At 61.3% G+C, this 56,127-nt stretch carries 52 protein-coding genes and 4 pseudogenes (1 of these 56 running past the window's edge); 37 read left to right on the top strand and 19 right to left on the bottom strand.

Translation table 11 applies throughout. The features are described 5' to 3' along the window. Positions 1-13 precede the first annotated feature (13 nt). From ACVIYL_RS07830 to ACVIYL_RS07815, 4 genes are all read right to left on the bottom strand, one after another. On the bottom strand, positions 14-1,249 hold the full coding sequence (locus ACVIYL_RS07830; protein ID WP_456778191.1) for an ABC transporter permease: 1,236 nt from the start codon (positions 1,247-1,249) through the stop codon (positions 14-16). Next, entirely contained in the window at positions 1,246-1,947 is a 702-nt protein-coding gene (locus tag ACVIYL_RS07825) for an ABC transporter ATP-binding protein (RefSeq protein ID WP_456778190.1), read from the bottom strand. The genes ACVIYL_RS07830 and ACVIYL_RS07825 overlap by 4 nt, the downstream gene beginning before the upstream one ends. After that, a complete protein-coding gene (locus ACVIYL_RS07820; RefSeq protein ID WP_456778189.1) occupies positions 1,948-3,327 on the bottom strand; it encodes an efflux RND transporter periplasmic adaptor subunit in 1,380 nt (459 codons plus the stop codon). It abuts the gene before it with no gap. An 81-nt stretch (positions 3,328-3,408) separates the two neighbouring features. Then, positions 3,409-3,672, bottom strand: a complete 264-nt coding sequence (locus ACVIYL_RS07815) for a hypothetical protein (RefSeq protein WP_456778188.1) — start codon at positions 3,670-3,672, stop codon at positions 3,409-3,411. Between the two features lie 59 nt (positions 3,673-3,731). On the opposite strand from ACVIYL_RS07815, the gene ACVIYL_RS07810 reads away from it, so the two are divergent. Then, entirely contained in the window at positions 3,732-4,028 is a 297-nt protein-coding gene (locus ACVIYL_RS07810; protein ID WP_456778187.1) for a hypothetical protein, read from the top strand. 238 nt (positions 4,029-4,266) lie between these two features. On the opposite strand, the gene ACVIYL_RS07805 is transcribed toward ACVIYL_RS07810, so the two are convergent. Continuing rightward, the gene (locus ACVIYL_RS07805; RefSeq protein ID WP_456778186.1) at positions 4,267-4,971 is read right to left on the bottom strand and encodes a LuxR C-terminal-related transcriptional regulator; all 705 of its coding nucleotides are present in this window, start codon (positions 4,969-4,971) and stop codon (positions 4,267-4,269) included. A gap of 480 nt (positions 4,972-5,451) precedes the next feature. Between ACVIYL_RS07805 and ACVIYL_RS07800 the strand changes: the two genes are divergently transcribed. The 5 genes from ACVIYL_RS07800 (at position 5,452) to ACVIYL_RS07780 (ending at position 10,935) form a co-directional block, all read left to right on the top strand. Beyond that, positions 5,452-6,114, top strand: a complete 663-nt coding sequence (locus tag ACVIYL_RS07800; RefSeq protein WP_456781795.1) for an enoyl-CoA hydratase/isomerase family protein — start codon at positions 5,452-5,454, stop codon at positions 6,112-6,114. Positions 6,115-7,109: 995 nt separating this feature from the next. After that, complete coding sequence (locus ACVIYL_RS07795) at positions 7,110-7,421, top strand: DUF736 domain-containing protein (protein ID WP_456778185.1); 312 nt, start codon at positions 7,110-7,112, stop codon at positions 7,419-7,421. A gap of 469 nt (positions 7,422-7,890) precedes the next feature. Further along, positions 7,891-8,490, top strand: coding sequence for a reverse transcriptase domain-containing protein (locus ACVIYL_RS07790; protein ID WP_456778184.1), 600 nt, complete (start codon positions 7,891-7,893; stop codon positions 8,488-8,490). After that, the gene (locus ACVIYL_RS07785) at positions 8,408-9,025 is read left to right on the top strand and encodes a reverse transcriptase domain-containing protein (protein ID WP_456778183.1); all 618 of its coding nucleotides are present in this window, start codon (positions 8,408-8,410) and stop codon (positions 9,023-9,025) included. The genes ACVIYL_RS07790 and ACVIYL_RS07785 overlap by 83 nt, the downstream gene beginning before the upstream one ends. Positions 9,026-9,744: 719 nt before the next feature. Further along, positions 9,745-10,935: a DUF932 domain-containing protein gene (locus ACVIYL_RS07780; protein ID WP_456781794.1), complete on the top strand. Its 1,191-nt coding sequence runs from the start codon at positions 9,745-9,747 to the stop codon at positions 10,933-10,935. A 215-nt stretch (positions 10,936-11,150) separates the two neighbouring features. On the opposite strand, the gene ACVIYL_RS07775 is transcribed toward ACVIYL_RS07780, so the two are convergent. Then, positions 11,151-11,432: a helix-turn-helix domain-containing protein gene (locus tag ACVIYL_RS07775; RefSeq protein WP_456778182.1), complete on the bottom strand. Its 282-nt coding sequence runs from the start codon at positions 11,430-11,432 to the stop codon at positions 11,151-11,153. Positions 11,433-11,542: 110 nt separating this feature from the next. Here ACVIYL_RS07775 and ACVIYL_RS07770 point away from each other — a divergent pair, with 110 nt between their 5' ends. Further along, the gene (locus ACVIYL_RS07770; protein ID WP_456778181.1) at positions 11,543-11,815 is read left to right on the top strand and encodes a DUF2285 domain-containing protein; all 273 of its coding nucleotides are present in this window, start codon (positions 11,543-11,545) and stop codon (positions 11,813-11,815) included. 881 nt (positions 11,816-12,696) lie between these two features. Here the strand turns inward: ACVIYL_RS07770 and ACVIYL_RS07765 are convergent. Beyond that, positions 12,697-13,407 (bottom strand): IS66 family insertion sequence element accessory protein TnpB, encoded by a 711-nt coding sequence (locus ACVIYL_RS07765; protein WP_456778180.1) that lies wholly within the window; start codon positions 13,405-13,407, stop codon positions 12,697-12,699. A 138-nt stretch (positions 13,408-13,545) separates the two neighbouring features. On the opposite strand from ACVIYL_RS07765, the gene ACVIYL_RS07760 reads away from it, so the two are divergent. The 6 genes and pseudogenes from ACVIYL_RS07760 (at position 13,546) to ACVIYL_RS07735 (ending at position 22,286) form a co-directional block, all read left to right on the top strand. Further along, the gene (locus ACVIYL_RS07760) at positions 13,546-13,944 is read left to right on the top strand and encodes a transposase (RefSeq protein WP_456778179.1); all 399 of its coding nucleotides are present in this window, start codon (positions 13,546-13,548) and stop codon (positions 13,942-13,944) included. 595 nt (positions 13,945-14,539) lie between these two features. Further along, positions 14,540-15,027 (top strand): annotated as a pseudogene (locus ACVIYL_RS07755) (type VI secretion protein); the annotation flags it as partial. A 310-nt stretch (positions 15,028-15,337) separates the two neighbouring features. After that, positions 15,338-17,128 carry a chloride channel protein gene (locus ACVIYL_RS07750; RefSeq protein ID WP_456778178.1) on the top strand — a complete coding sequence of 597 codons (1,791 nt, stop codon included), beginning with the start codon at positions 15,338-15,340 and terminating at the stop codon, positions 17,126-17,128. 498 nt (positions 17,129-17,626) lie between these two features. Continuing rightward, positions 17,627-20,722 (top strand): S8 family serine peptidase, encoded by a 3,096-nt coding sequence (locus ACVIYL_RS07745; protein WP_456778177.1) that lies wholly within the window; start codon positions 17,627-17,629, stop codon positions 20,720-20,722. 219 nt (positions 20,723-20,941) lie between these two features. Then, positions 20,942-21,172, top strand: a complete 231-nt coding sequence (locus ACVIYL_RS07740; protein WP_456778176.1) for a zincin-like metallopeptidase domain-containing protein — start codon at positions 20,942-20,944, stop codon at positions 21,170-21,172. 598 nt (positions 21,173-21,770) lie between these two features. After that, positions 21,771-22,286: a thermonuclease family protein gene (locus ACVIYL_RS07735; RefSeq protein WP_456778175.1), complete on the top strand. Its 516-nt coding sequence runs from the start codon at positions 21,771-21,773 to the stop codon at positions 22,284-22,286. A gap of 360 nt (positions 22,287-22,646) precedes the next feature. On the opposite strand, the gene ACVIYL_RS07730 is transcribed toward ACVIYL_RS07735, so the two are convergent. Further along, complete coding sequence (locus ACVIYL_RS07730; protein ID WP_456778174.1) at positions 22,647-23,597, bottom strand: oxygenase MpaB family protein; 951 nt, start codon at positions 23,595-23,597, stop codon at positions 22,647-22,649. A 319-nt stretch (positions 23,598-23,916) separates the two neighbouring features. Here ACVIYL_RS07730 and ACVIYL_RS07725 point away from each other — a divergent pair, with 319 nt between their 5' ends. Then, positions 23,917-25,515, top strand: a complete 1,599-nt coding sequence (locus ACVIYL_RS07725; RefSeq protein ID WP_456778173.1) for an FAD-binding oxidoreductase — start codon at positions 23,917-23,919, stop codon at positions 25,513-25,515. 241 nt (positions 25,516-25,756) lie between these two features. Here the strand turns inward: ACVIYL_RS07725 and ACVIYL_RS07720 are convergent, their stop codons facing one another. Continuing rightward, complete coding sequence (locus tag ACVIYL_RS07720) at positions 25,757-26,128, bottom strand: hypothetical protein (RefSeq protein ID WP_456778172.1); 372 nt, start codon at positions 26,126-26,128, stop codon at positions 25,757-25,759. An 847-nt stretch (positions 26,129-26,975) separates the two neighbouring features. Between ACVIYL_RS07720 and ACVIYL_RS07715 the strand changes: the two genes are divergently transcribed. The 7 genes and pseudogenes from ACVIYL_RS07715 (at position 26,976) to ACVIYL_RS07685 (ending at position 32,943) form a co-directional block, all read left to right on the top strand. Beyond that, positions 26,976-28,286, top strand: coding sequence for an ABC transporter substrate-binding protein (locus tag ACVIYL_RS07715; protein ID WP_456778171.1), 1,311 nt, complete (start codon positions 26,976-26,978; stop codon positions 28,284-28,286). Positions 28,287-28,346: 60 nt separating this feature from the next. Continuing rightward, positions 28,347-28,544, top strand: a pseudogene (locus ACVIYL_RS07710) (lipocalin-like domain-containing protein); the annotation flags it as partial. Positions 28,545-28,719: 175 nt separating this feature from the next. Then, on the top strand, positions 28,720-29,409 hold the full coding sequence (locus tag ACVIYL_RS07705) for a DUF3363 domain-containing protein (protein WP_456778170.1): 690 nt from the start codon (positions 28,720-28,722) through the stop codon (positions 29,407-29,409). 472 nt (positions 29,410-29,881) lie between these two features. Then, positions 29,882-30,118 (top strand): hypothetical protein, encoded by a 237-nt coding sequence (locus ACVIYL_RS07700; protein WP_456778169.1) that lies wholly within the window; start codon positions 29,882-29,884, stop codon positions 30,116-30,118. Positions 30,119-30,546: 428 nt separating this feature from the next. Then, positions 30,547-30,792: a hypothetical protein gene (locus ACVIYL_RS07695; protein ID WP_316396949.1), complete on the top strand. Its 246-nt coding sequence runs from the start codon at positions 30,547-30,549 to the stop codon at positions 30,790-30,792. A gap of 111 nt (positions 30,793-30,903) precedes the next feature. Further along, on the top strand, positions 30,904-31,143 hold the full coding sequence (locus ACVIYL_RS07690) for a hypothetical protein (RefSeq protein WP_456778168.1): 240 nt from the start codon (positions 30,904-30,906) through the stop codon (positions 31,141-31,143). A gap of 360 nt (positions 31,144-31,503) precedes the next feature. Beyond that, complete coding sequence (locus ACVIYL_RS07685; protein WP_253607763.1) at positions 31,504-32,943, top strand: IS1182 family transposase; 1,440 nt, start codon at positions 31,504-31,506, stop codon at positions 32,941-32,943. 146 nt (positions 32,944-33,089) lie between these two features. Here the strand turns inward: ACVIYL_RS07685 and ACVIYL_RS07680 are convergent, their stop codons facing one another. Next, on the bottom strand, positions 33,090-33,437 hold the full coding sequence (locus tag ACVIYL_RS07680; protein WP_456778167.1) for a hypothetical protein: 348 nt from the start codon (positions 33,435-33,437) through the stop codon (positions 33,090-33,092). 472 nt (positions 33,438-33,909) lie between these two features. Between ACVIYL_RS07680 and ACVIYL_RS07675 the strand changes: the two genes are divergently transcribed. Next, on the top strand, positions 33,910-34,119 hold the full coding sequence (locus tag ACVIYL_RS07675; protein ID WP_456778166.1) for a hypothetical protein: 210 nt from the start codon (positions 33,910-33,912) through the stop codon (positions 34,117-34,119). 529 nt (positions 34,120-34,648) lie between these two features. Here the strand turns inward: ACVIYL_RS07675 and ACVIYL_RS07670 are convergent. Then, on the bottom strand, positions 34,649-35,329 hold the full coding sequence (locus ACVIYL_RS07670) for a protein-L-isoaspartate(D-aspartate) O-methyltransferase (RefSeq protein ID WP_456778165.1): 681 nt from the start codon (positions 35,327-35,329) through the stop codon (positions 34,649-34,651). Between the two features lie 621 nt (positions 35,330-35,950). Here ACVIYL_RS07670 and ACVIYL_RS07665 point away from each other — a divergent pair. The 5 genes from ACVIYL_RS07665 (at position 35,951) to ACVIYL_RS07645 (ending at position 38,362) form a co-directional block, all read left to right on the top strand. Continuing rightward, positions 35,951-36,085, top strand: a complete 135-nt coding sequence (locus ACVIYL_RS07665; protein ID WP_456778164.1) for a hypothetical protein — start codon at positions 35,951-35,953, stop codon at positions 36,083-36,085. A 239-nt stretch (positions 36,086-36,324) separates the two neighbouring features. After that, positions 36,325-36,603, top strand: a complete 279-nt coding sequence (locus ACVIYL_RS07660) for a DUF1488 family protein (RefSeq protein ID WP_225649107.1) — start codon at positions 36,325-36,327, stop codon at positions 36,601-36,603. Positions 36,604-36,626: 23 nt separating this feature from the next. Further along, a complete protein-coding gene (locus ACVIYL_RS07655) occupies positions 36,627-37,460 on the top strand; it encodes an amidase family protein (protein ID WP_456778163.1) in 834 nt (277 codons plus the stop codon). Positions 37,461-37,765: 305 nt separating this feature from the next. After that, positions 37,766-37,945 carry a hypothetical protein gene (locus ACVIYL_RS07650; RefSeq protein ID WP_456778162.1) on the top strand — a complete coding sequence of 60 codons (180 nt, stop codon included), beginning with the start codon at positions 37,766-37,768 and terminating at the stop codon, positions 37,943-37,945. Between the two features lie 183 nt (positions 37,946-38,128). After that, positions 38,129-38,362, top strand: a complete 234-nt coding sequence (locus ACVIYL_RS07645; protein WP_456778161.1) for a hypothetical protein — start codon at positions 38,129-38,131, stop codon at positions 38,360-38,362. Between the two features lie 80 nt (positions 38,363-38,442). Here ACVIYL_RS07645 and ACVIYL_RS07640 read toward each other — a convergent pair whose 3' ends face one another. Beyond that, entirely contained in the window at positions 38,443-38,640 is a 198-nt protein-coding gene (locus ACVIYL_RS07640) for a hypothetical protein (protein ID WP_456778160.1), read from the bottom strand. Between the two features lie 1,262 nt (positions 38,641-39,902). Between ACVIYL_RS07640 and ACVIYL_RS07635 the strand changes: the two genes are divergently transcribed. Then, complete coding sequence (locus ACVIYL_RS07635) at positions 39,903-40,388, top strand: hypothetical protein (RefSeq protein ID WP_456778159.1); 486 nt, start codon at positions 39,903-39,905, stop codon at positions 40,386-40,388. A gap of 143 nt (positions 40,389-40,531) precedes the next feature. Here ACVIYL_RS07635 and ACVIYL_RS07630 read toward each other — a convergent pair whose 3' ends face one another. The 4 genes from ACVIYL_RS07630 to ACVIYL_RS07615 all read right to left on the bottom strand — a co-directional run bounded on the left by ACVIYL_RS07630 (position 40,532) and on the right by ACVIYL_RS07615 (position 42,691). Then, positions 40,532-40,921, bottom strand: a complete 390-nt coding sequence (locus ACVIYL_RS07630; RefSeq protein WP_456778158.1) for a SecDF P1 head subdomain-containing protein — start codon at positions 40,919-40,921, stop codon at positions 40,532-40,534. 154 nt (positions 40,922-41,075) lie between these two features. Continuing rightward, entirely contained in the window at positions 41,076-41,321 is a 246-nt protein-coding gene (locus ACVIYL_RS07625) for a DUF1127 domain-containing protein (RefSeq protein WP_456778157.1), read from the bottom strand. 78 nt (positions 41,322-41,399) lie between these two features. Beyond that, positions 41,400-42,293, bottom strand: a complete 894-nt coding sequence (locus tag ACVIYL_RS07620; protein ID WP_456778156.1) for a slipin family protein — start codon at positions 42,291-42,293, stop codon at positions 41,400-41,402. A gap of 5 nt (positions 42,294-42,298) precedes the next feature. Further along, the gene (locus ACVIYL_RS07615) at positions 42,299-42,691 is read right to left on the bottom strand and encodes a GntR family transcriptional regulator (RefSeq protein ID WP_456778155.1); all 393 of its coding nucleotides are present in this window, start codon (positions 42,689-42,691) and stop codon (positions 42,299-42,301) included. Positions 42,692-42,939: 248 nt separating this feature from the next. Here ACVIYL_RS07615 and ACVIYL_RS07610 point away from each other — a divergent pair, with 248 nt between their 5' ends. The 4 genes and pseudogenes from ACVIYL_RS07610 (at position 42,940) to ACVIYL_RS07595 (ending at position 47,053) form a co-directional block, all read left to right on the top strand. Beyond that, the gene (locus ACVIYL_RS07610; RefSeq protein ID WP_456778154.1) at positions 42,940-43,851 is read left to right on the top strand and encodes an alpha/beta fold hydrolase; all 912 of its coding nucleotides are present in this window, start codon (positions 42,940-42,942) and stop codon (positions 43,849-43,851) included. Between the two features lie 145 nt (positions 43,852-43,996). After that, positions 43,997-44,176, top strand: a pseudogene (locus ACVIYL_RS07605) (tyrosine-type recombinase/integrase); the annotation flags it as partial. Between the two features lie 423 nt (positions 44,177-44,599). After that, positions 44,600-45,748 carry a tetratricopeptide repeat protein gene (locus ACVIYL_RS07600; RefSeq protein WP_456778153.1) on the top strand — a complete coding sequence of 383 codons (1,149 nt, stop codon included), beginning with the start codon at positions 44,600-44,602 and terminating at the stop codon, positions 45,746-45,748. A gap of 324 nt (positions 45,749-46,072) precedes the next feature. Further along, a complete protein-coding gene (locus ACVIYL_RS07595) occupies positions 46,073-47,053 on the top strand; it encodes a catalase family peroxidase (RefSeq protein WP_456778152.1) in 981 nt (326 codons plus the stop codon). A 178-nt stretch (positions 47,054-47,231) separates the two neighbouring features. Here ACVIYL_RS07595 and ACVIYL_RS07590 read toward each other — a convergent pair whose 3' ends face one another. Both ACVIYL_RS07590 and ACVIYL_RS07585 read right to left on the bottom strand, forming a co-directional pair. Next, positions 47,232-48,038, bottom strand: coding sequence for a YiiX/YebB-like N1pC/P60 family cysteine hydrolase (locus ACVIYL_RS07590; protein WP_456778151.1), 807 nt, complete (start codon positions 48,036-48,038; stop codon positions 47,232-47,234). A gap of 395 nt (positions 48,039-48,433) precedes the next feature. After that, positions 48,434-49,066: pseudogene (locus tag ACVIYL_RS07585) on the bottom strand (tyrosine-type recombinase/integrase). A gap of 187 nt (positions 49,067-49,253) precedes the next feature. On the opposite strand from ACVIYL_RS07585, the gene ACVIYL_RS07580 reads away from it, so the two are divergent. After that, entirely contained in the window at positions 49,254-50,693 is a 1,440-nt protein-coding gene (locus ACVIYL_RS07580) for an IS1182 family transposase (RefSeq protein ID WP_253607763.1), read from the top strand. 1,413 nt (positions 50,694-52,106) lie between these two features. Beyond that, complete coding sequence (locus tag ACVIYL_RS07575) at positions 52,107-53,150, top strand: 3-keto-5-aminohexanoate cleavage protein (protein WP_456778150.1); 1,044 nt, start codon at positions 52,107-52,109, stop codon at positions 53,148-53,150. Between the two features lie 190 nt (positions 53,151-53,340). Here the strand turns inward: ACVIYL_RS07575 and ACVIYL_RS07570 are convergent, their stop codons facing one another. Further along, positions 53,341-53,652, bottom strand: coding sequence for an NIPSNAP family protein (locus ACVIYL_RS07570; RefSeq protein WP_456778149.1), 312 nt, complete (start codon positions 53,650-53,652; stop codon positions 53,341-53,343). 182 nt (positions 53,653-53,834) lie between these two features. Between ACVIYL_RS07570 and ACVIYL_RS07565 the strand changes: the two genes are divergently transcribed. The 3 genes in view from ACVIYL_RS07565 to ACVIYL_RS07555 are tightly spaced (each overlapping or abutting the next) and all read left to right on the top strand, a layout consistent with a single transcriptional unit that may run on beyond the window. Then, positions 53,835-54,578 (top strand): NADPH-dependent F420 reductase, encoded by a 744-nt coding sequence (locus tag ACVIYL_RS07565; RefSeq protein WP_456778148.1) that lies wholly within the window; start codon positions 53,835-53,837, stop codon positions 54,576-54,578. Continuing rightward, the gene (locus tag ACVIYL_RS07560) at positions 54,517-55,662 is read left to right on the top strand and encodes an NADPH:quinone oxidoreductase family protein (protein WP_456778147.1); all 1,146 of its coding nucleotides are present in this window, start codon (positions 54,517-54,519) and stop codon (positions 55,660-55,662) included. The genes ACVIYL_RS07565 and ACVIYL_RS07560 overlap by 62 nt, the downstream gene beginning before the upstream one ends. After that, positions 55,659-56,127, top strand: the 5' portion of a protein-coding gene (locus ACVIYL_RS07555; RefSeq protein ID WP_456778146.1) for a 3-keto-5-aminohexanoate cleavage protein. Its footprint extends 461 nt past the window's final position; 469 of the gene's 930 nt are visible here — the first part of the coding sequence; its start codon is at positions 55,659-55,661; its stop codon lies off the right edge, out of view. The genes ACVIYL_RS07560 and ACVIYL_RS07555 overlap by 4 nt, the downstream gene beginning before the upstream one ends.

The raw sequence follows: 56,127 nt of genomic DNA, 5'->3' as shown, positions 1-56,127 counted from the left end.
AGCGCTCGCGGGCCTAGTCCGAGCGCAGGGCTTCGACGGGTTGCAGCAGTGACGCCTTCCAGGCCGGGTAGAAGCCGAAGAAAATGCCCACTCCCGCGGCGAAGGCCATGGCGACAAGGCTGAGCTGTCCGTTGAGCACCACGCCCAGGTTGGCGTAGCGCTCGACGGCCACGGCGCCGCCCAAGCCCAGGGCGACCCCAGCGATGCCACCGATCAGGGACAGTATCGTCGCCTCGACCAGGAATTGGCCCAGGATGTCGCTTCGCCGGGCTCCCACCGCGAGCCGCAGCCCGATTTCGCGGATCCGCTCAGTGACCGAGACGAGCATGATGTTCATGATGCCGATCCCGCCAACCAAAAGCGAGACGGACGCGATAGCGGCAAGCAGAATCCCGAGCGCCCGTGCCGAGTCCTCCTTGGCCCGCATTACCTCTGTTAGGTTGATCAGGTGAAAATCGTCCTCCTGAGCCGGCAGGAGGCCGTGGCGCTCGCGCACGACCTGCCGAATCTCGGCGAAGACCGAAGCCATGTTGGCGCCGTCGCGCACCTTTATGATCACGCCCGAGATCGCCCGAGGATTGGCGGGATTGCGCCCGATGACCCGATTGAGCGCGGTCGAGATCGGGAGGACAGCGGTGTCGTCAGTGTCGAGCCCAGCCAGGCTTTGTCCCTTGGCGGCCAGTTCGCCGATCACCGTCATCGGAATGCGATTGACGCGAATTTCCTGCCCCACCGGGCTCTGATTGCCAAACAGTTTTTCGGCCACGGTCCGGCCGAGCAAGGCCACCTTGCTGCCCTGGATCACGTCCTCACGGTCAAAGGCGCGGCCCCGGCTCACGGACCAGTTGCGGATGGTGAGATACTCGGGCGTCGTACCGGTGACCAGGGTGGACCAGTTCGCATTGCCATAGATCAGTTGCATCCCCGCGAAGTTGTGCTGCGGCGAGGCCGCGACCACAGCCGGGATTTCGTTCTCGACGGCCTGCGCGTCGGCGAGCGTCACGCTCGGTCGTGACCCCTGTCCCTTGGACACCCCGCTCCTCTTCAGCGCCCCCGAGTTCAACACGATGGTGTTCGCCCCGAGATTGCGCATTTCGGTCTGGATGCGCTGGCTCGCCCCGCCCCCGACCGCCATCATGACGGTCACCGATGACACTCCCAAAACGATGCCGAGCATGGTCAGCGCGCTGCGCAGCTTGTTGACGCGAACGGCGCGCAACGCCGCAAAGGTGCTGTTGACGAGTTTCACGCGGCGGCCCGGATGTGTTGGTTCAGATCATCGGAGACTACTCTGCCGTCTTTGAAATGGATGACCCGGCGGGCATAGCGAGCGACCTCGGCGTCGTGAGTCACGACGATCACCGTGAGGCCGCCTTCGTTGAGGCGGACCAGGGCGGCCATGATCTCCTCAGAAGTCACCGAGTCGAGCGCACCAGTGGGCTCGTCGGCGAGCAGGAGAAGCGGCTGGTTCACCAGGGCACGGGCTATGGCGACCCGTTGCTGCTGTCCGCCGGACAATTGCGAGGGGCGATGGTGCCCGCGGTCCGAGAGGCCGACCTGCGCCAGGGCATTGCGCGCCCGGCGCCTGCGTTCGCGCCACCCGAGGCCGGCATAAACCATCGGAAGCTCGACGTTTTCGAGCGCCGTCGCCCGCGCCAGCAGATTGAACTGCTGGAACACGAAGCCGATACTTGCGTTGCGGACCGCCGCGAGCCTGTTGCTCGACAGGCGCAGCACGTCCTCTCCGGCGAGGTGATAAGTGCCGCTGCTGGGGGCGTCGAGGCAGCCGAGAAGGTTCATCAAGGTCGACTTGCCGGAGCCCGACGCGCCCATGACGGCGACGAATTCACCCCTGTCGATGGCGAGCGACACTCCCCGGAGCGCGGGCACCGCCGTCTGGCCGACCACGTAAGTTTTTGTCAGATCTGAGACGGCCACCAGCGGCATCTACATGCTCCCGATGATCCGCCGCGTGATGGTGGGCGGCAACTCTCTCTGATCGACGCCGACGATGATCTCCTCGACCGGCTCGGCGATGGAGACCTCGACCATGCTGCCGTCCGACAGCCCCACGCGAACGGGAATCGGCCTTGGCCGTTTATCCTGCCCCAAGGTCCAGAGGTGGGAAGCTTCCGGTCCGCGCGCTCCGGATGGGGCAAAGCGCAATGCCGCGACCGGCACCTTGTGCACGTTCGTGTGGGCGTCGATGACAATGCGGGCGTTTGCCGTCATGCCGGGCATCAGCATCTTGTCCGGGTTCGGCGCGTTGGCCACCACCACGTAGGTGACGACGTTCTGTTTCTCCTGGGGGTCCTTGCGGATCTGCTTCACCTCGGCCCGGAACTCGCGTCCGGGGAAGCTGTCCACCGTGTAGATGACCGGCTGGCCCTCCCGGATCTTGCCGATGTCTGCCTCATCGACTGAGATCTTAATCTGCATCTCGCGGAGGTCCTGAGCGACCGTGAACAGCGTCTGGGTTTGCAGGGTGACAGTGACCTGCTGACCCTCCTCGATGGTGCGCCCGATCACTACTCCATCGACAGGCGAGCGGATCTTGGTACGCTCCAGTTCGGTCTGTGCAGCCTTTAAGGTCGCACGTCTTTGCTGCACGACCGCGTTGGCATGAATCACCTGCGCCTCGGCCGAGCGGCGCGCTGACTCGGCCGCCTGAGCGAGTGCGATCTTGGTGCGCTCGTCGGCCTCTGCCGACTTGTAGTTTTGAACCGCCATGTCGAAGGCAGCCTGTGTCCTGGATAACTCAACCTGAGAGACGTTGTCCCCCCTGGCCAAGGTCCGCTTGCGCTCCAGGTCGCGCTGGGCCTCGGCGACCACGATGCGCTCGCGCTCCGTCGCGAAGCCAGCCCTCTCCGTCGCGGCGGCGGCGCTGGCGAGATCGGCGCCCGCCTTTTCCTGAACACGCTCCTGAATCACCACGGCCGCTTCGGCGACACTCAATTCGCTTTGCGCTTGCTCCAAAGCGATCTGAAAGCTGAGCGGATCGATCTGAGCGATCACGTCACCCCGACGAACCTCCGCGTTGTAGTCCGCCAGGATGCGGAGCATCTGCCCGGACACCTGCGAGCTGACGAGCACGGTCGTGATTGCCGACAACGCGCCACTCGCCGTCACGGTCGTGGCGATGTCCCCCTGGCGCACCGGCGCAAGAAGGTATTTAGGACCTTCTGGAGGGGCGTTCACCAGCAATTCGGGAAGGTACCGCGCCGCTTGAGTCCAGGCGGAATCCCACGCATTTTCGGGGAGAATCCCCCGATTGTATGCGGTCGCCCCCAAAGCGACGGCGACCAGAGATCCCAGCAGCAGCTTCATGAGAGACGTGCCTTGCGCGAGGAGGGCGGCTCCCGAGGAGCCGCCCGGCCACTTTGTCCGATAGCGCGCGCGTAGCCCGCTCTATTGATGGCCGCCCGGAGTTCCGCCACCCTTGTTCGTGGTGGGGCCGGTCGTGGTCGTCTGTTTGTTGTCGCTGGCGCTGCCGCAGGCGGAGGTCTGGGTGGTCGTCGTCGTCTGCGTGAAACCCGCGTTTCCATTAGGCGGGGTCACGGTGGTTGTCGAGGTGTCGCAGGTCTTGACGTTGTCTGCGAGGGCCGGCGAGAACCAGGCTCCGCCGACAGCGGTCAAGGTCAAGGCGAATCCAACTAGCAGTGTTTTCAGCATGTTGCGCTCCTATTCAGTGCTCGGTACACCGTCAGTGGCCGCCCGGAGTCCCGCCGCCCTTGTTGGTCGTCGGGCCGGTCGAAGAGGTGGTCGTGGTCGTCTGTTTGTTGTCGCTGGCGCTGTTGCAGGCGGAGGTTTGGGTGGTGCTGGTCGTTGTGGTCGTCGTCTGGGTGAAGCCCGCATTTCCATTAGGCGGGTTCGTCACGTCCGACGTCGTGGTGCTGGTCGTAGTCCCGCAGTCCTTGGTGCTGCCTGCGTGGGCGGCCGGCGAGAACCAGGCTCCGCCAACAGCGGTCAACGCGGCCAGGGTTGTTGCAACCGTCAGATTTCTCAGTGACATGGGATTGCTCCTTTGAGCGAGAGCTGGATTCATTAGCGTCACCCTGCGTGCAATAACCCCCTGCGCACGCTCTACATCGTCGCATCACGCGTCGCGAGCAAGTCATCTTCGGATAGAACCAGCCTTCCATCCGATAGTGATCAAAAGAGATTCGGGTAGATTGGATTATCGATATCGCAATCAATGCGGACCTGTGGCACGCGCCGCAGGTGCAGACCCGTTCCACTGCGGGGCAGAGCTCAGCGATCGATACTCTACGTGTGCATCACTGAGGCCATCGACAGCGCTAACTGCGTTCTACCGCTCAGGCCAAACTTCTCGTAGATATGATGTAAGTGCATCTTCACGCCGCCTTCCGACAGATGAAGTTCGCGAGCGATTTGCTTGTTGTGCAGGCCTCGCGCTACGAGATGGGCGATATCAGCTTCGCGTAACGTCAGGCTGCGCGTAATCGGGGAGGACCGTTCCGCTATCGCAAGCCCGCGCAACAAATCTGGGTCCATCCACTTCCGGCCGTGATGCACGCTCCTCACACAATCGATGAAGCTCATGGCGCAGACCCCGATCGACAGAATCCCGTCCACGTCTAGAACCAGCAGATCCGACGCCGTCACTGCATCGCGCTCCAGCAGGAAGATCAGTGCCACAGAGCGGTTGCAGGCCCGCAGCCGTGAGACCATTCTGGTGGGTTCCCGTCCAACCATGTTTTCCGCCAGCATGATGATATTCGGGCGGAGGGCACCCAAGGAGCGCACGAGGTCATCTTCGGACGAGCAGCGCGCCGCGACACGGTAGCCGGCCGCATGCAAGACGGTCTCTATTCCGGCTGCTGTGATTTCGTGGTGAGTGGCAATGACCAGCGTGGCCCGGGCTTTTACCGGTCCCGCGGCAGCAGGCGAGGCATGCGCTTCAATCTCGACGCCAGGTGTGCTGGGTTGGAACGTAGGATCGGTGACCATGACTTCTCCTTCGCAGCGTTGAAGGTCCCTTACATGGCGTTCGCGCGATTTAGCTTCGATGGCGGCCCACGCCGGCATTCCTGCGCAGACGTTAGCCAGATAACCCACGAACAGGTCCTGAAATTCGACGTAATATGTTTAATACACTACCACCGTGTGACTGATTGGACATCAGTCACCATGCCACAGCCCCGCTCCATGAGATGAACTGCGCGCAAGCCGATACCACCTCCGAGGTACCCCATGTATGAGTTGTGGGGCCGGACCAAGTAAGAGATCGGACATTGAACCGTCCTTTCGGCTATCAGAACCTACGACGCTTGATCTTCCGCTTCAGCGATCCCGATAAGTGTACGCCGCTTGTTTGTTCAGGCTGGATTCGTGGATGGAATGGTTCTCATGCGCAGACGCCCCAAGCTCTCCAGCAGATTGAGGGGCGGCCGAGATGTTTGATGCAGTTGCGGCTGCAGGAGAAGACCCATCGGTGCGGGTCATAGTCATCACAGGAGGCAACTCGGCATTTTTATCCGTCATTACGACGTCGGGGAACTCTCCGACGCCGCAGATGCGATTGAGTCTGGAGCGCCGCGCCCGCCGTCGCCGCCTGGTCCTCGACCGCCTGGCTTCCACGCGCTCACGGACCTGATTGCAGCTGTCGAGAAGCCGGTCGTCGCTGCGATCAATGGCCTGTGTATGGGCGGCGGCTTCGAGCTATCGCTAGCATGCGACCTGCGCATCGCGGGAAATACCGTCCCGTCCATCGGATTGCCGGAAACCCGTATCGGCATCTTTCCGGGTGGTGGCGGCACGCAGCGCTTGCCCAGGATCATTGGGGAGGCCAGGGCGCTCGAGACGATCCTGCGCGGGCTGACGGTGACAGGACCGCGTGCCCACGAGATCGGGATTGTGCATGAGGTCGTTGATGATCCGCTCGCGCGCGCCCTAGAGATCGGCGCCGAACTATCGAGCCGGGGGGCCGAGGGCTTGGCGTTCGCCAAACGCCTTACCCGCGCGGCCCTCGACCGTTCTCTGGCCGAAGGCTTGGCCGACGAGCGCAAGAGTTTTGCCGCCGTGATGAGGACGGCCTCGGCCCGTGAGGGCTTGCAGACGGGCCGTCCACCGGCCGAAATCCAGAGGCTTTAGGGCAGGCAGCTGTTCGGGCCAATTTGCATGGTCTACGTAGTACGGAGAGCCCTGGAAATTCGGCTATTCTCCCCTGGCGAGGGGACCTCAGCCGCAGCAGATGAGCAATTCTTTTTCTAGATTCTCTCCCTCCGCCCCTTTGCCCGAAATTTCGTACCTCGAAACGGAGGCGCGGCCACCAACAACCTCGCACTGCCTTCAATTCCTGCCAAGACAATCACGCCAATTCCCCGTCGCCCTGGCCATCGCTTCCGCGCTGGCGCGATCGGAGGGGATGTTGAGGCCACCGCTGTACATGGCGCCGAGCGCTAACGTCGCGCCGCCGGCGCGGCGCTCGCGCGCGAGCGCGATAGGCGCGCGCGGCTGATATGATTGCCGCACAGCGGCGACCGCGGCATGAAAGCCCCGCCACGATCAAGACCTCGGTCACTCTAATCTGTGCCGTCGGCGGCGGCCAAGGGACGGCTGTGTCGTGCTCGTCAATCAGCAGCGAGCGAGAAGGCCGGACGCGCTGCTCGTCTAATGCCTAGAGCATTGAGATTGCGGTCTGCCGCATCGCTCCAGACGTAGCTTCGCCTCGGCACGCGGGACTGCGACGAGGGGCGCTGGCGTTTTCCGAGGGGGCGTCTTTCTTGGCATTCACGCGCTGATGTCAGCATGTGCCCGATCGATTTTACTCAAGTCCTTGTGCTGCGCCGGTGGCGGCCGCCATTGTCGTCTCCGTCAGTTCGTTCATGGCGCGTCCAACGCAACCTCGAATGGGCTGATTAGGCCCGAGGGCCGGCCAAGGCCTCGATCGCCTTCCCGCAACGGCTGCGCCTGCTTTTTTCCCCTGCCGCGAAGGGCCGGCATTCCTCGCGGAAGACAAAAAAGCAGGCTTGTCGCCGTCCTCCGCTGCGCTGCGGGCCTGACGGCTGCGGGCCGATCGCTCCCCGGGCCAAGGATCGCCATCGAGGCTGCGATGGGCGCGGCCCGAGCAACAAACGGAGATGATCATGGCTACCATCGGCACCTTCACCACGTCGGACAACGGCTACACCGGCTCGATCAAGACGCTGACGCTGAACATCAAGGCACGGTTCGCCGCATCCGAGAAGGACAACGACAAGGCGCCCGACTATCGCATCTTCGCCGGCACCACCGAGCTCGGCGCGGCCTGGAAGAAGACCGCCCGCGAAAGCGATCGCGAATACCTCTCGGTCAAGCTCGACGATCCGAGCTTTCCGGCCCCGATCTACGCCTCGCTGGTGAAGGTCGACGGCGACGAGGGCTTCACCCTGATCTGGTCGCGCCGCAGCGGCGACTGATCCTTCAGCGATCATCGGCGCCGCCTCCTCGGAGGCGGGGCCTTTTGCATGTGTGCCGAGTATGAACGACAGCTTGGAGGTGGAAGTCCTCTATCCAGCCTGATGACGGCGAAGGATTAGCGAAGCGCAAGGGCGTCATCGCGAGGTGGGGTCTGAAGACAGCGTGGAGCAAAGCCGCGGCTCGATGGACAATTACCGGATAACGAGGCCTACCCGGCCGGACGAGCGAGCATGTGATCGCGAAGTCCATAGTCATCAAGGGTCGGGGTGGTAAATCCGGCGAGCGTGCGGTGAAGGCGGTCGGTCTTACCTCGGGAGGTCTGTGCTGTGTCCCGGTAACGGGACTGAGGTCGTCGTAAGGCGACTTGACCGCAGCGCAGAAGTCAGCAGCGGGCATAGTAGGCGGTGGCGTGCCGTCGAAGGCCCAAACGGTGGAAGTGGCCAGTAGAACGGTGATCTCGCGCGAGCCATGCGGCAGAAGAATCAGGTCGAGCTGAACTTGGGCACCGGAGCGAAGGGTGAAGCCCCGAACGCCGCCGCCCAAGAGTCCGAAGCGCGCGCGGCGGCCACCGCCCTCGAACGCCCGGCGGCCGCAGGGCCGTCGATGGAAGCGGTAATCGAGCGTGAGAACCTGAAGACGGCGTTGGCGCAAGTGACGCGCAACAAGGGCGCGGCGGGCGTCGATGGGATGACCATCGATGAGTTGCCGGCCCACCTGAAGGAGCACTGGCTAGCGATCCGAGCCCAGTTGCTTGAGGGCACCTACAAGCCGCAGCCGGTGCGGCGGGTGGAGATACCGAAGACGTCGGGCGGCCTGCGGCCGCTCGGCATCCCGACGGTGCTCGACCGCTTGATCCAGCAGGCGGTGATGCAGGTGCTGCAGGCGGATTGGGACGGGACGTTCTCCGAGACCAGCTTCGGCTTCCGGCCGGGGCGCTCGGCGCATCAGGCGGTGGAACGGGTACATTGCGGCCGGCCACAGCTTCGTGGTGGACATCGACCTGGAGAAGTTCTTCGACCGGGTCAACCACGACATCCTGATGGGGCTCGTTGCCAAGCGGGTGACTGACAAGCGCCTCCTGAAGCTGATCCGCGGATTCCTGAATGCGGGTGTGCTCGAGAGAGGGCTGGTCAGTCCGACGGAAGAGGGTACGCCGCAGGGCGGTCCGCTCTCGCCGCTATTGTCGAACCTGATGCTGGATGTGCTGGACAGGGAACTGGAAAGACGCGGCCACCGTTTCGTGCGCTACGCCGACGACTGCAACATCTACGTGCGCAGTCGGAAGGCGGGCGAGCGGGTGCTGGCGGGCATCGAACGGTTCCTCGAAAAGCGCCTCAAGCTCAAGGTCAACAAAGCCAAGAGCGCGGTCGCCAAACCGAGCGTTCGCAAGTTCTTGGGCTTCAGCTTTATCGGTGGGAAAGAACCGCGTCGGCGCATCGCGCCGCAGGCACTTGCCCGCTTCAAGGCGAAGGTCCGAGGACTGACACGACGCACCTGCGGCCGAAGCCTCGCGCAGATTGCCAAGGAACTATCGCGCTATCTGATCGGATGGCGCGGCTACTTCGGCATCTGCCAAACCCCGTCGGTGTTGCGCACACCATGACGAATGGCTCAGGCGGCGGTTGCGCGCCATCGCCCGGAAACAATGGAAGCGCGGTGACACTCGCTTTGCCGAGCTGCGACGCTGCGGCGTCGGCCGGGATCTGGCGGCACAAACCGCTGGCAGCCCGCATGGCCCTTGGCGGCTCGCGAACAGCCCCGCGCTCACCATCGCCATGCCAATCGCGTTCTTCAGGGCACTCGGCTTGGCTTCCGTCGCGGCACAGCAGCCCGCATAATCCACCGAACCGCCGGATACGGACCCGTATGTCCGGTGGTGTGGGAGGGGAGAAGCCGCGAGGCTTCCCCCTATCCCGATTTCTTGCGCCGCTTTGGAAGGAAGCAGAAAGCGCAAGTGCCATGCTGTAAACCGGAGAACGATGAGAACAGGATGCCGCGGGCTCACCTGCTATAGGTCGTCGGCCGGGCGAGGAGCCCACCAACAGCGCTAGCGCACGGCCGAGGACAGCGACGCGTCGCGCCGCCAAAAAATCAATTCGCGCGCGCAGCGCGCTCCAGATCTTGACCTGAAAACGCTTAGGGCTCCGCCCTCGGCGCGCTTCGGAGTGCCTTCCGCCCAGCTTCCTCCGCGCTAATGCGCTCCGTGCAGCCGGGTCCCCGCGAAGGCGCCCACTCCGCTTGCACACCCGCTGCTCGCCGCGAGGCAGGGTTGCAGCGCAGCGCTGCGCTTTAACCTCAGCCCACAGGAGAATGACCATGAACATGATGACCTTGTCCCTAGGCGAACAGCCTGCATCCGGCGGCTTTCGCGTGGACGTCTCGCGCGGCCAAAGGATCGGCCGCGTGTCGTCCGAGTGGTTTGCGCGACCGGATGACGAGCGGTACCTGAACCTGTCGCACCTTTATGAGGCGGTGCGGGGACGGGCCGAGCGCGCGGAAGCGCGAACGGTGGAAAGCAAGGCCATCCGGGTAGAGGCGAGCCGAGAGAATTCCGAGCGGTTGGTCCTGATGGTGCCGGGACGTGACGAGCCAGTGGCGCCGACGCATTGGAGCTTTGGCCAGTTGTGCACGCTGGCGGGCGCGCCGACATCCTATCTGCGGCAGCTTCCTGCTGCGTTGTCAGCGATCAACCTGCAACACGGCTTGCTGTCGCATCGCGCCGAGCTCGTGAAGACTCTGGAAACCGACAACGGACGCATTGAGCTCCGCGCTGCCACCGGGCCGGACTACGGCCGCATCTGGGACCATGAGTTGGTCGCCGCCGTGATGAAGATCGCGGGGAATGGCGCGGGCGATACGCGGTGGAAGGTTCCGGGCGTGCTGGACTGGGCGACCATGACCCACAATCCCTTTGTGGACGTGACCAAGGACACGACGACGCTTTACGCCAGCGATCGCGATGTGTTCCTGTTTCTGGTCGACGACACCAATCCGATCGAGGCGGGGCGCTTGGCGGACGGATCGCCGGATCTGTATTTCCGGGGCTTTTACTGTTGGAACAGCGAGGTGGGCAGCAAGACGCTGGGCATTGCCAGCTTCTATCTCCGGGCCGTCTGCATGAACCGCAACCTCTGGGGCGTCGAGAATTTCGAAGAGATCACCATCCGGCATTCGAAATTCGCCGCACAACGGTTCGCGCATGAAGCGGCCCCCGCATTGACGAGCTTTGCTAACTCCTCGCCCGCGCGCTTCGTCGCCGGCATCAAGGCGGCACGGGAGCGGATTGTTGCCCGCACGGACGAGGATCGGGAGAGCTTCCTCCGCAGAGGCGGGTTTTCCAAGTCCGAGACGTCGAAGATCATTGAAACCGTTCTGGGCGAGGAAAACCGCAAGCCGGAAAGCATCTTTGACTTCGTGCAGGGCATTACCGCGTTTGCGCGCGGCAAGGCTCATCAGGACACACGCCTTGAACTGGAAGGCAAGGCAAAGCGCTTGATGGAGCGCGCGATCTGAAGATATGGGCCGCGCAACCGGATGGCGGTTGTGCGGCCCCCCGTGCCTGGACGCCGCCGCCGATCCGGCAAGCCGGATCGCCGGCGGCGACGCGAATCCGCGTCCGGCGCTCGCCGGGCCTCCGGCCCGGCTCGCGATAACAAAGGCACGAATTAGAAAAAGTGGAACACTTGGCGTCTAGCCACTCCCAAGATGGCTGGATGAGCCGCGAACAGTTACTTCTTCATGCGATTCGGTCGAATCGGCTTGCGACCCTTGGCCAACGTCTTGGGTGTCGTCGCTCCTTTAGGCGGCTGAAGGAAGAATTCTAACAACTGAACACCCAGTGTTTCGGCTAGTCGGTCGAGCAGATCAATCGTCGGGTTCTCCGATTGCCGTTCAAGGCCGCTCATGTATGAGCGATCGATCCCCGCATCGTATGCCAATTGCTCTTGCGGAATGCCGCGATCGACGCGGATTCGGCGGACATTCCAGGCCACAAGCGCACGAGCTTTCATGCGCAAAAGCAGCCATTCAGTAGGCCATAAAACCACTGGCTATAACCAACCTATTTAGATAGGTTGGTCCACCGGACAGGCTCAGGTTTCGATGAAGTAGCGTATACCACATGACTAGACCGCCGCTGGACCCCGACGTCGCGGATGCAGCGCCGAATGAATCGGCGATGACGACCTATGACGAGCGGCATGTCGTCACGTACATCCGCCTTCTGCAGGCCGACAGCGAGGGCGCGGACTGGCGGGAAGTCACTCGATTAGTGCTGCATATCGATCCAGAGCGTGAGCCGGACCGCGCACGGAACGCTTACCAGAGTCACCTCGCGCGAGCTAAGTGGATGACCGAACAGGGGCGTCTCTTACGCGGTGCGGGGTTGACCTAGAAGAAATTCGTCGACCAAAAGTTTGATTTAGCAATCGTCGTCTCCGGCCACCACGTGGTCATTCGGGAGACCACGCGGTGTCAAACCAAGGTCCTCTTGCGGCCCAATCGATCGGAATTATTGCGCCACGATCCTTGTTTGTCGCGTGCAATGAGGCGGAAGCAATGCATGGGTTCGACTGGCGGTCGCCGGAATCCTGCAAGAGCCTTCAAGGACGCAGAGATAGCAACATCGAGGCGACGGCTGGCACGCAGCGCTGCGCATCGGCGCAGTCGAAGTCTGGTCAACAGAACCGCCAAGCGGTGGCGCTCACCGAGTAGCAAGGTTGTCGTCCGACCGCGAACTTGACGCGTGGGCATACGCGGCCCGACAACCTTGGTGCGGCAGGAACGGGCGTGCGCCAGGTCCTTCCTTTAACGAGCCATCCAATCAGCGACGCGAGCGGTTGAGCGCGGCTCCTCGCGCGCTCGATGCAGAGTGCTGCTAGTACATATCGTGCCACCGCAGAAGCGCTGTTCGCCAGGAAGCCTATTCTGGATCGCGCCTAGAAAACGCACGATCTGTGCAGCCGAACCGTCCGCCTGATGCAGACGGAACGCAACGGGCGCAGCCGGCCGTTGCCCAAATGGAATAGCTGTCGTGTGTTCGCGAGCGCGAATCTTCTCTCATGAAACTGGCAGTCCGATGGGGGTGCTGGATGGCCGTTACTTAGGACGTCTGCCCGCGTCTGCCGTGATCGGTCTTGCGTTCCGGTGTGGACGTGGGGAGGAGTGATCGTGCGTTACGAGTGCTTTCGACCTGCCATTCCCCTGCTCGATAGATTGCGGGATCATTCCTCCCTCCCGACCAACATATACCGGACCTGTGAGCGCGGTGGTGGCCTAGGGCGGCCGCACGGCCGTCGCGCGCAGCAGCTTTACCCTGGAAGGGCGCAAGCACGACGGTATGTTTGGCTCCGTCGGGAGCGCGCGTTCGGGCTTCTGCCACTGCTCTTCGTTTGGACTGTCTGCAGTGGTCCGCACTTGCGAAGAAACGGCGTCACGGCCGACGGCGAGCCGCGGCATCACCACAGCCGGAGTGCTGCCGGCCGGTGCAAAGACACGCCGTCCATCGGCCAGCTCGAGCGCCATCATGCCGTCCGGCGGCTGCACCATATCGGGCAAGGCGGCGAGCGCCGGGAGCTCTTGGCCGCGCGGTCGGCGAGCGTCACCGTCGCGAGTTGCGGTGCCTTGCGAGCGGTTAGCCAGCGGAACACCAGTGGCAACGCCATGGCGGCAGTAAACCTGCGCCACGCTGACGCCGGGCTTCTCCGTCTGCTGCACGATCGCCCGCTTCTGCTTGTTGCTGAACCGACGCCGGTTCGACCGCCCGTCCAGCGCTTCCGCCGTCAAGCGGTGTTTGCGGCGCGCGCAATAGGCAGCGCTGCTTGATTGAGCCCGGGCACCCGGATGAAGCAACAATCGCCTGTCCATCTCGTCGCCGGAGTCTTCGAGACGGTCGCGCCGGATCTTCAACGAATCGGGCGAAAGACCGAGCGCCGCGGTATACTCGGCATGCCCCATGCCACTCCAGTTCATCGCCTCGACGTGCATGTTCTAGGACGCTCGAAGCGCGCCCCGGACCGCAGTTCGTGATGACCATCGAAGCCATGTTGGACGCACGGCGGCTATCTTCGAAGGCTTCGAAAAATTGCACAGGGGGGTCCTGCTGGCCGTTCGACATGATCCGGTGTGCCGGCGTCTGACGACGGTTCCTGGAGTCGGCCCCGTTGCGGCCCTTCGTTCAAAGTCGGTGTCGATGACCCTCGGCGCTTCGCGCGATCGCGAACGGTCGGCGCGCATTTTGGCCTGACGCCGAGGCGGCGACACCAGTCCGGAACCGCCGTGGACTATGAGGACCGGATCACTAGGCAAGGCGATATCGCCGTTCGGGAGGCGCTCTGCGAGACGGCTGCAAGCCTTCTGCTGCGCGTCAGGACCTTGACCGCCTTGGGCGCGTGGGGACTGCGGATCGCCAAGCGGTCAAGCATGCTGTGCGCGATCGTCGCCGTTGTGCCAAGCGCGCAAGCATTCTGCATCGGATGTGGGTCAGCGAGACCGACTTCCACATCGGCCTCGGCTCCAAGGTAACACAACGGCTCAGCTTGAAACCTGCGCAGCAATTGCTGCGCTGACAACCGGGAACTGTTGCTGGTCTTGCATCCAGCTTGTTGAGGAGGAGCAAAGATTAGAGATCCGAACGCGCGACGAGCGTCCCTTGGCGGGGCCGCGAAGCGGGGAATGTCCGCTATCTCTCGCCTGCTGCCGCCCTTCGGGTGAGAGTGCCCGATTGCTTGGACAGCCCTGTTTACGAGCCTGATGAAGAGAATGCGACGGCCACGTGCCGAACGCGAAGGAATGCCTGACTCCGCCTAGAGAATGCAAGTCGTGGCCATGCTGACGCGAACGCTACTTGCAATCGAAGCAGCGAGATAAGGAGCGCTGCTTGTTTGGAGAAATCGTAAAAAAGCGTAGGAGGGAGTTGACTTTGCATGCTCGATTAAGACGGCGAGATAAAAGGGCGCACATTGCGCCTCGGTCGGTTCGTTGTGTTGTTTGAGGTTTTCCGCCTGCCGCACAAGGTGCTCGCCTGGGCAGCAATGTGCGCGCTGCACGCAAGTCACTGACACTCCACGATCTAATAAACATTGCCGAGGTTGGCGATGGCTGAGGATGTGAGTTTCGTATCCGGCCCGGCGGCATCTGCTCATCCACGCCACAGCGAGCGCGGCCCTTTATTGCGCAGGCGATTGCGGCGGCGCAGAGGGCCGGCGAGCAGGTGCCCCGTTCGGACCGCATTATTACGGGCAACCGGTCACGCCTCGGGCGCGGCCGGATCGCCAGCGTGCCGGCCAACCGGCTGCTGACGGGGCGCTCGTGCCTCGTCGTCATCAAGACCCGCGTCGTCCGTCACACCGCGCGCCGCACCGTTCGTCGCCACCTCAATTATCTTCATCGCGAGGGGGGCCGACGACACGGACAAGGCGCGGCTATTCGGGCCGCAGACCGAGGAAGTCGACGGCCGTGCCCTCGCGGAGCGTGCGAGAGCGACCGTCATCACTTCCGTTTCATCGTGTCGCCGAGGACGCGGCCGCCATGGCAGGCCTCAAGTCCTTCGCCCGGGAGCTGACGGGCCAGATGGCGAAGGATCTCCTTGGCGGCTCGGGCTGGCTAGCAACCCGCGATCGATCACCGGACCCACAGGCGATGATGGCGCCTGCCTTACCGTCTGTCAGGACTATCACCCGGCCGATCAACTCCTTCCCCGGCAGCATGCAGTTCGCAGAGGATGCTATTTGGCTCGGCCGTATGGCATCAGGGCCAGTGTCGAGTACCAGCTTGGTCGGTCCACCAGCAATTGCACCCAGAAGGGGCAATTCTGATTCTCATTGACCTGTCCAGATTCGCGGAGCAGCCTAAAGCCCGATGGGCATCGCACATCCGGTCCGCTGAGCTTTCTCTGCTAGGACCTTACAAGAGCCGAATGGTGTTGGCGATCCGCCACATTGACCTGCGAAGAGCAACCAACAAATTGTTGGTTCGGGTGCGCGCGCTTTTGCGTCGCAACGAATTCTACCTGATCCCGCTGGCGCTCCTGGTAGGCCTCATGGCGGGTGCCATTGTCACGCTGATGAGCGAGGTCGCCCAGATCGCCCATGTCCTGATCTACGGGATCCCGATCGACGTCCGCCTCAGCGCCCATGACCATATCAACCCGTGGGCGGCGCTGAGCGCCCCCGCGGTCGGAGGGCTCGCGCTCGGGATCATGGAGTGGTCGCGGCGGCGCCTGAAGATATCGAGCGCGGTCGACCCGATTGAGGCCAACGCGCTACGCGGCGGACATCTCTCACTCCGCGACAGCGTCGTGGTCTCGAGCCAGACCCTGATCTCCAACGGCTGCGGCGCGTCGGTCGGGCTCGAGGCGGGCTACACCCAGATCGGCTCGGGCGTCGCCTCCCTGCTCGGCCAGTTCCTCAATTTGCGGCGCACCGACCTCCGCCTGATCGTCGGCTGCGGCGCGGCCGCCGCGATCGCGGCGGCGTTCGGCGCCCCGATCACCGGCGCGTTTTATGCCTATGAGCTGATCGTCGGCGTTTACTCGGTGGCAAGTGCAGCCCCCATTCTCGCCGCGTCGCTGTCGGGCGCGCTCGCCGCGCAATGGTTCGGCGGATCGCCCTATTTGCTGGAAGTTCCGAGCGTCGGCACGGTCAGCGTCGAGCAATATCTTGCCCTGATCGTGCTGGCGTTGATCGCCGGTGGTGTCGGAATTCTGGTGATGCGAAGCTCCGTTCTGTTCGAGCGCATGTTCACACAATCCTGGCTTCCACTCTGGATCAGGCCGGCGATCGGCGGGATTTGCGTCGGCGCGCTGGCGATCGTCACGCCGCAGGTGCTCGCCGCCGGCCACGGCGCGATGGTGCTCGATATGCACCACGAGATGGCGGCGGGCCTGATCGCGACGATCATCGTGCTGAAGCTTGCCGCGTGCATGATCTCGCTCGCCTCCGGCTTCCGCGGCGGTCTCTTTTTCGCCTCGCTGTTCGTCGGCAGCCTGCTCGGAAAATTGTTCGCCGCGCTGGTGATGCTCGCGAGCCCGAAGCTCGGAATTGATCCCCTGGTCGGCATGCTCACAGGCATGGCGACGCTCGGCGTCGCCATCGTCGGCGGTCCGCTGACGATGTCGTTCCTGGTGCTGGAGTTGACACGCAGCGTCGACGTCACCGCCGTTGTGCTGGCTGGCTGCATCGTCACCAGCATCTGCGTCCGCTTCAGTTTCGGCCATTCGTTCTCGACCTGGCGCCTGCACCTGCGCGGGGAGACCATCCGAAGTGCCAACGACGTCGGCTGGCTGCGCAACCTGTCGGTGGAGCGGATGATGCGTAGCGACGTCGCCAAGGCGCCATCGACCTCGACCATCGCGGCCTGCCGCGACGAGTTCCCCTTGAGCTCGCTGCAGGCGATCGTGGTCGTCAACGACGCCGACGAATATTGCGGACTGGTGCTGCTTCCAGAACTTTATTCCGTTGAGCTCGATACCATCGCGGACGACATCCAGGTGGTGGAGCTCGCGCGCTATTTCGACGACGTGCTGCTGCCCGAGATGAACGTGAAGACCGCGATGGCCGTGTTCGACAAGGCGGAGGCGGATCTTCTGGCCGTGGTCGAATCCGCCGACAGCCGAAAGGTGATCGGCTATTTGCCCGAGTCGCTCGCGCGCCGTCGCTATCTCGAAGAGATCGACCGAGCAACCGGCGGCGTGCTCGGGGCAGTGTGAACAGTTTTAGCAAGGGGACCACCGGACCGGCAGCAAGCCGAGTAGGAAAGCCTCGTAACTGGTCCTGGACTTGCCTCGGTGCTCAGATCAGCTTGCCGAGTGGCTTCTGGCTTCGCAGGCAACGGCCGGCTCTTCGCTCCTGACCACCACAGAGTTTCTCGGTCTCGGGCTGGCATGCGCTGCGAATCTGTCCCTCGCTGTGTGGTGTCCCCCGATCCTTTGCCGCGTTGATCCTGAGCGGGTACGCCTTGGTGCAACAAACCAGCCACGATTTCCTCAGGCTTGCGGCCTTTCCTTGCGAAAAACGTCGACGATATTGATCGACCCCAAATTGGTCGCATCGACCCCGATTTGTCCGGGATGGCACTCCCTCACGCCGTACTAAATCGCGCTGTGTCGCGGCCTTCCGCGTTGCTGCGGCCCTAGCGGGTGCAGTCCCGGACGCGTCCGTGCTTTTTGACGCGTCCCAAGGCAAATCGAACACAAAGGGGGTATCCGATGTCCGATAATCTCAGCAATTTCATCAAGCGCGCCTTGTGGCTCGGCGGCGTTTCTATCTGTGCGGTGGCTCTGGCGCAGCAGGCATATGCTCAACAGCCCTACCTAAACGCCAACAGCACGACGACCAGCGATCTTGAGGTCGCAGCCAAGAGCTGGATGACGCCTGAATTCAACGGCGACTGGGGGCTCAAGGCGATGAATGCCCAATATGCCTATGCCAATCGCATCACTGGTAAGGGTATCCTGATCGGAGTCGTCGATTCTGGCATCCTCAGCTCCCATCCGAAATTCCAGAATCCCAGGATTCACGTTCTATCGAACCAGGGCCAATATGGGGCGGATGGGTATCGCTATGGCCCGACCGACGGCGCGTTCAAGCAAGGTGATTCCTATTCCGATACAGGCAGCTGGATCGATGGAGTGAATGATTCACACGGAACGCACGTCTCTGGAACGATCACCGCATCGCGCGACGGCAAGGAAATGCACGGCGTGGCGTTTGACGGTGAGCTTCATGTGTCGAACACAGGCGGCACCGACGAGATGATTTACGGCCCGAACGAGGACTACAATTATTTCAAGGGGGCCTACGGCAACCTGGTCACCGCCGGCGTCAGGGTCATTAACTCAAGCTGGGGCAACCCGCCTGATGAGGACGACTACAGTACCAGGCAAGGCGTGCTCAACGCCTACATGGGCTATGTCGGGAAGAAGACTTGGCTGGATGCCGCTGCCGAGGCCGCACAACGGCGCGTCATCATGGTCTTCACGGCTGGCAATGCCGGGTTTGACAATCCGTCGGTGCGGGCGTCGTTGCCCTATTTTCGGCCGGAGCTTGAACACGATTGGATTGCAGTCACTGCAATAGATCGGGCAGAGAAGCAACAGTTCAACAAATGTGGCCTGGCCAAGTACTGGTGTCTTGCAGCTCCGGGCGTTGATATCGACAGCACTGTGGTCAGTGCCGGCAAGCCGAGCTATGACCGCTGGAGCGGTACCTCAATGGCGGCGCCGCACGTGGCCGGCGCCCTCGCGCTGGTCTTGCAGCGATACGCCTACATGACCAATGAGCAGGCACGCGACGTGCTGCTGACCACGGCGCGCCAGCCCAAAGGCTATTCGGGCGTCAACGAGATCTATGGCTGGGGCATTCCCGATCTCAAGGCCGCGATGAATGGTCCGGGCCAATTGCTGCGTCCCGAAAACTACAATCTTCCGACCGGTGTTACCGACATCTGGAGCAACAGCATTTCGGATGCGGCGCTGAGGCAGCGCAAGCGGGAAGAGGCGCAGGAGATCGTCGATCTGACCGGGGAAATTGCTGCTCGGGGCCGCGATCCCGCAGCCAAGGTGCTGCAAGTCCGTCTTGCAGCGCTCAAAGCCAAAAATGATGCGGAATACGCGGGGGCTCTGACCAAGTCGGGTGGAGGCACGTTGATCCTCAGGGGGATCAACTCTTATACCGGTCCGACTTCGGTCGACGGCGGTGCGCTGATCGTGAACGGCTCGATTGCTTCGTCTTCGATGACCACAGTCAACGTCGGCGGTCTGCTCGGCGGCACCGGCACTGTCGGCAACGTCACCATCAACGGCGGCACGCTATCACCGGGTAACTCGATCGGCCTGCTCAGTGTGCAGGGCAACTTGGTATTCACAGCGGCGGCGAGCTATCTCGTGCAGATGTCGCCGACCAACGCCGACCGCACCAACGTGACTGGCACTGCAATGCTCGGCGGTGCCAGCGTACTGGCGGTTTGGTCGCCGGGCAGTTATGTGATGAAGAGATATAACATTCTCAATGCTGCCGGAGGCGTGAGCGGCACCTTTCATGGACCGGTCAACACCAACCTGCCGAAGAACTTCGCGGCGAATCTCAGCTACGATGCCAACGACACCTATCTGAACTTGGTGATGAATGTTGCCGGGTTGAGCCGGAACCAGCAGAGCGTATCCACCGCGCTGATCAATTCGTTCAATCGTGTGGGCGGCATTCCGCTGGCGTTTGGCGCGCTGTCGCCACGAGGCCTGACGGTGGCCTCGGGCGAGGCGGCAACCGGGATCCAGCAGGCCAGCTTCGATGCGATGAATCGCTTCACTGATCTGTTGACCGATCCTGCCATCCCAGGCCGGACGGGACCGCAAGGTGGGGCGATGGCGTCGGTTGCGCCGTCGTATGCCGAGGAGAGCGGTGCGGCGAGCGCCTATGCCGCGCTGATCACCAAGGCGCCGCCGCGCGTCGTCCCGTTCTACGAGCCCCGCTGGAACGTGTGGGCGACGGGCTATGGCGGCGGCCAGACCACAGGCGGCAGCGCGCTGACCGGCTCGGCGGACACCACCGCGCAGATCTATGGCACGGCGGTGGGAGCGGACTATCATGTCTTGCAGGATACGGTGCTCGGCTTTGCGATGGGCGGTGCGGGCACGGGCTATGGTCTCGCCGGTGGGCTCGGCAGCGGCCGGTCGGACGCCTTCCAGGCTGGCGTCTATGGCCGGCATGGTCTCGGAGCGGCCTATCTCTCCGGTGCATTGGCCTATGGCTGGCAGGACGTGACCACCGACCGAACGGTGCTCGACACCCATCTGCGCGGGCGCTTTGAGGCCAATGCGCTGTCCGGGCGGCTGGAAGGCGGCTACCGGTTCGCGACGTCGTGGCTGGGGGTGACGCCGTATGCGGCGGGGCAGTTCACCACGCTGTTCATGCCGAGCTATGCCGAACGCGTGTTGGCAGGCAGCGGACTGTTTGCACTGAGCTATACGGCGAAGGACGTCACGGCCTCGCGTAGCGAACTTGGCCTGCGCGCCGACCGCAGCTTTTTGATCAACGACGGCACGGCGGCCCTGACGCTACGCGGCCGCGCCGCCTGGGTGCACAACTTCAGCACCGACCGCAGCCTCCAGGCCGCATTCGCAGCACTGCCGGCTTCCGGCTTCATCGTCAACGGCGCGGCGCAGGCGGCCGATGCGGGGCTCGTTTCGGTGGTCACCGAAGTGCGCTGGCCCAGCGGTTTCTCGCTCGCCGCCTCTTTCGAGAGCGAGTTCTCCAAAACGACCCACAGCTATACCGGAAAGGGCACCGTCAAATACCAGTGGTGAGTGATGTTCGCTGCGCGCAGGCCGGTCGACCGATTGGGACGGCGACCGGGGGAGGTGCTGCGTCGCGGCGGCGACCTCACGCGCGCCGGCGTGATGAAGCAGGCGGCGAGCCGGAAGCAGTTCGCGCAGGCGGCCTGCTGCCGGGCGTGACGCTGAACGCCGGCCCCGACGACTTCCAACTCACCGCAAGAGAGTTTCTATTCCACGGTCCCACATGAATTGACGACGCATTTTAGCGGCTGTCCCCATCGCCTGAACTGCGAGAAAGGCGAGCGCTTTGCCGACAAGCCCTATTGCTCCGAGGAGTTGATTGCGGAACTCGGTGCGGCGTTCCTGTGCGCCGAACTTGGAATCACCAACGAACCGCGCCCGGATCACGCTCAGAATATCGCCCAGTATCTCGCGATACTGCTGGCGTTTAGCAGCCAATCGCAAGAATCCGCCGCATAGAGTGAATTTCCATCGACGTAGGATGTCGCGCATCGCCTGCGCACCTTCCACTCCTCTCGTTCTCGCTTCGTGGCTTACGGCGCTGCGCGCGCGTATCTCGCGCCTCGCATCGCTCGGCCGAAAACAATCAGGCGCAATGCCGCAGCGGCGAGTTTCGCGCCGGCCTTGAGCGCGCGGTCGCTAGAGGCAACCATTGCGGCTCGCTGATTTGCGGACAGTGTCGCAATTCCCACAGTCCGAACAAAATATCCCCTCCTTTGTCGGCATTCGAACAGACAGGCCAAGACTGTCCGTTCACTCTTTTGGCATCTCATTAAGGACTGATGGTACAGGGTTATGTTTGTGTTGTGTGTATTGGGAGGTGGTGCGTATGTTTGATGTGTACTTGAATCATGGTCGAGATCACCTCTTGGTCGTCGCCAAGGGCCAGCCGATCCCTATCCATAAGAACCCAAGTCGGTGGCGAAAGAAGAAGGCGGCTGTTGCAGTAAGCGATAAGATCAAATCGGCCGTGCAAACGACCGGCTATTATTGGCGTAAGCTGGGAAAACATCAAAAGAGCAATTAGCGCATGCGCCTCCGACATTGGCCGCTCGTCATGCTGTTGCTCTTCACAGCGACCAGCGTCGCCTTTCCGAACGATCTCATTGGGCAGGCCAGCATCATCGACGGCGACACGTTAGAAATTCATGGCACACGTATCCGGCTCTGGGGCATAGATGCGCCCGAGAGTACCCAGCTCTGTCGGGGCGAGGACAGCTTACAATATCGCTGCGGCGCTAAGGCCGCGAATGATCTCGACGCTTTTATCGCGCGACGCCCGGTGAGCTGCGTGCCGGTTTCGCTGGACCAATACGGGCGTACGGTGGCGACATGCTCGGTCGCGAATGTGGTCGCGGGTGTCGATCTAGGTGAGTGGCTTGTCCGTAACGGCTTCGCGGTCGACTGGCCACAGTATTCCAAGCGCAAATACGAGGCCGCTCAGCGGGATGCCGAACACGGCGGCCGCGGTATCTGGGCGGGCAGCTACGTGGCACCGTGGCTATATCGGTCTTGCATCAGGCAAGGCGGGACGCCAGGACGTTGTTCGGATGACGCGAGCGCGCATCGGTAATCGGCAGCGCCGACGCGCGCGGATGTCGCATCGGTTCCCCCATACAGGAGCCAACTGCTCGTTTTTTTGTACGCCGTCACCGCCGCAGAACGCTCCTGAACCCCTTCGGCCGTGTGTTCGCGCTTGTGTCCGGAAGCCGGCAGGGTACCGACTTCGCTATGGTGTTGAGCGACCAGCCGCAAAGCGGCATCAAGTTCCGAAAACGCCGTCCACCGCTCGCGTACGGCTACGAGCGTCTGCGCGATCGCCAGCTTTGTTGGAGCTCGCTGCTGAGAGGTGCGTTCTCGGTCTGGTGAGATCGGGATCGCGGGAGGCGGCGGTCGGCTGCATCCGAACGTCCGCGGCTGTCCGGGGGCAGCTTCACCTGTTCCAGTGGTCATCCAACTGGGGTCGTCCTATCCAGGCCCTGTTCAGGCACCGCGTTGTCCAGCCCAGCTGCGGCGTTCCCTGCAGTCGCGCTTGAGCTTCCTGGTAGGGGCCGACGTAGCGAAGCTGGGTCGGTATTTTGGGATAGATGCGTCGTATCCGCGCAACGGCCCGCTCTGCGGCCTTCCTGTCGCGTTCGTCAAAGGCAAATCCGAAGCCGGTGCGCAGCCGGTCCGGCAGCAGCTCGGCACTCAGGGTTTGATACCAGCGCGGCGGCCGCAACCATGGTCGTCCACCGGCGAAGATCTGTCGGGCCACCTCGCGCGCGGCGGTGCTGACGGACAATGTATCCGATTGCATCATCGCCGCGGTGTAGGCCGCGAATGAACCCCAATCCGCCGGCAAGTCGCTCGACGTCAGCCCGAACAATGCCCCAAACAGCCGGCTTTCGGTCCAATAGCGCTCGCGCTCTTCGACCGAGAACGGAGGCAGGATCAGGTCGTGGACGGCCAGAGCGGTGTCGACGAGGGTCGCGTGAACCCAGCGCAACGCTGCGACCTCGTTGGCGCGGTAGGGCGAGCCGCTCTCGAACGGACCGATGGCTTCGGGCAGGCGGCCGACGATCATGGTATGGCGGTGGTGCAGGTGCCGGGCAGCGGTAACGGCCGCATCGAGCGAGCCGAACACCATCGTAAACACGACGTCAAAGGTTCGATGGAAGCGACCGATCGGATCCGCGAAGGTCCGCGAGTGCTCGGCCACGGCGGCGGCGACCCAGGGATGCGCCAGCTGAAGCAGCAAGGCTCGACCGGCGCCCAAGAAGGTGATGGCTTCTCGGTCGATCCGCCAGGTCATCGAGCCTGGACCAAAAATGCCCTCGACCGGTCCCGCAGCCCGAGCCCGGACGAAATCAAGAGCAAGCTCCAGATCACTTTCGGAGATCAAATGCGCACCTTCCGAAACAGACGGGTATTCCACCGGTCTTTCAACAAGCCAAAGCTCTCTCGAAATTGTCGCATGATCTCCACCCGCGCGGAATACGGCGGCCTGACATTTGGTCGTACACCATGCGGGTAAGGCTGAGCGGGTGCAGCGGCAGCTGCGTCGCCGTTTGCTGAAGAAGCTGCCCCGCTGTCGCCGCCTTTCATGCTCCCGCTCGAAAGCGTATTGTTTCGATCGAACGAGCTCACTGTGCAGCGCGGTCGTTCAGAAGTATCTTGTTCTTCGGTTCAAGAACTCTCGAAACGAAACACGGGGAACGCTCATGACCGGCACAAGGCTGAAGCATTACGGCTGGGGACGGGAAGGCGAAGGCATGAGCGCGGAAGAGCGGACGTTTGTCCTCGGCCGCTACCATGCCAAGTTTGGCGCCGGCGAATTCGACACGGTCAATGTTCCCGGCCTTGACGAGCTGTCCTTGCGGGAGCCGCGCGTGGTGCCGCCAGCGTCGCTCGCACCGTTCTGCACGACCGAACACTATGACCGCGCCGCGCACACTTACGGCAAGTCCTATCCGGATTACGTCAGGGCCATGCTCGGCGATTACGATTGCGCGCCCGATGTCGTGGCCTATCCACGCAACGAGTCGGAGATATCGGCTGTCATGGACTGGGCCGGATCCGTCGGCGCTTCGCTGACGCCGTTCGGAGGCGGATCGAGCGTGTGCGGTGGCGTCGAGCCACAGGCCGATGGCTTCAAGCACAAGGCGGCCGTCACGCTCGACCTGCGCAAGCTCTCCAGGGTCGTCGAAGTCGATCCGGTCTCGCGCGCCGCATTGATCGATGCCGGCACCTATGGTCCATCGCTGGAAAACCAGCTCAAGCCGCACGGCGTCACGTTGCGGCATTTTCCGCAGAGTTTTGAATATTCGACCCTGGGCGGCTGGATCGCGACGCGATCGGGCGGCCACTTCGCCAGTCTCTACACCCATATCGACGATTTCGTCGAAAGCCTGCGTGTCGTGACGCCGGTTGGCGTCGTGGAGACGCGCCGGCTTCCCGGTTCGGGTGCGGGGCCGAGCCCCGACCGCATGTTCATCGGCTCGGAAGGAACTTTAGGCGTGATCTCGCGCGCCTGGATGCGATTGCAGCACCGTCCAAAGTTTCGCGCCGGCGCTTCGATTCGCTTTCCCACTTTCTTCGATGCCGCGCGCGCGGTGCGTGCGGTCGCGCAAGCCGGCCTCTATCCCTCCAATTGCCGCATCCTGGACCCGCAGGAAGCGCTCAACACCGGTGCGGCCGACGGCGGCTCCGCCATCATGGTGCTGGCATTCGAATCGGGCGATCATCCCCTGGACGCTTGGGTCAAGCGTGCGCTCGAATGCTGCGCCGACCACCGCGGGACACCGGAGCCCGCAGAGGCCGGTGACGCGCATCTCGAGGGCGCGGCAGGCATCTGGCGCAACGCGTTCATCCGGATGCCCTATGCGCGCGAATTCCTGACGCCCGCTGCACTTATCAACGATACGTTCGAGACCGCCATCACCTGGGATCGGTTCGAAAGCTTCCACGATCAGGTCAAGGCAGCAACCGAACGGGCGATTCTGCAAGCGACCGGGGTGAAGGGTGAAGTCACCTGCCGCTTCACCCACGTCTACCCGGACGGGCCCGCGCCCTACTTCTCGTTCCACGCGCGCGGTCGGCACGGTGCGCTGCTCGCGCAGTGGCAGGCCATCAAGGACGCGGCGAGCGACGCGCTGATCGCGGCAGGCGGCACCATCACGCATCACCATGCCGTTGGCCGCGATCACCGACCCTGGTACGACCGGCAGCGGCCACCGCTTTTTGCCGCCGCGTTGCGGGCCGCCAAGCGCGAACTTGATCCCCGTGGCATGCTCAACCCGGGCGTCCTGATCGATCCTTAGGCGCGTGCCGTTGATGCACGTGTGGTGATTCCAAGTTCAAGGTGGAGACCTATGGGGAGGGAATTGGAAGTCAAATTTGATCGCCGTGTCAGGCGTGGATATTTTCGCCGAAGCGTGGCCACGCAAGTCACGCGATCACTTCTTTCAGTCAAAGTATTTGCAGAATGCGAATGAAAAACGCTACGCTGTTTGCCCTTGGCTTGTTGGCCGCTGGTGTTTGGTTACACGACAGCGCGAGATGTCAGACGTCGCTGGCCCCGCCGCTTTCGCTTGCTCCGCCGCCGCCGTCGAGTGAACAGGGGTCGGCACCCCCGGCCGCCACCAACAGTGTTTGGCCGCCGATGGTGGCACCCAGCGTGTCGCCGCCGCGGGCGGCTGTCAAAAGTTCCACGCCATCAGCAAAGAGCAGTGTTGGGTCGTCACCGCCGACGGATAACGTTCCGCCGCCGGCGGAGACCGCCAAGGGTTCGGTATCACCCCGAGCCGCTAAAGATGTGCCGCCACGGGCGACCGCCCCGGGCGTCCCACCATCTGCCACTGTCAAGGACACGCCGTCGGCGTCCGACGATGTTTCGCCTGCACCGGTGATCGACAGGCTGCCGCCGTCGGCCAAGCCGGCAACCGATTACGATGGCTTTAGCGTCGGCACCGTTGACGACAATGACGCGTCAAGCCGGACGACGCGACCCGTCAGGTCGCGCCCGGCAAAGCAGCCCAAGCTCGGTCAAGAGGCGGATCATGTCTCTGGGCAGCAATCGGTTGATCCCACGGAAGATGACAAACTAAAGGGCAAGCTTACGATTTGCCGCGGCTGCAAGTAGCAGGTCGCCGCTCCGGTTGCGTTCGTCAAGTGGCCCACCGGACAGCCGTCCCGTTCGGGTGCTCACGCCGCGGTTTTCGCGGAGACCCACCCGACGCGGGTCATCATCTGCCGCCTCGGGCTCCGCCAGCAACTTATCGATGATGCCTGCGTGCGTGGCCCAAGCGTCGATGTGCCTGGTTTGCGCCAACAGCTGCCCTTTGCGCGAGGTCGCATTTTGACCCCATTGCAGCGGGCGACGCTCGTGACCCATAAGAGACGCGGCCAAGGTCGGAGGTCCGGCAGCGCCCTCGCCGAACGTGAAGACCCAATGCTCGCGGTGTGGTATCGTTCGTTTCACTAGGCAGCCCTCGCACGGAGAGGCGCATGCCGGCGATCATTGGACGCCGGGAATCGATAGCCGCGCTTGCTGGCGAACCGGTAGTATGGCCGCTAGCTGTGCGCGCACAGCAGAGGGAGCGGATGCGGCGCGTCGGTGTGCTCGGCGCAACCACTGAACAAGATCCGCAATCCTTCCGAGCAGAACGTCGTACGCCCGGATGCTCCGATGCCGCGCCATTCGGTTTGACATCGCTCACCCCGATCATAGTGATCGGCGAAAACAAAGAAACGCATTGCACAATTAACCAGGGAGGGTTTGATGCTGACGCGCAAGGCTGCCCGCCTGTTCAATGGGCTGATCGTCGCGATAGCGACGTGGGGCATGGCGGTCTCCGCCCAGGCCCAGGAAAAGAAAATCAAGATCGGCGTGATCTACGACCTGACCGGTCCGTTGGCAGGCGGCGGCTCGGAGCTGCACTATATCGGCGCCAAGATCATGCTCGACCGGTACAGCAAGACCGGCGTCGAGGGTTACAAGGTCGAGGCGGTTTATGCCGACGCCCAGAGCAAGCCCGACGTGGCCATCAATGAAGCGGTGCGCCTGATCGAGCAGGAGAAGGTCGACATGCTGCTCGGGTTTTTCTCCTCGGCGCAGTGTGTACCGGTGGCCGACCGCGTCGAGCAGCTGAAGAAGTTCATGTGGATCACCACCTGCATCTCCTCGGCGGTGCTCGAAAACAAGAACTACAAATACGTGTTCCGCCCGCAGGCGAGCGGTGACCAGTTCGGCAAGATGACGATGGATTTCATCGCCCAGAACGCGAAGTCCAAATTCGGCAAGGAGCCGAAAGACCTGCGGGTTGCCATCATCCACGAGGATGGTGCGTATGGTGTCGACGTCGCCAAAGGCAACTTGGCCGGCGCCCAAAAAGCGGGCTTCAATGTCGTGCTGAAGGAAGGGTATTCAGCGACCGCGCCTGATCTTTCCGCACTTGTCACCAAGCTGAAACGTGCTCGCCCGGACGTGATCTTCCACACAGGATACAATCCCGACATCACGTTGCTCCTGCGGCAGGCTCGCGAGCAGGGGCTCAAATTCGGCGCCCTGGTGGGCCATGGCGCAGGATACGGCGTTTATGAGAAGCTGAAGGAAGGGCTCGGTGCAGATGCCAACTACATCTTCAACACCGATCCGATCTCGATCTGGCTGACTAATCCGGAAACCCTTGATCCAAAACTGCCGCCGATTATCAAGATGGTCGGCGAGGAGTTCGACAAGGTGAAGCCGGGCATGGCCATCCGCTCCGCCCACGTCGGCATGGCCGCCTCAAACACCTACGTTTTCCTGACTGAAGTGTTGCCACGTGCCATCAAGGAGTACGGTGGCGTAGACCCCGATGCCTTGCGCAAGGCGACGCTGGAAGTGGACCTTCCCAACGGCGGCACCATGCTGGGCTTTGGTGTCAAGTTCTACGGGGAAGGTACGCCGATGGCTGGCCAGAACGAGCGCTCGTTCCCGGTCGTGCTCGAGTATATCGATGACAAGTCGTATGTGGTGTGGCCGAAGAGCCAGGCCCAGCGCGATCCCGTGCTGCCGCTGCCGAAGGGCACAACCTACAGCTACCAGTAACGCGGAGGACCAGCGTATCAAATTTACCGAGCGGGAACCCTATGTCGGCGAGATCGCGCGATGATGCGATTTGGAGTTAGCCATGACCGCACTGGCGCTTTGGTTGGCACGTGGAAAATGGTTTCGTGGAAGCGCGAAGTGGTGGCCACTGGCGACTCGGTTGAACCGCTGGGTCCGAACCCGATCGGCTATCTCTGCTATCAGGCTGACGGCCGCATGATGGTTCTTGAAGTCAGCGATACACGAACACCGCCGCGAGATCGGGTGCCTACTTCCGACGAGAAACGTGCGCTATTCGACAGCTCGATCGATTGCGGGACCATTCCTCCGGCCAGACCAATATCTACGGGACCGGCACGCGTAGTGGCGGTCCAGGGCGGCCGCACTGCCGGCGCGCAACAGCTTTACCCTGGAACGGCGCGAGCACAACGGCATGCTTGGCTTCGTCGGGAGCGCGCGTTTGGGCTGTTATGCCGCTGCTCTTCGTTTGGACGGTCTGCAGCTGTCCGCTTCTTGCGAAGAAACGGCGGCGCAGCCGGTGGCGAGCTGCCGCATGACCGCAGCCGGAGTGCCGCCGGCCAGAGCGAAGACACGCCGTCCATCAGCCGGCTCATCATGCCGTCTAGCGGCTGCACCAGGTCGCGCAAGACGGCGAACGCCGGCCCCTCATTGGCCGCGCCGTCGGCGAGCGTCACCCAACCGGACGCCGCTCTCGACGGTGGGCTTTGGACGGGAGGTCAAGGACGCGATGGAGCGTCGTCGCCAGGCCCTCGTCGATCAGGGGCACGCCACCCGGCTCGCCGATGGCCGTGTTCGCGCGCCGAACGACCTCATTGCCCGCCTTGAGGCGACCGAGATCAGTCGCGTCGGGAAGCAGATGGCGGCCGAGCGCGGGCTGACCTACATGCCGAGCCAGCCGGGCGAACTCGTCGCCGGCAGGCTGGCTGGCGTCGCTACGCTAGCCAGCGGGCGCTTCGCCATGATCGAGGATGGTCTCGGCTTCCAGCTCGTGCCCTGGCCGCCTGTGCTTGACAAGCGCATCGGCCAGCACATTAGCGGTGTGATGCGCGACAGCGGTGGCACCGAATGGGGGTTCGGTCGGAAGCGGGGGCTGGGGCTGTGAGCCGGAGCCCCCTTTGCCTGCCCGCCGGCCATCTTCCGATCGGTGAGATTGTGGACGTAACATGGGCGGGGTGGCCAGATCGACCGCCCGCGGCGTCTGGCAGCGGGAGCACCGGATCTGGAGTCACGGACAACTGCGGTTGATGGCCTGGTCGATCGGCGGCGAGGGGTCGACCGGGCCGCCATCAGCTCACATCTTTTCGTTCCAGCTCCGGCAGGCGAGATATCCGCCTCGCGGATCAGTGCCTCGCCGGCGGCGGGCTTCTTGGCCGATCGAGCCGCGAAGACTGTCGCCATCCTTGGCCCCGTGCCAGTTCCATCGTCAGCGCCTTGCAATCGCTGCCGGACCGGGGGGTGGTGATGTTTCGGGACGATCGGGGTCTTCGAACTGCGAACGCACATAGGCTGGCTGCAATCTCATCAACCCGCGGCCGAACATCGGATAGATTGGGAGCCGGCGGAGAAGCTTGAGGATGGTCGTGAGAATCGCATCGTTAGGCGCTTTCGCCTGCACCACAGCCGACGCAGCGGCCGGGAGGGGAGCGCACCAGATTGCGGTTGAGCCACTCGGCGAAGGCGCGGGCCTCGGCCCGATCGCGTGGCAGGCCGCCATCGAACTCCGCAATCCCGGCGCGCTCGTCAAAAAAGACCTGCCAGTCCTCGGCCGACCAGCCATCTTTGCCAAGGACGCAGCAACACCACGATGCTAGGCTTGTGAATCGAGAGAAGATCGAGGATTTCGGCCGGCGGCGGCGCGGAGGCTTCCAACACTAGGTCGTCGCCGTCGAGACGTAATTCGACACCGGCGACCCGCGCCGCCCTCCATCCGGTTTTTCCGGGCGCGGATTGGGGCGGGTGATTTGCGCCCGCACAGTCCGCAACAACCGGCTGACCCCCTCCGAGCCTTGTTTGGCGTGGTGAGTCTTGTGCCGCAGTGGTTTGGTGGTGGGATACCGGGTAATTTCCTGCCCCGGAGATACCCGTGAGTTGCTTCTAGCGTCCCTTTGGTCCGCGCTCTCTGGGCGGTCTCTCGAAGGAGGAAGCCGCAACAAGCGCCGTGAGGTTGGTGGCCGCTGCCCTCCAGCAGGAGCTGCGCGACTGGGGCGCTGTCCTGACAGCGCAGGACTGCGAGGCTATAATGGCCAAGGTTCTCGAACGCGCCGGCACCGCGGCGCATGCAACGAGCACGGCCATGAAAGTCAAAGACCTGTTAGATGAGCTGCAGAAGCTCGATCCGGAGACGCTGGTCGTCACGTCCAGTCCTGACGGCTTCGCTCTGTATGAGCCGACATTTGACCGCGAATGGATCACGATAGACCGGTTCGGTAGTCCGCAGCGCGCCATGTCAGGCGAGCCCGGAGCGATGCAGGCCGTCAGGCTCTAAGCCTCGGGGAAGCTCTCCTGCACATAGAGCTTGATGCGCCCGCCGATCGTATCGTGTTTGGGTACGTCTGGTTCGAACGCCGGGACCGGCACAACGTTGTAGGAGGCGGAGATGAAACCCATCAAAGACGAAATGATCCGAACAATCGTGAACCAAGCCGGCGATGAAGTGGGCCAGAGCAGCCTCGACGGCACGCTTATCAAAGGGCACCACCAAATCGACGCCGAGCTAAAGCTCCATCACGAACTGTACTTCAGGACCAGCGGCGCGCTGACAAAGATAAACTGCATCACCATTGACCATACCGCGCACAAGATCACGCTGGCGGTGGACGGCTTTAGTCGGGCTTGAGCCGATGATGGGCGCGCCTGTTTGGCGTGCTTGGGCCGGCCGATATCAGAAGACCGCTGCGGCCAGCCCGATGGCGGCAAGCACAATCAGCACGTCGAATGCTAGCAGGCAGCTTCCACCGTGCACGTTCGTCGCGACCTCCGATCCAGATGCTGTCTGAATTTATTTCCGGTAGATCACCACTGGGGCATCGCCCGCCCGTTGAACCCGAGGGGGGCTACGCCCGGGCACCGGTTGCTTTTGGGGTAAAGCAGACATCAAATGGAAGGCGAGGCCCACAGACTCGGTCGAGAATGACCCTGGCTGTGTGAAAACGCTGGGCTGCTGTTATGATTCTCCTGTGATTCTTTGGGGGAATCGATGAGGCGCTTCGTTGAAGAGGCGGATCGTGGACAGCGGTCGCTGTTGCCCGAATGCCTCGATGACTTCATTGACGAGAGCAACCCTGTTCGCGTGATCGACGTATTTGTCGATGCGCTCGGTTTGGCTGAGATGGGCTTTGAGGGTGTGGAGCCGGCGGCCACCGGTCGGCCGTCGTACCATCCCTCGGTGCTCCTGAAGCTTTACATTTACGGTTATCTGAACCGGGTACAGTCGAGCCGGCGGCTGGAACGAGAGGCCGGGCGCAACGTCGAGGTGATGTGGCTGCTGGGTCGGCTCGCTCCCGATCACAAGACGATTGCGGACTTCCGCAAGGACAACGGCCTGGCGCTGCGCAGGGTATGTGCGCGCTTCGTCGAACTCTGCCGAGAGATGGGTCTGCTGGCGACGGCGAGCGTCGCCATCGATGGCAGCAAGTTCAAGGCCGTGAACAACCGGGACAGGAACTTCACGCGCGCGAAGATGGAGCGACGGCGTGCTCAGTTGGAGGAGAGCGTCGCGCGCTATCTGAGCCAACTTGACACGGCCGACCGCCAGGAGCCGACCGAGGCCCTGGCCACGAAGGTGACGAGGCTTACCGAGAAGCTGACGAAACTGAAGGAGGAAATGGGCAAGCTTGCCGTCTACGAGAAGCAGATGCTTGCGTCACCCGACCAGCAAATCTCCCTGACCGACCCCGACAGCCGCTCGATGGCGACGAGCGGGCGCGGCTCTGGTGTTGTCGGCTACAACGTACAGGTCGCCGTAGACACCGAACACCATCTGATTGTGACGCACGAGGTGACGAACAGCGGCTCGGATCGGGCACAACTTGCCAATATGGCCAAGCGGGCGAAGGCTGTTCTGAAGACTGAGACGCTCGAAGCTGTAGCCGATCGCGGCTACTTCAACAGCCCAGAGATCCTTGCGTGCCACGAAGCGGGCATCACGGTAACTCTGCCCAAACCGCTAACGTCCGGCGCTAAGGCAGACGGACGCTTCGGTAAACAGGACTTTGCCTATTTGCCAGAGGAGGACGTCTATCGCTGCCCGGCCGGGGAGCGGCTATCATATCGCTATACGAATGAAGAAGACAGCAAGGTGCTGCGGCGCTACTGGACCACGGCCTGTCAAAGCTGTTCGCTCAAGACCCAATGCACGCCTGGGTCAGAACGGCGGATTACGCGATGGGAGCATGAGCATCTGCTCGAGGCTGTGCAGCAGCGCCTTGATGCAAGCCCGCACGCCATGCGTCAGCGCCGCGAAACTGTCGAGCATCCGTTCGGCACCATGAAGGCCCGCATGGGAGCGACACACTTCCTCACCAAAACGCTTCCGAAAGTGGCGGCCGAAATGGCGCTCTCCGTCCTGGCCTACAATCTGACACGGGTCATGAACATCGTCGGGATCAAGCCGCTGATGGCTGCGATCGCGGCATGACACCAATCCAGTCCCGACTGCCTCGGGACTGGCGTTTTTACACGACCAAGACCCATAGGTGACGGTCGCCTCTATGAGCGTCACTTGGCGGACCCGGACGAAGAAGAGGACGTTTTCAAATGAAACAAGCCGCCAATGAGGCGGCCTTACTTGTGGAACTTCGCAAGTGCTTTCTGCGCCTTCCTCGAACGGCGCAGCACAACTGTGCTTTGCGCGAGCACCCTATAGCTGTGTTCAAGCGTCTCAAGCAGGTAGCGGGCAGTCCGGTCCTTGGTATCGAGTTTTGCGCTCCGATAGTGCTCGGCTAGCTCCAGGTATTTTTTCGGAGTCTGCATAACGATTAATGGTGACTCCAATTCCCGCAGCCGTTCGAGTTGCGCTCTGAGACTCTCCGGTTGTTCCGGCTCAGGCTTCAGCGACGCTCGCAGTTCCTTGCCGATCACGTTAATAATTGCTCGGCTGTGTTTGTGGTCTACGTCAATGCGGTGCGGCATAGCGAAGTCTCCTTCCGCACAGAGAAAAGCGCCGACCCTCCCGCTGGCTTTCCACCTGCGAGCACGGCTGCCCATTCAATGGAACTGGAGACCGCCACTTTTGGCTATCTGCGCGCGAGCGCTTGGTGTTTGACAACAGCGGGTCCTGGTAGGACCTTTGGCTATCCGCGACATGCGCCGTGTAGTTGACGGCGAGTGACGGTCTCATGCATTCAAGTCGCGTCCAGGCATTTCGTTCCTGATCTCTTACCCTTACGGCGGAGATAGTTCCGGCTTGCTGCCCACCCCATTCCGGGATGTTGTTGCGACCCAGCAGCGGCGGTGTGCAGCTCGCCATGCTGGCGCTTGCTCTGGCGACCTAGCTGGCGCAGGTGTCTCACGCGGGTCATGGATGGCGCCCTTTTGCTGGACCTTGGCCCCGCGCGATAACATTCCACGCATGAATGTCGCAACATCCAGCAAGGAGCCGACCATGACCCAGCGCATCCCTCAGAACGTTTCCGCGGCCGAATGGGGACTCGTCACCATCATAGGCAGCACGATGCCGCCGCGAGACCCCAACGATGACGATGACGATGACGATGATGATGACGATGACGATGACGAAGACAACGACAACGACACCCAACCGGACGACGAGCGCCAGCCGCCAGTCATCAGAGAACCCGACGAAGACAAATAAGCGCGGCAGCTCAGCATTTCCCCGGGCTGATCTCCACCGGGCTCGTGCCCTGAATGAGCTTCGGTAGTTGTGATGCAGATGCATCCTTGCCGAACGCTTCGATGGTTTGTGCGGCGACCTTGGGAGCAACACGCGTGCAGGTATTCGTTCGAGACAATGACGTCGAGTAAGCGCTTGGCATCCTCAAGAGAAAAATGCAGCCCGGAGGGCCTGTTCAGGGAGAAGCGCCGCCGGCGCTTCTCCGAGAAGCCCTCAGACAGCGCTTCGAGAGAGACAACGGAAGCCATCCACCGACGACGCAAACTCGCGCGCAAGAAGGCCATTCGAGACGGACTGATCGCCGCTCCGGCGAGGAAGCCTGCCGCCAGCGACAAGAACGGAACAGGATCGCGCGCCAATGCCGCTAGACCGCGGCAAGGCTAGCGGATGCGAATGTGCGCTCGAAAGCGTCGTGTCGCAGGTCGCGAGGGTGACGGCGCTACTGCTCTCGATCATTGTGACCATGCTCCGTTACGGATGCGCCATCGGGCTATTGCAGGCTAGGTCCAGTCCCCTCGAGTTGAGAGAACCGGACGGTCAGAATCTCTTTCATCGTCATTCTGCCGTTGGCGAGCTTCTCGGCCAGAATGAGCTGCTGCACATTGGGCAGGCCGGCCGGTATCACCATTTTCCCACCCGCTTTCAACTGGTGGATCAGCGGAGGAGGAATGAGATCGGGGGCAGCCGTCACGATCACCTTGTCAAAGGGGGCGTGCTCTGACCAACCGTGATAGCCATTGGCAATCTTGAGTTCGACATTGCTACAGCCCTGCTGTCGGAGCCGTCGCCTCGCCTCTTGGCCGAGCTCTTCGATGATTTCAACGGAGTATACCTTGCGGGCCAGCTGCGCGAGGATGGCTGCCTGATAGCCAAGACCGGTCCCGATTTCGAGAACGCTGTCATCGGCCTTGATGTCGAGCAGATCGGTCATTAGGGCGACGATAAATGGCTGCGAGATCGTCTTTTCGAAGCCGATTGGAAGCGGAATATTGGCATACGCGTAGGGCTGAAGTTCGATTGGCACAAACTCATGCCGCGACACTTTGCGTATGGCCGTCATGACACGGTCGTCAAAGGCACTCTTGCCAATTGTGTCACGCAGCGCAAAGGCGTTGGCGGCGATGACCGCGAGCATGTGTTCCCGCAGGGCCTCAAGGTCTTCTGCTCGCATTGGCAACTTTCACGACGCATGGCGGTACACCCGCGCACGCCTAGCCAGGCTACTGCCCCAACTGGCCACCCGTCACGACCTCCCGCGGGCAATGCGGACGAGGTTCCTCAAGCGGAACTAGGCCGCCAATGGCACGCTGGAGACGCCGCAGGTCCATTGAGGACAGCGGGAGGCCTTCAAACGGGCGGGAAAGATTGTACAATCTCGACAGCTGTCCTTGAAGCGGGACATGCCGAAATCCTCGTGGCGGAGCGGCAGCGGCCGTGCCGTCGGCAGGCGTTTTACCAGCAATCCGGCGCCGTTCCTTTGCTCGCGCTGCTCGTGTCGCCTCCTCCTGCAGCGCGGAACGCTCTGGTGAAGGCCGCGGAGGATCGCAATGAGCTGGTCCTATATCCCGAGATCGAATTCAGGGACGGCTGCGGCGCCTGTGCCCGGGGGATCCACATTGGCTGCACCCATACGGCAATATGTTGCTTGCACGCTTGATCTGATCACGAGGCTCACGGCCCAGATATATGATCTGGACACGCTCACCGTCTGAACCGGATGATAATTTCTGACTACGAATTTGGCCAATTCTGCATCTCAATCTGCGTCATCCTCAAACCCAAGGAGATCGACATGGCCAAAGGTCAACAAAGAAGCAATCGGGAGGCCAAGAAACCCAAAAAGAAGAAAATCAAAGTCATTGCCGCAGCACCAAGCCAAAAGGGTGCGGGACGGCAGCCGACCTTCGTTGAGGGCAAAACGAAATAGAAATGGCCAGCGTCATCTGACGCGTTGTCGGGAGATCGATAGATCCGCGTCCGTCCAGCGGCTGCAGGTGCTGAGTGCGGCACGACAGCTAGATTGGCCACTCCACGTCATAGACGCGCCGCCGCGGATGTCGTCCTGCCTTCAAAGCTCCAATGGCAAGACGCGCGCGTCGCGTAAACGATCGGGCAGTTACAAGCGTCGGGCGGTTGACCTGGACGTGATGGAAGGGAGGAGGTCCAATGGCGCTCACACGTGGTCGATTTCTCGGCTACGAGTTCGACAGGATGGTCATGCTGTTTTCGATGGTTGACGGACAAAGGGAGATACCCTGCGCCATTTCGACCTCCGCCATGGATGATCTGGAAGGTATAGCGCGGTCCAGGCCCAACCAGCGCGAGGCGCAATTCATGAGACTTCGCGATCGGATTGAAGAGCGTGCCGCTCGCAAATTCCTGGCTATGGAGTTCGAAGGCACTCCTCCAGGCATTATCTTGCGCAGTATCGACTTCCAAACTTAGTTCCAAAGGAGCCGGTAGGTCTGATGCACAATCCGGGGCGAGTGCCCGATGCGTCTCAACCACCCTTTGAAAATCGGCCGATCGCCTGGCAGTGGATGGCTGTGCATGGGCCGATGGCGCGCCGCGTTTCCGATGTCAGGCTCGGCTTGACGGCCATGATGGGGGCGCATCCACGAGATCCGCTTGCGGTCGAGCTTCCCCTGGACGGGCCACGGCAAGACCGTTCCCGCGTTGCCATGGTAGCGACTCCGCCTGGTGGCGCCACCGCGCCGGCTGTTGCGACGGCCGTCAGGACGGCGGCCGTCGCGCTTGCTAAGGCCGGGTACGACGTCGACGAGGTGACGCCACCCCAATACGAGGACGTTGTCCGTGTGTGGGGACAACTCCTGATGAGCGACTATGCCAGCTTATGGGATCAGATGGCTCCGCTCATGGGCGAGGACGGCCGGCACTTTTTCGGCAGCATTTTCGGCATCGTGCCCAAGCTGGACCACGCCGCTAACATGTCATTGCTGTTCATGACGCGCGATGGGCTTGCGCGTGAATGGTCACAGTTCATGGCTGAGTACTCGTTGATCTTGTCCCCCACCTGGACGCAGCTCCCGTTTACCCACGGATATGATGTTTCCTCTCCAGAGGCGATCGCACAAACCCTGGAGATGATGAGGCCGGTGGTGCCGGCCAATCTACTCGGGCTTCCGAGCGCCTGCGTGCCGGCAGCGCGCGACCCGCAGACGGGTCTTCCCATCGGAGTGCTGCTGACGGGTCGTCGGTTCCGCGACGATCAGTGCTTGAACGCTGCGGAAGGGGTCGAGCATCTCAATGCCGTGACGACACCGATCGACCCCGCCTGGTGAAGACCTGGTTGCGGGCTCGGCCCTTCCGGCGAGCCCGCTTTGTTCGCCAGCGAGTACCGGTCCGCTCGCAGACTGACACACTACAGAGGTATCCGCTTTGCTCATGGCGACTACCATATCTGCATGCCTACGAAGAGATCAGACAGCGCCGTAGAAATGCCCGCCCCCTATGTAGCGGCACTGGGTCGCGCGAGGCTCGCATCATCCGGTCACGCCGAACGATCCGACACTGGAACCATCCCTTCGCTTGCAGGAGAACCTTCGCATGCTATGTACTAACGCCCTACAATAGCCGGAGAAGATAGATGGCAAAAACAACAAAGAGAAAACGTCGAGAATACACGACGGCTGACGTCAAACTGTTGAAGCAACATTCGAAAGCGCGTACACCCGTTGCCAAGCTCGCCAAGCTGATGAAGCGATCCGAAGGTTCGTTGCGCCAGAAGGCAACGTCACTCGGAATTGGCCTCGGTCATCAGCGCTAAATCGCACCGAGAATGCGAAGGCCGCGGTGCGGATTTGGGATTGGTTTCGAGCTTCTTAACCAAAGTCGGCGATCCACTCGCAAGGTCTTGCCAACCATTCACGCTTTCCGCTCTGGCCGCTAACGGATCGAAAATCGTTCTACTGCTAATTCGCGTCCGGGAACGGAATGGGGAGATCCAAACATGACCGGGTTGGCCGTAATGGAGAACGTGCGCCGCTATCGCGCAATAGCTTCGCTGTGCCGCCAGGCCGCGGCATTCCGGCCGATTCAACGATGCTCATTGCTTACGCAGGCGGAGGAGTGGGAGCGCCGAGCGGTTGCAGAGCTCGAAGGGTATTTCGATGGTTTAGACTTTCCGGCACGAACCATTCGGCCTGCCGGCGGCGCACGATCTGCGGTGCTGCTGGACCTGTGAACATCGTGCCGAACTGGCATGACCTGATCGGACATGCGGTGACATTTGGCAAAGCTGGAAGCCGCAATTGCCGATGAAATTCAGCGCCACATCGCTGGCGCATGCAGAGCGTTGTGACCCGCTGCCTTCAAGTCATCTATCGAGAGCTGTCCGCTTGCGGCGGCTTCGAGGATCTTGGAGGCAACGTGCGCTCTGGCGCCGGTCTCATACACGGAAATATTCTCGCACACTTCCTCAAGCACTGCTCTGAGTAGCGCAGTCGTTTCGGCGTCGAACATGCGTTTCCCTCCAGTTGGAGATAGCTCGAGAACGCCCGCGCGAGCGGAATATGTTCGCTCCGGCGGCGCCCGCCACGCATTCCAGTCTGGGCTCCTGAAATCCCAGCCTAGGGAGATTGCCACTCGTCCACCAAGGTATTGTGACGCACGGAGACCAGACCGAACCGGGCGCCGCAGCCAATTACTTTCCGGTCGTTACGTCTCCCTCGACGGCGGGGACTTGCCGCGCAATTGGGTGCTCAGCAATCCACTTAGCCGCGTCATGCTCGGTAACAAAGCCCTTGATGACTTCCGTTTCACCATCGGGCCATAGGATATCGATGCTCCAGCCAGGTCCGGGGCTTTTGTGAGCCATGAAAGCTGGTCGCTGTTCGTGCATCGTTTGAGTATGCGCTATTGGCGACCCGCTTCAAGCCAGCCGTCCTGCCATAATAACCATCTCGAACTCGACGACAGGCCGGTGAGGAAGCGCGGGGCCCGAGCAATCGAACCCTCGGGCGCAACTCGACCCATTCGACCTGGGGACGGCAATGCCATCCGCCTTGCATTCAGGCTCCCGCAAAGATCGCGAAACGTTACACTCGTCGCCATTGTATTTCTTTCGTTTTGCATTTGGGGTCTCTGTTGTGCTGAGTGAGGAATTCAAAAAGCACCGCGCGCGGACTGTGCGCGCTCTCGCTGAAAGGCCATCGATCCTTTCATTAAAGCGCGCCTCTTTGGTTTAGCCGAACGATACGAACCAGATCGTTTGCCTACGCGCACGACGACGCCCATCGACCTGCAGCTTGTCGGCCACGGCAACGGGCCCGAACGATAAAACTGCCCAACTCGCCGCGCCTATGGAAGAGCCTACCGTGATCGTGCGGGGATCGGCTGACGACTTGTTCATCTGTTGCGGGGAGAGTGTCGGCGCGGGTTGCGTGTCACGCCCGAGCGTAAAGAGCCGCCGCACCGAATCTCAACCCCGGCAGCGGCGGCTTTCGCTGCGCTCCACGGTAGCACCGGCAGACAGCGACCACGCTATAGTGATGGAGTGAGGGGCGGCCACAACCAATCGGCAATCAGACCAACGGAGGACGATTGAGCGATGTCCGTGTATGGCCCCAAGCGGCGGTCGGGGGATTTGCGCTATTCCGCCGCTGTCAGGGTAGAAGCGGACATCTGGGGTGCGGGCCAAAAGCGACGCGAGTGACCCATAGCCGACCCGACGACTTGCAGTTATGACTTTGAAGCGTTCGCGCGACACGAAGGAAGCCCGGCCTATGAATCCGGAAGATCACATTGTCCTTGTCCGCCGCTTGTTGCAGGCGGTCTTCGTTTTCCTGTCCGTATCAAGCGGTACCAGCTCAGCCGTTGCTCTCGATAAAGAAGGACAGGCAGGTGAAAACTGGCGTCCAAAAGACGGCATTTATGGAGCGAGGGCATGCGCGGGGCTAGGAAGGGACGAAGACGAAGAAGTCATTGTCATTGAATTGGCCAAGAAATCCATCGCCGCCTTTGAACAGCAATGCACAATCACTCGATTGACGGACGCTGCTCCGGGCTCGATCAGACTAAACGTTGCTTGTACTGATGTGTTGACAGACAATCCCTTTCCGGAAACTTTCATACTAGAAAATATAGACACCAGGAAAATATTTGTTCGTGAGACTAATGAGAACAAATTCACGCGCCCGGGCCTGCAAATGACTTATTGCCCTGACAAGGATCAAAATCGGTATCTCAATAGCCAGAGAAAACCCGAATAATCGCGGTGTAAGCTCCGCGCTGCCCCGACGGCCGATTTTGGCCCCAAGCAGCGGTCGAGAGATGTCCGCTCTTCCGCCGCTGTCAGGTGATCAGCAGACATCCGGCGAACGGGCCGCAAATGACGCGAGTGACCCATAGTGGACTAATTGGAAGCGGGTGACGACCGGAGCTTAATTTCTCCGTTCGGGGTCTTAGAGATTTGTCGCACGAGGTCGTTAGTCGCTTCGTCTGTCCGGTCACCACCGTCGATGCGAAGATGCGGCCCGTACATCGGCTCTCTCAACATCCCCCGATAAACTACCTGACCGTCAACGAGAAGTTCGATCATTTTACCAACGTTGTCTTGGCTCCATTTATGAAGCGGCTCACGGGAAGCTTTCGGGAAGGCTAAATCCACGACTGGTTTTCCTGTTCGCTTTTCATGTGTTGCTTCGGCGCTGCTGAGCACGAGCGCGAGTTCATCCGCCATGCACCCTGAAATCCACAGCAGGCTGGCCAGAGCAAACAGAAGGGATCGGCCCTTGAACGACATTTGCTCGGCTCCAGGCCCCACCAAATGAAACTCTGCTTCGTTATAGACGAAGAGCGCCGACTTCGCCTATTGACCCTCAGCAGAAGTCAGCACGAGAAATGATGAGTAGGAGCGTTTCAACGCCTGACATCCTCTGGCGCCGAATATCCGACAATCATCGAACGGTAGATGGGACGCCTCGCGGATCGATGGCGCGGTTCGAGGTGACGTAGTCGATTTCGCCGCGCGTAATGCCGATGTCCTGAAGCTCCCGATCATCCAGGCCGCACAAATCGGTGCGGAGTCTCTCGCATTTGCGCAATTCTCGAAACTGTACCCAACATCTCTTGAAGAGGCTAAACGTCTGCCGCGTCGATCCGGTTGTCTGTGCGAAACCCGTTCTGATGAACGTCGTGCTCATTGCAGCACCTCCTAGACGAACTTATTTACCTCACTTTTTCGGGACCCTCCACGGCAAGCGCGATCCTTGCCACTACAATTAAGCCGGAAGCGGACGCGCGGCGGCAACGATACCCATCGCACCACCGGGGTTCATGGCGTCAACCATTGCCGTCGGAATGAGAATTGTGGCACCGCGCTCCTTGGTCGTTTCATAAATGATATTCATGGCGCGCAGCTGCATAGCAGCTGGAGTACGAGCATAGATGTCCGCCGCTTCTACGAACTTGAGCGCTATCTCCTGCTCGGCCTGGCCGAGCAAAACACGCGCGAGTCGCTCGCGCTCGGCTTGCGCCTGCCGGCTCATCGCGTCTTGCAATGCAGGCGGCACACCAATGTCCCTGATTTCAACTGAAAGTACCGCCACGCCCCAATCTGCGGTCTTGCGACCGATTTCTTCACGCAAAAGCTCATCGCCCTGCTTGCGCTCGGACAACAGGTTCGACAGCAAGGACGACCCGACCATTTCCCGAAGTGAGGTTTGTGCGACCTGCGTAATCGCCTGTCGATAGTTCGTGATTTCGAGCGCGGCTCGCTGCGGATCGTGGATTTGCCAGAATATCACCGCGTCGATATTCACCGGCACGGTATCTTTGCTGAGTGCCTTTTCCGCGTTGATCTCCGTGGTCTGGATACGTTGATCGAGCCAGGACGCCACCGTATCGATAAACGGCACAATCACGAACAGGCCGGGCCCGCGAATGGCGGACAGTTTTCCCAACCGGAGAACGATCGCGCGCTCCCACTGATCAGCAACCTTGATCGCTTGAGGGATCAGGATCGCGACGATGACCAGAATTGCAGCAAGGACATAGCCGCCGCGCGAGGCGGTGTCGTAAGCGAACCAACCGGTCGCGACGGCAAGTGCGAGGGCGACAGCGGCAAGTGTGATGGCGAGTTGGTTGGCACCTTTTGCACCAAGATAGCTGTTCATGACGACTATTCCTTTTGCTTTGTGAGGGCCCTTATTCGATCCGCCAGGGCAGTCGGGTCGACGCCCGCTGCGACGGCCGTGGCGAGGGTCTGTTTCGCAAGAGCGTCGATCTGCGATGCCTGCGCGCGCGCTCCCATTGGCGGCGGAGGCTGGGCTACGAAGCTGCCGCGACCCCTGACCAGCGTGATCGCGCCCATCCGCTCCAGTTCGTCGTAAGCGTGCCGGACCGTGTTGAGGTCGATTTTCAAAGCCACGGCCACTTCGCGCATGGTTGGCATCTGGTCGCCGCTCGCCAGCACGCCCGCGCCAAGGCTTCGTAGGATCTGTTCTCGCAACTGGACGTAGATGGGAACGCCCGAATTATCGAGACGAAGTGATTTAAGTAGGTGTGTATGCATTGACTAGTACACTATACATACGGTACTATGCTGTCAATGTTTAACACGTCCCCGCGGGGTGGTCATAGACGGGTGGCCGTCTAGTCTTTGGAGAACTGCAACGCGGCGAAGGAGGTCCATGGGACTGGACGCCACGGTATTGTGGCGCACGATTCTCTTGGCCCTGTTGAGACATGCTGAGCGTGCCCGAGAATGGTGAAGCGGAAGTGCTTTGATCCATAGGAGGCAACCACTACGAGGAGGCCGCAATGTCGATTAGCAGAGCTATTGGCTATTCTCTTTTTGCTCTGATTTCTTCTTCGACCCTTAGCGCCACGACCACCAAGGCAGATGAAATCAAGCGGATATCCGTCAACGGCTATGAGTTTGCCTATATCGAGCAGGGTCAAGGTGAGCCGCTGGTCTTTGTTCACGGTGGCTTGCAGGACTATCGAATGTGGAGTGAACAGCTTCCGAAATTTGCGGCCCATTATCGTGCGATAGCGTACAGCCGCCGGAACAACTATCCGAACGTCGTGAGCCCCGAAGGATCGCCAGATAGCGCAGCGCCGGATGTGCACGGTGAGGATCTCGCTGCCTTCGCGCGCGCCCTCGGTTTCTCCAAGATCAGGGTCGTAGCGCATTCGTCAGGCGCATACGCGGCGCTTTTCTTTGCAGCCACACACCCAGATATGGTCGTTAGTCTCGCGCTCAATGAGCCGCCCGCCTGGGGCATGCTAAACGGTGTGCCAAACAGCGCGGACGCTTTGAAGGAGTTCGTTGGACAGATGGCGCCTGCCAGAGAGGCTCTCAAAGTCGGCGATGTGCAGCGTGGCATTCCAATGATCGTTGATGCCATCGGCGGTCCGGGAGCCTACGAGCGCCGGTCAGACGCTGACAAGAAGATGAACCTGGACAACGTTGCGTCGTTTCAGGCGGATGCGACCACGAAACGGCCACGACCGGTTTTCACTTGCGACATGGCCAAGAAGATTACGGCACCCACGTTCTTGTCAAATGGCGAACGAAGCCATCCTGTGTTTCATCGGGTCATAGATCAATTGGAAATTTGCTTGCCCAATCGCGAGCGAGTTGAAATCGCTGCGAGCTCACATACCGTTCCATGGGAGAACCCCGACGCCTACGATCAGGCTGTCCTTGCCTTCATGAAGAAGCATTAGCGGCACATTTGCCGAGGCTGACCTAAACGAGGAAGCGATGCGACTGGTTCGGCATCTTCGCGATATCGTCGCATCTACTGTGGCTTTCGTCAGCGTCTTGGCTGGTGCAGTATCACCGGATCTAGTAGCCGATGATTGGCCGGCCCCTCACCTGTTCGGAACGCATTCTCTTCGTCGCACCAAGGCGACGCTCATCTATCGCCGTACCGGCAATTTGCGAGCCGTACAGCTCCTGCTGGGGCATACAAAGATCGAGAGCACGGTCCGCTACCTCGGAATTGAGGTCGATGACGCACTCGCAATAGCAGAACAGGTGGACGTCTGAACCCACGGGCAGAGCGGACACGCTCTGCCCGTCCTTTACAAGCGGCTTCGGGCCAAAATCTGAATTGCCGCTTCCCACACGACAGCTGACCTAATCTTCGCTGGCCACGATGGCAGCCAAGAGCCAAAGCGCTGTCATCGAGTTGCTGGACCCGCTAAAGACGACCTCATCAATGCCGTTTGGAATGGGCGGAGCGTCTCGGATGCAGCACTGACGACACGGCTGAATGTCGCCCGAAGCGCGATCGGCGATTCCGGGGAGGAACAGCGCCTGATCAAGACACTGCCGCGCAAGGGCTTCCGTTTCGTCGGACAGGTGCGGGAGGCGCGAGAAGTTGCGGGCTCGAATTCCAGCGAAGTTGCACCCGAGGGCGCCCTTGCAGTTCCCGACAAGCCCTCCATCGCTGTGCTGCCGTTCGAGAATATGAGCGGCGATCCCGAGCAGGAGTATTTCGCCGACGGGATGGTAGAAGAGATCACCACTGCGCTCTCGCGGTTCAAATGGCTGTTCGTGATCGCTCGCAATTCGAGCTTCACGTTCAAAGGAAAAGCCGTAGATATCAAGGAAGTCGGGCGCAGGCTTGGCGTGCGCCATATCCTTGAGGGGGCTGTCCGCAAGGCGGCGGGTAAAGTTCGGATCACCGCGCAGTTGATTGATGCCGTAACAGGCGCGCACATTTGGGCGGACCGGTTCGAGCGTGACCTAACCGACGTTTTCGCTCTACAGGACGAAGTCACGGTCGCCGTTGTCTCAGCCATTCGGCCAAAGTTGCTTCAAGCTGAACTTGAAATGGCGACGCGGCGGCGACCTGAGAACCTCACCGCGTATGATTTTTATCTCCGAGCTAGGCAGCAGTCTTACCTAACGACCCGCGAAGGGTTGGCCGAGGCGATCAGGCTGGCTCATCGCGCCTTGGAGCTGGACCCTTGGTTCGGCTTGGTCGCTGCCCTCGCAGGTAACTGTCACATGCTCAACGTCCTTTTGGGCTATGCTGCCGATCCTCAATTCGACCGCAAGGAAGCAGTTCGGCTTGGTCACTTGGCATTGAGCCGCGACGATAGTGATCCACACACGTTAGCACTGGCTTGCGTAACCTCGGCGTTCATCGTCGGCGATTGCGAAAGTGCGATCGAAATGGCTGACCGGGCGGTTGCGCTCAACCCCAATTCATATACCGCATGGCAAGACAGAGGTTGGGTCTACAAAGTTGCGGGGCTGCCGCAGGAGGCGGTCCGGAGCTTTGAACGCGCTATTCGCATGAGCCCGCTAGACCCGGGGCTACACCAGACGTTTGCTGGGATGGGAATGGCCTTGATCGAGCTTCGTCGCTTTGGCGAGGCAATCGTCACAGGGAAGAAAGCCCAACGGCAAAACCCCTCTTATCCGTCAGCTTACCGCTGTCTCGCGTCTGCTTTCGCCCATCTCGGACGTGACGCTGAGGGGCGCGAGGCTGCGGCGAGTCTGCTTGAGATCGATCCCGCCTTTACAATATCTGGGTGGATTGCCCGGGGCGGGCAATCAAACTCGAAGCTGTTGATCGAGGGTCTCCGGAAAGCAGGGCTGCTGGAATGAGCCCGCGCTCGCCCGCGCCGACGAACGTGATCGGATGACCGCTTCTGGTCCATCAGCGAAGTGGCGACACCTCTCATTCAGATCCGGTTAGTGGGGGATAGCCGACTAGATTTGCTCACACTGAGTTCTTCGCATTTTGACCCTCAGCAGTCGATTCGCTTGCTCAGGCGAACATTAGTTCTTGATGACGATCTAGCCCGCCTGAACAGCGACCGGGATCGGCAAAGAACTGCGCTCGTGCTGACTGACTCATCCCGAGACTGAATTCGCACGTAGCCGGCCTCTTGGTGCTATACTCCGCTGCGCCTTCACAAGGAGGCCCCCATGACAAACTACAAAGTCGTTGCTGCGCTGGTTGGTTTCGGTTTGGCCGCGCCCGTCGTTGCGCTGGCCCAGGACCAGCCCCTCGCGGAACAGCTCGTCAATGCAATGAACAAGGTATTTGGGGTGCATCCCGGATTCCGGGCCAATCACGCCAAAGGCATTGTTGTCGAGGGTAGTTTCAAACCATCTCCGGGAGCCGCAGGGCTAAGCCGAGCGGCCCTATTCAGCGGCGGCACGATCCCGGTGACTGTGCGCTTCTCGGACTCTACGGGAATACCGAACCTGCCGGATGGGTCCGAAAACGCCAATCCGCACGGCATGGCAGTGAAGTTCCATCTGCCGGACAGCAGCGACACCGATATTGCGATCAATTCCTTCAAGTTCTTCCCGGTATCTACGGGCGAAGAGTTTCGCGACCTGCTCTTGGCGCTCGCGGACAGCCCGCCGAATGCTACCAAGCCGACGAAATTCGAACAGTTCGCGGCGAGCCATCCCTCGGTTCCTGCCGCTTTCAGCACCGTAGCCACGCCAGACAGCTTCGTCGACGAAGAATACTACGGCATTGATGCGTTCGTTTTCGTCAACAAAGCGGGTGAGAGGCAGGCAGTCCGGTATCAGATGCTGCCTGAGAACGTCGTTCATCTCGATAAATCTGACGCGGCGAAACGGACAACGGACTTCTTGATGGAAGAGTTGCCAGAACGTCTGAAGCGGGGGCCGGTGACGTTTCACTTCAAGGCACAACTCGCTGCGGCGGACGATTCCACGAAAGATCCGACAAAGCCCTGGCCCGAGAATCGTAAGGTGGTCGAGCTTGGGGTGCTGACGATCGACAGGGCAGCGGAGAACAGTGTCGAGCTCCAGAAAAGATTGCTATTTCTACCGGGGCAGCTCACCGATGGAATCGAGCAGTCCGACGATCCGCTGATCGACATCCGCAACGCTGCATATGCTGTCTCGTTCTCGCGGCGCAATCCCTGACCGAGTCCGGAAGTGGGCCCCAAGCCGAACAGCGATCAAGCCATTGTCATGTCGGCTGTCAGCGGTAAACCGGATGCCGGGCCGCGCTTGCCTCGACCGCCGCTTGTGATCTTAAACGGACGTCAGCACAACTGGTTTCGCATTCAATAGTCTGGCCTCACGTCACCGGAAATTCCGACTATACCACTGCCGCGATCGCGCGTTCTCTCTCCCGCGCAGGTGTGGCTTGGTCGGCGTGAGCCTGGAGAAGATCGGCCCACTGCATCTCTTTATAGTTGAAGCTGCGCGCTAGCGTGGGCTTCACCACCATGAAGTAGGGCGATATATCGAAGTCGCGTGGCGCGTAGAGTGAGGAGTGACGGATCGCGGCGACTTCGCGCCGCGGGGACTGATTCTCGATGTGCGTGATCTTGGGCAGGACCGGGTAACGCACGGCCTCGAATGCCTGCGCAATCAGCGACGAACAGATGATGCGGCTCGCATCGCCAGAACCGAGCGCGATGGTTCGGCGACGCCAACGCCGCGTCAGCGGACATGGGAATAGATAGCGCATGAGGTCGATGATGTTCTTGAAATCGTATCCGAGACCAATGCGTTCGAATGCGTAGCGGCAGACCTGTTCGCAGTCCGCTTCGCTCAGGCCAACTGGCCGGCAGATGCGGGTTTGACAATGCAAATACTTCGACAGAGGCGCCGACACGACGCCTTCGTCGACATTGGCTTCAATCAGGACGTGGGGCTCGCCGCCGGTTGTGGCGCCCGCTATCGGCCCGACGTACAGCGCCGAATGCGACCAGGTCGATTGAGTGAGATATTTGATGCCGCCGGAAATACGACCTTTGCCTTCGACCAGCAGGACGTCACCGGGTCGAAGCGTGTCGCGTAAGGCCTTCGCCGCATCATCCGAGATGAGCGGCTCACAGTGATTGACCGGCTTCTGCAGCCGGGCAATCAAACGTTCGACGTTGTCGAACATCCAGCCCATCACTCGTTCCTTGCTTTTTGGGCGCTTTCCCGTATGGCAGTTCCAGACGATTGTCTCGTCGTTATCCAAGCGTAGTCAGGAAAGATGGACCGCGCCATTGCACGGAGGTCGATCTGTGCACTGCATTTGTCTGAGACGACCATACCTAAGTTTACAATTGACCACCCGGGCGCTTCCCAGTGATGGGAATGTCGCACCTCGCCCGGCAGCTACCTGGTGGTATCGGTCCAGCAGCAGGGTGACACTGCTCTTCACCGGGTGCGCTTGCGAGCTCGCGAAGCGACAAATCAAGACACACGGCGCGTCTACCGGCTTTGCATTTGGGGCTGATTTCGGGTTTTGGCCCGGAGCCGTCTGTGAGGGCAGGGCAGAGCGCGTCTGCTCTGCCCCCGAAGTCAGACATCAACTTGTTCTGCTATCGCGAGTGCGTCGTCGACCTCGATGCCGAGATATCGGACGGTGCTCTCGATCTTGGTGTGCCCCAGAAGGAGTTGCACGGCTCGCAAGTTGCCGGTTCAGCGGTAGATCAAGGTCGCCTTGGTCCGGCGAAGGGAATGCGTCTCGAACAGGTGCGGGTCCGGTCCGATGTTAGCGATCCAGTGGGATAGGAGGCGGGCATACTGGCGGGTCGTCATGTGTCCAGTCCGCCGCCGGCCAGTGAACAGGTATTCGCCTGACTTCTTGGCGGTCACCCGCAGGTAGTCATCGATTGCCTGACGCGTCGATTCCGTTAGTTCAAATTTGACTGGTCGGCCGGTCTTCTTCTGTCGGACGGTCGCGCGGTCGGCCGCATATCCGCCCGGCGCAACGTCATCAACTTTCAAGGCTACGAGGTCGCAGCCGCGCAGCTTGCTGTCAATGGCGACGTTGAACAGCGTCAGATCGCGCATCCGGCCTTCGACCTGGAGTTTGCTTCGGATTGACCAGACGTGCTTCGGACGGAGCGGCGGCTTCGCGCCGACGATCTTTCCCTTATTCCACGGAGCGTGTTTCGAGACAGCAGGGATAGCGCTCAGAATATCGGTCATGTTGACCTCCTCAACTCGTGAGGCTGGTCATTTTCAGCTCGAACTCCTTCCAATCCGGCGTCCGCTTTCAGACGATTGGAGCCGTACTTGCGTCCAAATCCAGCGATGAGGGGACCGATTTTGACCCTGGCTGTGTGAAAACGCTGGGCTGCTGTTATGATTCTCCTGTGATTCTTTGGGGGAATCGATGAGGCGCTTCGTTGAAGAGGCGGATCGTGGACAGCGGTCGCTGTTGCCCGAATGCCTCGATGACTTCATTGACGAGAGCAACCCTGTTCGCGTGATCGACGTATTTGTCGATGCGCTCGGTTTGGCTGAGATGGGCTTTGAGGGTGTGGAGCCGGCGGCCACCGGTCGGCCGTCGTACCATCCCTCGGTGCTCCTGAAGCTTTACATTTACGGTTATCTGAACCGGGTACAGTCGAGCCGGCGGCTGGAACGAGAGGCCGGGCGCAACGTCGAGGTGATGTGGCTGCTGGGTCGGCTCGCTCCCGATCACAAGACGATTGCGGACTTCCGCAAGGACAACGGCCTGGCGCTGCGCAGGGTATGTGCGCGCTTCGTCGAACTCTGCCGAGAGATGGGTCTGCTGGCGACGGCGAGCGTCGCCATCGATGGCAGCAAGTTCAAGGCCGTGAACAACCGGGACAGGAACTTCACGCGCGCGAAGATGGAGCGACGGCGTGCTCAGTTGGAGGAGAGCGTCGCGCGCTATCTGAGCCAACTTGACACGGCCGACCGCCAGGAGCCGACCGAGGCCCTGGCCACGAAGGTGACGAGGCTTACCGAGAAGCTGACGAAACTGAAGGAGGAAATGGGCAAGCTTGCCGTCTACGAGAAGCAGATGCTTGCGTCACCCGACCAGCAAATCTCCCTGACCGACCCCGACAGCCGCTCGATGGCGACGAGCGGGCGCGGCTCTGGTGTTGTCGGCTACAACGTACAGGTCGCCGTAGACACCGAACACCATCTGATTGTGACGCACGAGGTGACGAACAGCGGCTCGGATCGGGCACAACTTGCCAATATGGCCAAGCGGGCGAAGGCTGTTCTGAAGACTGAGACGCTCGAAGCTGTAGCCGATCGCGGCTACTTCAACAGCCCAGAGATCCTTGCGTGCCACGAAGCGGGCATCACGGTAACTCTGCCCAAACCGCTAACGTCCGGCGCTAAGGCAGACGGACGCTTCGGTAAACAGGACTTTGCCTATTTGCCAGAGGAGGACGTCTATCGCTGCCCGGCCGGGGAGCGGCTATCATATCGCTATACGAATGAAGAAGACAGCAAGGTGCTGCGGCGCTACTGGACCACGGCCTGTCAAAGCTGTTCGCTCAAGACCCAATGCACGCCTGGGTCAGAACGGCGGATTACGCGATGGGAGCATGAGCATCTGCTCGAGGCTGTGCAGCAGCGCCTTGATGCAAGCCCGCACGCCATGCGTCAGCGCCGCGAAACTGTCGAGCATCCGTTCGGCACCATGAAGGCCCGCATGGGAGCGACACACTTCCTCACCAAAACGCTTCCGAAAGTGGCGGCCGAAATGGCGCTCTCCGTCCTGGCCTACAATCTGACACGGGTCATGAACATCGTCGGGATCAAGCCGCTGATGGCTGCGATCGCGGCATGACACCAATCCAGTCCCGACTGCCTCGGGACTGGCGTTTTTACACGACCAAGACCCTGAGCGGACGTGGCGGGTAGCCTTGTGATGAAATGGCGCACCCGACACGATTCGAACGTGTGGCCTTCGCCTTCGGAGGGCAAGCGTCCAGGCTGAACGGGCTCGATGACTGCATCGGGGCCGTTGTCAGGAAATCAAAGACGCGGTATTGCGGGACCGACTGGCCCCGGTGGGCCTCTTCATTCTGAACCGCACTCTAACCCATTGATCTTTCTGGGCCGGAAATTTCGCGCAAAATTCAGAACGGGTGTTGAACTTGCTCGACATCCCGCCTGATTTTGATTCCGCCATTCTGGGTTCGCTCGAGTGGCACGTTGGTGTTAAAAATCCAAGACCTTGTGGTCGCTCCAACTGTTCGTTTGGAAGCCAGGCATTTCCAAAGGTGCTGCTAGTCAGGCGACCCGAGACCTAGCATTCCGAGGGATGCAAAGCCGTGCGATTTCATGCGTCCGCAAATGAGCAGCTCGGTCGGAGTGCGTGCGCAGTGGTAGGCGACGAAAGGCCCCTAGCACTCTTGCTTTCTGTCCCACGTGATAAGGGAGTCTGCGACGAACGAAAAGTGGACGTATCTGGTGCGGTTTCTGGTGCGGTCGTCGCGCCAGGGGCAACACGGAGCCGGTAAGACGTTGATCTCATTGGTGGGCCCGGCGGGACTCGAACCTGCAACCAGACCGTTATGAGCGGCGGACTGCCGACTAGCTTCGCTGATTTTCCTACAGTTTCGTTCGAGCTCGATCGCGTTTGTGGCGTTTCGTTCGCGCTGTTTCTGGTGCGAAACTGGTGCGGCGGAGGCTCAGCGTTCAGACTCTTAATATCAGCGGGTCCCAGGTTCGAGCCCTGGTGCGCCCACCAAGTGTCTTCAAGGACTCAGCCTCGCGCACAGCTTGAGACGACCGAACTAAAACGGTTTTTCAAACGGTGCTTGCTTTGAGAGTAGATCAAACGTCTCTCGACAATGTGACTGAGGAACAGCCGACCGTCTCCGCGTTTGTAGCTGGTCCTCCGTTCGACCTGTGCGTCGTGTGAGATGATCTCGGCAGGAGAATCGTCGAGGCGCACTCACTAGCCAGCGAATGTTCAACTCGGGGACGAATCGCTCTCCCGCTACCCCGTCGCAGAGGGAAGCCGGCAGGCCGTCGAAGCAAGTGTTCCAAGAATCCATGTTTGTCGACTACTTTGCTACCGCAGCTGCGGCTCACCGCAGCGTCAATAACACCGCCCCGACCTGCAGCTTCAATTTTTCCTCGGCCGCGCCGGAGGACCGACCTCGTTTTCACCATCTGAAAAGCGGAGGTCTTAGGCCTTCGGCCTGGGTTGCAGTGCCGGCATATTTTCCGCAGTCAACCGAAGGAAAGCAGAATGTCGATCACGAACAACCGAGTGAATTGGGAACAGGTCAACAAGTGGCTGGGGCGAACGGGGTTGCAGATGACCTGGCAGCCGTATGGTTTGCCGGACATCATGGATCCCTACAGCTCGCGATTTTCCGATGTCGAGCCGATGCCGCGCTGGGCCGTGCCGCCGAAGGTGGCCATCTCGGCGGCCATCACCGGCGCGTTTCATTCGAAGAAGGTCAATCCGAACCAGCCCACCACCATCGAAGAAATCAGGAAATCGGCAGAGGAGTGCATCCTTGCCGGTGCGCCGGTGGTCCATATCCACGTGCGGGACGAAAAGGGATTCAATGTCCTCGATCAGCGGCTGTTCGAGGAGGTGATCCTGCCGCTGCGCAAGGCCTATCCGAAGGTTTCGGTGGACGCGTGCCTCGTCGCCGTGAACCAGGAGGAGAGCGAGGAGATGCATCGCGTCCTGAAATCGGGGCTGCTCGACGCGGTCCCGATCAATGCGACCTCGGTCATGCTCGGCGACAACATGTTCGTCAAATCGCCGCACGGCATGATCGAGAAGACCCGGCTGACGCTTGCGGCCGGGATGATCCCGCAAATCGGCGTCTATACGGACGGTGATGTCGATAATGCGCGACGCTTCCTGATCGACACCGGATTGCTCGAGCCGCCGACCTTCTGGGGCGTGCTGCCTGCGTTGCCGGGCTGCAGCCCGATGTATGATACCGAGAGCATGATCGACGGCCTGCTGCGCACGGTGCGGTTGATCAAGCGGGTCGATCCGACCGCCGCCATCATGGTGTGCGCGGCCGGCCGCGCCAGCACTTACGTCGCGGTACTGGCAATGCTGATGGGCCTGCATGTCCGGGTCGGCATGGAAGACACCATCTGGAAGTGGCCGCACAAGGACGACGTCATCGAGAGCAACGCCAAGCAGTTCGAGATGGTCGCGGGCGTTGCGCAGGCGTTGGGACGGGAGATCATGTCGCCCGATGAGTATCGTCAGCTGATCGGCCTCAACCAGTTGCCGACGACCAAGTCCGTCGTGCGCGTCTGAGCAGGAAGACGAAGGCCACTGTCGCGTAGCGCGACAGTGGCCTTCTCATTGACTGTTGTCCTGTTGGATTCCGCCTCCAGCAGGCTGCTCCTGCGAGGCGGTTTGGAGAGACGGCGAGCGCGTGTGTGCTCGCCGTCTCATTCGCGATCGGCCGCGTCGCCGGAGGGCAACGCGAAGCGCCTGCGCGGCCCTACTTGAGCGGTGAGAAGCTGCTCGGCTGCAAAATCCAGTTTTCCTGCTTCTGCATGAGCGGCGTGAGGCGCTTTGCGGCCTCCAGGAATCTGGGATCCGCGGTGAGCGCCTTGCGCCGCGCCGACCGGTCGGCGAAATCGGCGTAGGCCCGCATGCTGACGACTTGGTTCAGCGTGCCGACCTCGTTGGTGAAGTATCCGATCAACGGCGTGAGGTGCTCGTCGATGACAAGATTGAACGCCTCGATCTCCTGCAGGTAATAGCTTAGTTGACCGGGTTGAATTGTATAGATGCGCATTTCGACGATCACGCGATATCCTCCTCTTGATCGTGACGGTGCTATCCGCGGGATAGCTTCGACCTGACACTTGCCAGTTGTCGCCGGTGTCCGCGAGCACATCTCCTGTCGGATTCTCACGGCGTGAGAACGCGCGCATTTTCCTTATGCCAATCCTCACCAGCCTTGCCATCAACAGGGCAGCACGCAGTTGAATGGATGTCGCGCTGGCGACGACGAAGACGAGAGGTCACGTGATGAGGATCGGTATTGTTGGGCCAGGAAGGATGGGCGTTGCACTTGGCAAGTTCTGGGCGCTCGCAGGGCATGAAGTCATCCTGGCAGGCGCTCGCGATCCGGAGCGATCGCGCGCCGCCGCTCGCTGGATCGGAAACAGCGCGTGCGCCGTGGCATCCTCCGAGATCGCCGGTCTCTGCGACGTCTTGCTCGTGACGGTGCCGTGGTGGGGCATCACCGACGTGCTGCGGAGTGTGGGCGATCTCAGCGGCAAGCTCGTGATCGACGCCATAAACCCGTATGCTCCCGGATATGTCGGGCGGGACACCGGTCTTGCGGCATCGACCTCGGTTGCCGAGACGATGGCGGGTTGGCTGCCGAAGGCGCGGATCGTCAAGGCGTTCAGCACAATTCCCGACATCGCGCTGACACAGGAGCTGCGCCGGCGCGGCATTGCCGAGGTGCCGGGCCTGCGGCAGCCGGATGGCAATACGCTGCCGGAGACCGCACCGGGTTCCGGTGAATGGCCCTGTCTGATTGCCGGCGATGACAATGAGGCCATCGCGATTGTCGAGAGGCTGGCGCAAGACATCGGCTTCATCCCGGTTCGTGCCGGCGGCTTGAAGCGCGCGCTCATCTTCGAGCTCGGTGGTCCCTTATATGGACTACGGCTCCGGGCAGATGCATTGCGCGAGCAGCTCAAGCTCGCAGAGCCGTATTGACCATCGAGGCGCATCATCGCGGCCCGCTCGCCCGGCGCAACCCCGTTGCAGGGCTCGCATCGCAAGTCACCAAGGAAATTTCCGCATGAAAGCGATCGTGTGCAAGGAATTCGGGCCCATCGCTGGCCTCGCGTTCGAGAAGGTGGAGCGTCCGGTCGTGGGCGCAACGCAGGTGCGCATTGCCATTCATGTCGCCAGTCTCGGCTTCATGGATATCCTGATGGCGCGTGGACTGTATCAACTGAAGCCACAGCTTCCGTATACGCCGGGCTCCTGCGGCGCCGGCGAGATCATCGAGGTCGGACGCGAGGTCACGGGCCTGAAGGTCGGAGATCGCGTCTCCTTCCTCAACTATTACGGCGCCTACGCCGAGGAAATCGTCACCGAGGCCACGACGGTGATACGCGTGCCGGCGACAATGGATCTCGAGCAGGCCGCGACCTATCGCCTGACTTACAGTCCCGCCTGGTACGCGCTCGTGGAGCGGGCACATCTGCAGGCCGGCGAGACGCTGGTCGTCACCGGCGCGGCCGGCGGTGTCGGCATGGCCGCGATATGCCTCGGCAAATTGCTGGGCGCGCGGGTAATTGCGGCCGTTGGAAGCGAAGCCAAGGTGGGGGCGGTTCGCGGCAACGGCGCTGATGAGGTCATCAACTACGGGGTCGAGAATTTCAGGGATCGGGTCAAGGAATTGACCGGAGGCAGAGGTGCCGACGTCATCCTCGACGTCGTCGGCGGCGACATCTTCGATCAGAGTGTCCGCTGCATCAACATGTGGGGCCGAATTCTTGTGATGGGCTTCGCAAGCGGGCGGATCCCGGTGCTGCCGACGAACCTGCCGCTGCTGAAGAATGCGTCGATTGTCGGGGTCTTCTATGGCGGTTGGGGCATGGGCAAGGATCACGACGGTATACGCCGCCTGAACGCAAAACTCCTTGAGCTCGCTGCCAGCGGCCAGATCACCGCGCATGTGTCACACCGCTTTCCCTTGAGCGACACGATCAGCGCCATGCACACCCTGCTCGGGCGAGAAGCGATCGGGAAAATCATACTGACGGCGCGCTCGACTGGAGCTGCAACGTGACTGAAGCCAACGCTATCATCACGTGCGCGGTGACGGGTGCGATCCATACGCCGACGATGTCGCAGTACCTGCCGATCACACCGGAACAGATCATCGAGGAGGCGGTGCAGGCCGCCGAAGCGGGCGCCGCGATCATTCATTTGCATGCGCGCGATCCTGAGGTCGGCAAGCCTCTGCAGACGCCGGAGGCGTTTGCGCGGATATTGCCGGAACTCAGGCGGCGCACGAACGCGGTGTTGAACCTGACGACCGGCGGCAGCCCGTACATGAAGGTTGCGGAGCGCGTCAAGCCGGCTGCGAGCTTCAAGCCTGAGCTGGCGTCTCTCAATATGGGATCGATGAATTTCGGGCTCTTTCAGCTCGCCGACCGCTACAAGGACTTCAAGCATGCCTGGGAGCGCGATCATTTCGAGAACACGCGCAACCTGGTGTTTCAGAACACCTTCGGCGACATCGAATACATCC

Source organism: Bradyrhizobium sp. USDA 3315, assembly GCF_054056795.1.
This window is presented reverse-complemented; position numbering and strand designations above follow the sequence as displayed.

What these genes read in the sequence shown, in the direction of transcription:
- ACVIYL_RS07640 (WP_456778160.1), bottom strand. Translation starts at nt 38,640, where the DNA reads ATGTTCGACGCCGAAACGACTGCGCTACTCAGAGCAGTGCTTGAGGAA.
- ACVIYL_RS07775 (WP_456778182.1), bottom strand. Translation starts at nt 11,432, where the DNA reads ATGAAAGCTCGTGCGCTTGTGGCCTGGAATGTCCGCCGAATCCGCGTC.
- ACVIYL_RS07565 (WP_456778148.1), top strand. Translation starts at nt 53,835, where the DNA reads ATGGATGTCGCGCTGGCGACGACGAAGACGAGAGGTCACGTGATGAGG.
- ACVIYL_RS07650 (WP_456778162.1), top strand. Translation starts at nt 37,766, where the DNA reads ATGGCAAAAACAACAAAGAGAAAACGTCGAGAATACACGACGGCTGAC.
- ACVIYL_RS07750 (WP_456778178.1), top strand. Translation starts at nt 15,338, where the DNA reads ATGGTGTTGGCGATCCGCCACATTGACCTGCGAAGAGCAACCAACAAA.
- ACVIYL_RS07580 (WP_253607763.1), top strand. Translation starts at nt 49,254, where the DNA reads ATGAGGCGCTTCGTTGAAGAGGCGGATCGTGGACAGCGGTCGCTGTTG.
- ACVIYL_RS07815 (WP_456778188.1), bottom strand. Translation starts at nt 3,672, where the DNA reads ATGCTGAAAACACTGCTAGTTGGATTCGCCTTGACCTTGACCGCTGTC.
- ACVIYL_RS07615 (WP_456778155.1), bottom strand. Translation starts at nt 42,691, where the DNA reads ATGCATACACACCTACTTAAATCACTTCGTCTCGATAATTCGGGCGTT.
- ACVIYL_RS07805 (WP_456778186.1), bottom strand. Translation starts at nt 4,971, where the DNA reads ATGGTCACCGATCCTACGTTCCAACCCAGCACACCTGGCGTCGAGATT.
- ACVIYL_RS07735 (WP_456778175.1), top strand. Translation starts at nt 21,771, where the DNA reads ATGCTGTTGCTCTTCACAGCGACCAGCGTCGCCTTTCCGAACGATCTC.
- ACVIYL_RS07790 (WP_456778184.1), top strand. Translation starts at nt 7,891, where the DNA reads ATGCGGCAGAAGAATCAGGTCGAGCTGAACTTGGGCACCGGAGCGAAG.
- ACVIYL_RS07620 (WP_456778156.1), bottom strand. Translation starts at nt 42,293, where the DNA reads ATGAACAGCTATCTTGGTGCAAAAGGTGCCAACCAACTCGCCATCACA.
- ACVIYL_RS07635 (WP_456778159.1), top strand. Translation starts at nt 39,903, where the DNA reads ATGAATCCGGAAGATCACATTGTCCTTGTCCGCCGCTTGTTGCAGGCG.
- ACVIYL_RS07655 (WP_456778163.1), top strand. Translation starts at nt 36,627, where the DNA reads ATGCACAATCCGGGGCGAGTGCCCGATGCGTCTCAACCACCCTTTGAA.
- ACVIYL_RS07645 (WP_456778161.1), top strand. Translation starts at nt 38,129, where the DNA reads ATGACCGGGTTGGCCGTAATGGAGAACGTGCGCCGCTATCGCGCAATA.
- ACVIYL_RS07675 (WP_456778166.1), top strand. Translation starts at nt 33,910, where the DNA reads ATGACCCAGCGCATCCCTCAGAACGTTTCCGCGGCCGAATGGGGACTC.
- ACVIYL_RS07690 (WP_456778168.1), top strand. Translation starts at nt 30,904, where the DNA reads ATGAAACCCATCAAAGACGAAATGATCCGAACAATCGTGAACCAAGCC.
- ACVIYL_RS07595 (WP_456778152.1), top strand. Translation starts at nt 46,073, where the DNA reads ATGACAAACTACAAAGTCGTTGCTGCGCTGGTTGGTTTCGGTTTGGCC.
- ACVIYL_RS07560 (WP_456778147.1), top strand. Translation starts at nt 54,517, where the DNA reads ATGGACTACGGCTCCGGGCAGATGCATTGCGCGAGCAGCTCAAGCTCG.
- ACVIYL_RS07770 (WP_456778181.1), top strand. Translation starts at nt 11,543, where the DNA reads ATGACTAGACCGCCGCTGGACCCCGACGTCGCGGATGCAGCGCCGAAT.
- ACVIYL_RS07715 (WP_456778171.1), top strand. Translation starts at nt 26,976, where the DNA reads ATGCTGACGCGCAAGGCTGCCCGCCTGTTCAATGGGCTGATCGTCGCG.
- ACVIYL_RS07700 (WP_456778169.1), top strand. Translation starts at nt 29,882, where the DNA reads ATGGTCGTGAGAATCGCATCGTTAGGCGCTTTCGCCTGCACCACAGCC.
- ACVIYL_RS07780 (WP_456781794.1), top strand. Translation starts at nt 9,745, where the DNA reads ATGATGACCTTGTCCCTAGGCGAACAGCCTGCATCCGGCGGCTTTCGC.
- ACVIYL_RS07670 (WP_456778165.1), bottom strand. Translation starts at nt 35,329, where the DNA reads ATGCGAGCAGAAGACCTTGAGGCCCTGCGGGAACACATGCTCGCGGTC.
- ACVIYL_RS07665 (WP_456778164.1), top strand. Translation starts at nt 35,951, where the DNA reads ATGGCCAAAGGTCAACAAAGAAGCAATCGGGAGGCCAAGAAACCCAAA.
- ACVIYL_RS07600 (WP_456778153.1), top strand. Translation starts at nt 44,600, where the DNA reads ATGAGCGGCGATCCCGAGCAGGAGTATTTCGCCGACGGGATGGTAGAA.
- ACVIYL_RS07685 (WP_253607763.1), top strand. Translation starts at nt 31,504, where the DNA reads ATGAGGCGCTTCGTTGAAGAGGCGGATCGTGGACAGCGGTCGCTGTTG.
- ACVIYL_RS07725 (WP_456778173.1), top strand. Translation starts at nt 23,917, where the DNA reads ATGACCGGCACAAGGCTGAAGCATTACGGCTGGGGACGGGAAGGCGAA.
- ACVIYL_RS07745 (WP_456778177.1), top strand. Translation starts at nt 17,627, where the DNA reads ATGTCCGATAATCTCAGCAATTTCATCAAGCGCGCCTTGTGGCTCGGC.
- ACVIYL_RS07575 (WP_456778150.1), top strand. Translation starts at nt 52,107, where the DNA reads ATGTCGATCACGAACAACCGAGTGAATTGGGAACAGGTCAACAAGTGG.
- ACVIYL_RS07660 (WP_225649107.1), top strand. Translation starts at nt 36,325, where the DNA reads ATGGCGCTCACACGTGGTCGATTTCTCGGCTACGAGTTCGACAGGATG.
- ACVIYL_RS07820 (WP_456778189.1), bottom strand. Translation starts at nt 3,327, where the DNA reads ATGAAGCTGCTGCTGGGATCTCTGGTCGCCGTCGCTTTGGGGGCGACC.
- ACVIYL_RS07630 (WP_456778158.1), bottom strand. Translation starts at nt 40,921, where the DNA reads ATGTCGTTCAAGGGCCGATCCCTTCTGTTTGCTCTGGCCAGCCTGCTG.
- ACVIYL_RS07695 (WP_316396949.1), top strand. Translation starts at nt 30,547, where the DNA reads ATGGCCAAGGTTCTCGAACGCGCCGGCACCGCGGCGCATGCAACGAGC.
- ACVIYL_RS07705 (WP_456778170.1), top strand. Translation starts at nt 28,720, where the DNA reads ATGCTTGGCTTCGTCGGGAGCGCGCGTTTGGGCTGTTATGCCGCTGCT.
- ACVIYL_RS07795 (WP_456778185.1), top strand. Translation starts at nt 7,110, where the DNA reads ATGGCTACCATCGGCACCTTCACCACGTCGGACAACGGCTACACCGGC.
- ACVIYL_RS07590 (WP_456778151.1), bottom strand. Translation starts at nt 48,038, where the DNA reads ATGGGCTGGATGTTCGACAACGTCGAACGTTTGATTGCCCGGCTGCAG.
- ACVIYL_RS07765 (WP_456778180.1), bottom strand. Translation starts at nt 13,407, where the DNA reads ATGCACGTCGAGGCGATGAACTGGAGTGGCATGGGGCATGCCGAGTAT.
- ACVIYL_RS07680 (WP_456778167.1), bottom strand. Translation starts at nt 33,437, where the DNA reads ATGCCGCACCGCATTGACGTAGACCACAAACACAGCCGAGCAATTATT.
- ACVIYL_RS07825 (WP_456778190.1), bottom strand. Translation starts at nt 1,947, where the DNA reads ATGCCGCTGGTGGCCGTCTCAGATCTGACAAAAACTTACGTGGTCGGC.
- ACVIYL_RS07625 (WP_456778157.1), bottom strand. Translation starts at nt 41,321, where the DNA reads ATGAGCACGACGTTCATCAGAACGGGTTTCGCACAGACAACCGGATCG.
- ACVIYL_RS07610 (WP_456778154.1), top strand. Translation starts at nt 42,940, where the DNA reads ATGTCGATTAGCAGAGCTATTGGCTATTCTCTTTTTGCTCTGATTTCT.